This is a genomic window from Pseudomonas sp. BBP2017 (assembly GCF_003024385.1).
In the GTDB taxonomy this organism is placed as follows: Bacteria; Pseudomonadota; Gammaproteobacteria; order Pseudomonadales; family Pseudomonadaceae; genus Aquipseudomonas.
Genome location: NZ_PVZN01000004.1, coordinates 1 through 57,671, shown reverse-complemented (window position 1 = coordinate 57,671; position 57,671 = coordinate 1). Strand labels below are relative to the sequence as shown.

Annotated in this window: 45 protein-coding genes and 8 pseudogenes (1 of these 53 running past the window's edge); 12 read left to right on the top strand and 41 right to left on the bottom strand. The window is 60.6% G+C overall.

Annotated features, from left to right (window positions below):
- The 4 genes and pseudogenes from C6382_RS07390 to C6382_RS07375 form a co-directional block, all read right to left on the bottom strand.
- A pseudogene (locus C6382_RS07390) lies at window positions 1-1,070 on the bottom strand (ribonucleoside triphosphate reductase) (it extends 1,114 nt beyond the left edge of the window).
- A 202-nt stretch (window positions 1,071-1,272) separates the two neighbouring features.
- The gene (locus C6382_RS07385) at window positions 1,273-2,454 is read right to left on the bottom strand and encodes an OmpA family protein (RefSeq protein WP_371919580.1); all 1,182 of its coding nucleotides are present in this window, start codon (window positions 2,452-2,454) and stop codon (window positions 1,273-1,275) included.
- Between the two features lie 30 nt (window positions 2,455-2,484).
- Window positions 2,485-2,925: a type VI secretion system baseplate subunit TssE gene (tssE, locus tag C6382_RS07380; RefSeq protein ID WP_107024081.1), complete on the bottom strand. Its 441-nt coding sequence runs from the start codon at window positions 2,923-2,925 to the stop codon at window positions 2,485-2,487.
- Between the two features lie 260 nt (window positions 2,926-3,185).
- Window positions 3,186-3,665: pseudogene (locus C6382_RS07375) on the bottom strand (IS5 family transposase); the annotation flags it as partial.
- 81 nt (window positions 3,666-3,746) lie between these two features.
- Here C6382_RS07375 and C6382_RS07370 point away from each other — a divergent pair.
- Window positions 3,747-4,763 (top strand): IS110 family transposase, encoded by a 1,017-nt coding sequence (locus C6382_RS07370; RefSeq protein WP_107024080.1) that lies wholly within the window; start codon window positions 3,747-3,749, stop codon window positions 4,761-4,763.
- A 267-nt stretch (window positions 4,764-5,030) separates the two neighbouring features.
- Here C6382_RS07370 and C6382_RS07365 read toward each other — a convergent pair.
- The 3 genes and pseudogenes from C6382_RS07365 to C6382_RS07355 all read right to left on the bottom strand — a co-directional run.
- Window positions 5,031-5,525: pseudogene (locus tag C6382_RS07365) on the bottom strand (IS5 family transposase); the annotation flags it as partial.
- A 125-nt stretch (window positions 5,526-5,650) separates the two neighbouring features.
- Window positions 5,651-6,292 carry a tetratricopeptide repeat protein gene (locus C6382_RS07360; protein WP_107023859.1) on the bottom strand — a complete coding sequence of 214 codons (642 nt, stop codon included), beginning with the start codon at window positions 6,290-6,292 and terminating at the stop codon, window positions 5,651-5,653.
- Window positions 6,293-6,431: 139 nt separating this feature from the next.
- Window positions 6,432-6,560, bottom strand: a pseudogene (locus C6382_RS07355) (IS3 family transposase); the annotation flags it as partial.
- Here C6382_RS07355 and C6382_RS24630 point away from each other — a divergent pair.
- Together C6382_RS24630 and C6382_RS24625 are read left to right on the top strand one after the other, a co-directional pair.
- Window positions 6,559-6,612, top strand: coding sequence for a hypothetical protein (locus C6382_RS24630; protein ID WP_371919586.1), 54 nt, complete (start codon window positions 6,559-6,561; stop codon window positions 6,610-6,612). The pseudogene C6382_RS07355 and the gene C6382_RS24630 overlap by 2 nt on opposite strands.
- Window positions 6,613-6,643: 31 nt before the next feature.
- Window positions 6,644-6,823: pseudogene (locus C6382_RS24625) on the top strand (recombinase family protein); the annotation flags it as partial.
- Window positions 6,824-6,863: 40 nt separating this feature from the next.
- Here the strand turns inward: C6382_RS24625 and C6382_RS07345 are convergent.
- The 9 genes and pseudogenes from C6382_RS07345 to C6382_RS07305 form a co-directional block, all read right to left on the bottom strand.
- A pseudogene (locus tag C6382_RS07345) lies at window positions 6,864-6,959 on the bottom strand (type VI secretion system contractile sheath small subunit); the annotation flags it as partial.
- A gap of 244 nt (window positions 6,960-7,203) precedes the next feature.
- Window positions 7,204-8,196 (bottom strand): GTP 3',8-cyclase MoaA, encoded by a 993-nt coding sequence (gene moaA, locus C6382_RS07340; protein WP_107023858.1) that lies wholly within the window; start codon window positions 8,194-8,196, stop codon window positions 7,204-7,206.
- A 22-nt stretch (window positions 8,197-8,218) separates the two neighbouring features.
- Window positions 8,219-9,136 carry a peptidylprolyl isomerase gene (locus tag C6382_RS07335; protein ID WP_107023857.1) on the bottom strand — a complete coding sequence of 306 codons (918 nt, stop codon included), beginning with the start codon at window positions 9,134-9,136 and terminating at the stop codon, window positions 8,219-8,221.
- A gap of 10 nt (window positions 9,137-9,146) precedes the next feature.
- Window positions 9,147-9,827, bottom strand: a complete 681-nt coding sequence (gene narI / locus C6382_RS07330; protein WP_107023856.1) for a respiratory nitrate reductase subunit gamma — start codon at window positions 9,825-9,827, stop codon at window positions 9,147-9,149.
- On the bottom strand, window positions 9,820-10,575 hold the full coding sequence (gene narJ, locus C6382_RS07325; protein ID WP_107023855.1) for a nitrate reductase molybdenum cofactor assembly chaperone: 756 nt from the start codon (window positions 10,573-10,575) through the stop codon (window positions 9,820-9,822). Before narJ ends, narI begins: the two co-directional genes overlap by 8 nt.
- Before the next feature lie 2 nt (window positions 10,576-10,577).
- Window positions 10,578-12,116 (bottom strand): nitrate reductase subunit beta, encoded by a 1,539-nt coding sequence (narH, locus tag C6382_RS07320; protein WP_107023854.1) that lies wholly within the window; start codon window positions 12,114-12,116, stop codon window positions 10,578-10,580.
- Window positions 12,117-12,127: 11 nt separating this feature from the next.
- On the bottom strand, window positions 12,128-15,895 hold the full coding sequence (locus tag C6382_RS07315; RefSeq protein WP_107023853.1) for a nitrate reductase subunit alpha: 3,768 nt from the start codon (window positions 15,893-15,895) through the stop codon (window positions 12,128-12,130).
- A gap of 69 nt (window positions 15,896-15,964) precedes the next feature.
- Complete coding sequence (locus C6382_RS07310) at window positions 15,965-17,362, bottom strand: NarK family nitrate/nitrite MFS transporter (RefSeq protein WP_107023852.1); 1,398 nt, start codon at window positions 17,360-17,362, stop codon at window positions 15,965-15,967.
- Window positions 17,349-18,644, bottom strand: coding sequence for a nitrate/nitrite transporter (locus C6382_RS07305; protein WP_107023851.1), 1,296 nt, complete (start codon window positions 18,642-18,644; stop codon window positions 17,349-17,351). Before C6382_RS07305 ends, C6382_RS07310 begins: the two co-directional genes overlap by 14 nt.
- Window positions 18,645-18,959: 315 nt before the next feature.
- Between C6382_RS07305 and C6382_RS07300 the strand changes: the two genes are divergently transcribed.
- From C6382_RS07300 to C6382_RS07275, 6 genes are all read left to right on the top strand, one after another.
- Window positions 18,960-20,762, top strand: a complete 1,803-nt coding sequence (locus C6382_RS07300) for a HAMP domain-containing protein (protein WP_107023850.1) — start codon at window positions 18,960-18,962, stop codon at window positions 20,760-20,762.
- Window positions 20,759-21,400, top strand: coding sequence for a two-component system response regulator NarL (narL, locus tag C6382_RS07295; protein ID WP_107023849.1), 642 nt, complete (start codon window positions 20,759-20,761; stop codon window positions 21,398-21,400). The genes C6382_RS07300 and narL overlap by 4 nt, the downstream gene beginning before the upstream one ends.
- Before the next feature lie 87 nt (window positions 21,401-21,487).
- The gene (locus tag C6382_RS07290) at window positions 21,488-22,165 is read left to right on the top strand and encodes a Crp/Fnr family transcriptional regulator (RefSeq protein WP_107023848.1); all 678 of its coding nucleotides are present in this window, start codon (window positions 21,488-21,490) and stop codon (window positions 22,163-22,165) included.
- Window positions 22,166-22,189: 24 nt separating this feature from the next.
- On the top strand, window positions 22,190-22,564 hold the full coding sequence (locus C6382_RS07285) for a putative zinc-binding protein (RefSeq protein WP_107023847.1): 375 nt from the start codon (window positions 22,190-22,192) through the stop codon (window positions 22,562-22,564).
- A 203-nt stretch (window positions 22,565-22,767) separates the two neighbouring features.
- Complete coding sequence (locus C6382_RS07280) at window positions 22,768-23,253, top strand: Hcp family type VI secretion system effector (protein WP_107023846.1); 486 nt, start codon at window positions 22,768-22,770, stop codon at window positions 23,251-23,253.
- Window positions 23,250-23,963 (top strand): DUF4225 domain-containing protein, encoded by a 714-nt coding sequence (locus tag C6382_RS07275; RefSeq protein WP_107023845.1) that lies wholly within the window; start codon window positions 23,250-23,252, stop codon window positions 23,961-23,963. The genes C6382_RS07280 and C6382_RS07275 overlap by 4 nt, the downstream gene beginning before the upstream one ends.
- Before the next feature lie 493 nt (window positions 23,964-24,456).
- On the opposite strand, the gene C6382_RS07270 is transcribed toward C6382_RS07275, so the two are convergent.
- The 7 genes from C6382_RS07270 to norR all read right to left on the bottom strand — a co-directional run bounded on the left by C6382_RS07270 (window position 24,457) and on the right by norR (window position 31,091).
- Window positions 24,457-24,927 carry an SCP2 domain-containing protein gene (locus C6382_RS07270; RefSeq protein WP_107023844.1) on the bottom strand — a complete coding sequence of 157 codons (471 nt, stop codon included), beginning with the start codon at window positions 24,925-24,927 and terminating at the stop codon, window positions 24,457-24,459.
- Window positions 24,921-25,811 carry a U32 family peptidase gene (locus C6382_RS07265; RefSeq protein WP_107023843.1) on the bottom strand — a complete coding sequence of 297 codons (891 nt, stop codon included), beginning with the start codon at window positions 25,809-25,811 and terminating at the stop codon, window positions 24,921-24,923. Before C6382_RS07265 ends, C6382_RS07270 begins: the two co-directional genes overlap by 7 nt.
- Before the next feature lie 10 nt (window positions 25,812-25,821).
- On the bottom strand, window positions 25,822-26,817 hold the full coding sequence (locus tag C6382_RS07260; protein ID WP_107023842.1) for a peptidase U32 family protein: 996 nt from the start codon (window positions 26,815-26,817) through the stop codon (window positions 25,822-25,824).
- Window positions 26,818-26,950: 133 nt separating this feature from the next.
- The gene (gene glp, locus C6382_RS07255) at window positions 26,951-28,186 is read right to left on the bottom strand and encodes a gephyrin-like molybdotransferase Glp (RefSeq protein ID WP_107023841.1); all 1,236 of its coding nucleotides are present in this window, start codon (window positions 28,184-28,186) and stop codon (window positions 26,951-26,953) included.
- The gene (gene moaB / locus C6382_RS07250; protein ID WP_107023840.1) at window positions 28,183-28,737 is read right to left on the bottom strand and encodes a molybdenum cofactor biosynthesis protein B; all 555 of its coding nucleotides are present in this window, start codon (window positions 28,735-28,737) and stop codon (window positions 28,183-28,185) included. The genes glp and moaB overlap by 4 nt, the downstream gene beginning before the upstream one ends.
- A 95-nt stretch (window positions 28,738-28,832) precedes the next feature.
- Window positions 28,833-29,480 (bottom strand): pyridoxamine 5'-phosphate oxidase, encoded by a 648-nt coding sequence (pdxH, locus tag C6382_RS07245; protein WP_107023839.1) that lies wholly within the window; start codon window positions 29,478-29,480, stop codon window positions 28,833-28,835.
- A gap of 81 nt (window positions 29,481-29,561) precedes the next feature.
- A complete protein-coding gene (norR, locus tag C6382_RS07240) occupies window positions 29,562-31,091 on the bottom strand; it encodes a nitric oxide reductase transcriptional regulator NorR (RefSeq protein ID WP_107023838.1) in 1,530 nt (509 codons plus the stop codon).
- A gap of 166 nt (window positions 31,092-31,257) precedes the next feature.
- Here norR and C6382_RS07235 point away from each other — a divergent pair.
- Window positions 31,258-31,710, top strand: a pseudogene (locus C6382_RS07235) (hemerythrin domain-containing protein); the annotation flags it as partial.
- A 23-nt stretch (window positions 31,711-31,733) separates the two neighbouring features.
- Here the strand turns inward: C6382_RS07235 and C6382_RS07230 are convergent.
- Both C6382_RS07230 and C6382_RS07225 read right to left on the bottom strand, forming a co-directional pair.
- Window positions 31,734-32,171, bottom strand: coding sequence for a CopD family copper resistance protein (locus C6382_RS07230; protein WP_107023836.1), 438 nt, complete (start codon window positions 32,169-32,171; stop codon window positions 31,734-31,736).
- Between the two features lie 23 nt (window positions 32,172-32,194).
- A complete protein-coding gene (locus tag C6382_RS07225; protein ID WP_107023835.1) occupies window positions 32,195-33,385 on the bottom strand; it encodes an NnrS family protein in 1,191 nt (396 codons plus the stop codon).
- Window positions 33,386-33,862: 477 nt separating this feature from the next.
- On the opposite strand from C6382_RS07225, the gene C6382_RS07215 reads away from it, so the two are divergent.
- The gene (locus C6382_RS07215; protein WP_107023833.1) at window positions 33,863-34,546 is read left to right on the top strand and encodes a Crp/Fnr family transcriptional regulator; all 684 of its coding nucleotides are present in this window, start codon (window positions 33,863-33,865) and stop codon (window positions 34,544-34,546) included.
- Entirely contained in the window at window positions 34,543-34,734 is a 192-nt protein-coding gene (locus C6382_RS07210) for a protein DnrP (RefSeq protein WP_107023832.1), read from the top strand. The genes C6382_RS07215 and C6382_RS07210 overlap by 4 nt, the downstream gene beginning before the upstream one ends.
- Window positions 34,735-34,741: 7 nt before the next feature.
- Here C6382_RS07210 and C6382_RS07205 read toward each other — a convergent pair whose 3' ends face one another.
- The 16 genes and pseudogenes from C6382_RS07205 to C6382_RS24315 form a co-directional block, all read right to left on the bottom strand.
- Window positions 34,742-36,580 (bottom strand): nitric oxide reductase activation protein NorD, encoded by a 1,839-nt coding sequence (locus C6382_RS07205; RefSeq protein ID WP_107023831.1) that lies wholly within the window; start codon window positions 36,578-36,580, stop codon window positions 34,742-34,744.
- An 18-nt stretch (window positions 36,581-36,598) separates the two neighbouring features.
- On the bottom strand, window positions 36,599-38,026 hold the full coding sequence (locus tag C6382_RS07200; protein WP_107023830.1) for a cbb3-type cytochrome c oxidase subunit I: 1,428 nt from the start codon (window positions 38,024-38,026) through the stop codon (window positions 36,599-36,601).
- Window positions 38,027-38,029: 3 nt separating this feature from the next.
- A complete protein-coding gene (locus C6382_RS07195; RefSeq protein ID WP_107023829.1) occupies window positions 38,030-38,470 on the bottom strand; it encodes a cytochrome c in 441 nt (146 codons plus the stop codon).
- Between the two features lie 116 nt (window positions 38,471-38,586).
- Window positions 38,587-39,390: a CbbQ/NirQ/NorQ/GpvN family protein gene (locus tag C6382_RS07190; protein ID WP_107023828.1), complete on the bottom strand. Its 804-nt coding sequence runs from the start codon at window positions 39,388-39,390 to the stop codon at window positions 38,587-38,589.
- A gap of 100 nt (window positions 39,391-39,490) precedes the next feature.
- On the bottom strand, window positions 39,491-40,879 hold the full coding sequence (hemN, locus tag C6382_RS07185) for an oxygen-independent coproporphyrinogen III oxidase (protein ID WP_107023827.1): 1,389 nt from the start codon (window positions 40,877-40,879) through the stop codon (window positions 39,491-39,493).
- Complete coding sequence (locus tag C6382_RS07180; protein ID WP_107023826.1) at window positions 40,863-42,209, bottom strand: coproporphyrinogen III oxidase; 1,347 nt, start codon at window positions 42,207-42,209, stop codon at window positions 40,863-40,865. Before C6382_RS07180 ends, hemN begins: the two co-directional genes overlap by 17 nt.
- A gap of 89 nt (window positions 42,210-42,298) precedes the next feature.
- Window positions 42,299-42,742, bottom strand: coding sequence for a CopD family copper resistance protein (locus tag C6382_RS07175; protein WP_107023825.1), 444 nt, complete (start codon window positions 42,740-42,742; stop codon window positions 42,299-42,301).
- Window positions 42,743-42,927: 185 nt separating this feature from the next.
- On the bottom strand, window positions 42,928-45,111 hold the full coding sequence (locus tag C6382_RS07170) for a lipase family protein (RefSeq protein ID WP_107023824.1): 2,184 nt from the start codon (window positions 45,109-45,111) through the stop codon (window positions 42,928-42,930).
- 11 nt (window positions 45,112-45,122) lie between these two features.
- Window positions 45,123-45,896 (bottom strand): hypothetical protein, encoded by a 774-nt coding sequence (locus C6382_RS07165; RefSeq protein ID WP_107023823.1) that lies wholly within the window; start codon window positions 45,894-45,896, stop codon window positions 45,123-45,125.
- Complete coding sequence (locus tag C6382_RS07160) at window positions 45,893-46,702, bottom strand: DUF4123 domain-containing protein (protein ID WP_371919578.1); 810 nt, start codon at window positions 46,700-46,702, stop codon at window positions 45,893-45,895. Before C6382_RS07160 ends, C6382_RS07165 begins: the two co-directional genes overlap by 4 nt.
- A gap of 41 nt (window positions 46,703-46,743) precedes the next feature.
- Window positions 46,744-48,798 carry a type VI secretion system tip protein VgrG gene (locus C6382_RS07155; protein WP_107023821.1) on the bottom strand — a complete coding sequence of 685 codons (2,055 nt, stop codon included), beginning with the start codon at window positions 48,796-48,798 and terminating at the stop codon, window positions 46,744-46,746.
- Between the two features lie 71 nt (window positions 48,799-48,869).
- Window positions 48,870-49,388, bottom strand: coding sequence for an Hcp family type VI secretion system effector (locus C6382_RS07150; protein ID WP_107023820.1), 519 nt, complete (start codon window positions 49,386-49,388; stop codon window positions 48,870-48,872).
- A gap of 331 nt (window positions 49,389-49,719) precedes the next feature.
- Window positions 49,720-51,930, bottom strand: coding sequence for a 1,4-alpha-glucan branching protein GlgB (gene glgB, locus C6382_RS07145; RefSeq protein WP_107023819.1), 2,211 nt, complete (start codon window positions 51,928-51,930; stop codon window positions 49,720-49,722).
- The gene (gene treS / locus C6382_RS07140; RefSeq protein WP_107023818.1) at window positions 51,931-55,242 is read right to left on the bottom strand and encodes a maltose alpha-D-glucosyltransferase; all 3,312 of its coding nucleotides are present in this window, start codon (window positions 55,240-55,242) and stop codon (window positions 51,931-51,933) included.
- A 59-nt stretch (window positions 55,243-55,301) separates the two neighbouring features.
- Window positions 55,302-57,323, bottom strand: a complete 2,022-nt coding sequence (locus C6382_RS07135; protein ID WP_107023817.1) for an alpha-1,4-glucan--maltose-1-phosphate maltosyltransferase — start codon at window positions 57,321-57,323, stop codon at window positions 55,302-55,304.
- 252 nt (window positions 57,324-57,575) lie between these two features.
- Window positions 57,576-57,671: pseudogene (locus C6382_RS24315) on the bottom strand (IS110 family transposase); the annotation flags it as partial.

The window sequence follows — 57,671 nt, the reverse complement described above, 5'->3', positions numbered from 1 at the left end:
AGGCCATAGCGCGCGGTCATCTCGAACAGGCGCTCGGCGTTATCGCTGTCCCAGGGGAAATCATGGGTGATGTTGTAGGTCGGGATTGGAAAGGTGAACACCCGGCCCTTGGCATCGCCGGCCTGCATCACTTCGATGTAGGCGCGGTTGAGCAGGTCCATTTCGGCCTGCAGCTCACCATAGGCGAAGGGCATTTCTTCTCCGCCGATCACCGGGATCTGTTCGCGCAGGTCTTGCGGGCACACCCAGTCGAAGGTCAGGTTGGTAAAGGGCGTCTGCGTACCCCAGCGCGACGGCACGTTGAGGTTGTAGATGAACTCCTGAATGGCTTGGCGGACCTCCTCGTAGCGCAGGCGATCCTTGCGCACATAGGGTGCCAGGTAGGTGTCGAAGGAACTGAAGGCCTGGGCCCCGGCCCACTCGTTTTGCAGCGTGCCAAGGAAATTGACCATCTGCCCCAGGGCGCTGCTCAAGTGTTGCGGCGGCCCGGCCTCGACCCGTCCGGGTACGCCATTGAGGCCTTGGTGCAACAGCGTGCGCAGCGACCAGCCGGCACAGTAGCCGGCGAGCATATCCAGGTCATGCACATGCAGGTCGGCCTCGCGGTGGGCGCGGCCAATGGCTTCGCTGTAGACCTCATCGAGCCAGTAGTTGGCGGTGACTTTGCCGGAGACATTGAGCACCAGCCCACCCAGCGAGTAACCCTGGTTGGCGTTGGCCTGGACCCGCCAGTCTTCGCGGTTGAGGTACTCGTTCATCGAAGCCGCCACTTCCACCAGCGTCTTGCGGTCGCGGCGCAAACGCCCGTGCTGTTCGCGGTAGACAATATAGGCGCGTAACGAAAGGAAATACCCGGCGTCCATCAGCGTCCGCTCGACCCGGTCCTGGATCTGCTCGACGTGCAGCTTCGAATAGCCTTCCAGGTGCGCCAGCACCGCCGCCAACAACCCTTCGGCATCGGCCTCGGCGTACTCCCCGGTGGCCTTGCCGGCAGCGATCAACGCCTGGCGGATCTTGTCGGCATCGAAAGCGACCAGACTGCCGTCGCGCTTGTGTAGTAGGTTGTGCATTCGTCCCCCAAACACTACATATAGATGTTTGATTTCTTTAAAACACAATATGCAGTGCAGGCTACGGGTAAACGCGGGGGATTAAATTGATTGATATCAAGGTTGGCAGGCAGGACCCGGTAGGAGCGGGCTTGCCCCGCGATGCGATGTGACTGACAGCCTGCGATCGCGGGACAAGCCCGCTTCTACCGGGTTCATATGTTCAGGCACACGCGCCCGGCACCTGCACCAGGCTGATGTCAACACGACGGTTGGCAGCGCGTCCCGCTTGCGTCTGATTGTCGGCAACCGGCTGGCTGGCACCAAAACCCTGCACGGCGAAGCAGCTGTCGGGGAAGTCGCCCCTGCTCTGCATCCAGTTACGCACTGCGGCGGCACGCTCCCGTGACAGCTGCAGGTTGTGCTCGGCATTACCTGTGGTATCGGTATGGCCAGCAATGACGATCAGCCAACCCGGTTGGGCCTTGATGTCGACCAGAGCATTGATCAGCAGTGTGCTCGAACCTGGTTTGAGCTCGGCACTTCCCGCCTTGAACAACGACAGGCTGTCCATCCGCACCGAATCGCTTGCCCCGTTCGCGCTTGCGAAGACGGCCGCATAGGGATGCATGCCATCACCCTGAGTCAGCCAGTAGTGCCAGCCCCACCAACCACCCGCAATCAGCCCCAGCCCAGCGAGTAGCCACATGGCGACAACACGCCGTTTTGATTTCGCTGGGGGCGTCGTTTCAGGTGGAAGGTTATCGACCCTGATTGAAAGTCGAACGGCAGGTAACGGCTCACACACCCGGTGACGTGCATCAGGCCAGGCAACAGACGGTTCCGGCGCCAGCCGTGTCGGCGGCACAATGACGCCTGGCAGGGTGCTCCTACGTGTCAGCCGTTGCACCAGGCTATCGACCTGCTGACGCAGGCTCAGCAACACCACCACGGGTGCCAGCGCCTGGCGGTCCAACTGTTCACTCATGCGCTCCAGCACGGTGTCCAGTGCGACCAGGTCCGCCAGGTCCCGGGTCGTCAACTCAAACCCGCGCAACAACGGCTGCAACTGCGCGAAAAGCCAGCTCAGGATGTCCAGCCGCGCCGGGATCGCGGGCGGCCATAGGCGTGACCATTCACTGGCCAGCAGGGTTTCAAGCAGCGACACCCCCTCCACCACCCCCGCCAGGCCATAGCGTTGGCTACGTGCCAGTGCATAGGCGGCAACAGATTGCAGCTCCAGACCATTGCTCTCGAACAGCTGCCGACAGCACTGCTCGACCTTCGCCCAGTCCACATCCGGACAGGCCGGATGGTTCAGTCTGGCCAGTTCGTCACGCAGGGTATTGAAAGGAACGAGAGCCCGCGGATCGCCGCCCAACCGAAAATACATATCTGACAACATCGCTATGCAACATCCTTACGCTTGTACATTTTACGGTTTCGCCAGATAGTTCTGCCGCTTCAGGTGGCGCACCAGGACCTTACCTTCAGCCGCCAAAGTGGTGCCGAAGGTCGCTTGCTCACCGCTGTGCAGTTGCACGTCGAGGGCATATTCCAGATGGCCCGGTTGCAACTGTGGCAACAACCGGATGTTCACCGCCCGCAAGCGTGGCTCGTACGTCAACAGGCTCGCCGTCAAACTGTCCATCAGCCCATGCGCGGCAGCAGGCAGGCCCTGGAGAATCAGGCTCATGTCCGGCAAACCGAAATCGGGCAAGTGACTGAGCGTCCCGGCCTGGCTGTTGAGAATGCGCTGGAGGTTATCGAGCACCGACAGGATCGCCTGGTCCTCTTCACGCACCTCGTGCAGGTCCAGTTCCCCGGCAAAATTCTGCAAGAGCAGTTCGTAGAGTGAGGGATTACGCTCGGCCAAGGGGGACCAACGGAGCAGAAAGTGCACTTAAGCTCGGACAACCTGGTTTCGCGACCTGACCACAGACTTACCTGACCGGGTCTTTCACCGAACCGCCGATAGCCGGCAGACCTAAGGATGGTCTGAAATAGCCGGATACTTTCCGGCTATCGAGCGGTCAGCACTTCAAAAAACGACGCACGTCGAAATTTGATCAATCCTCTTCGATTTTTCACGCCCATCGGCCACAGCAACGCACTTCGCAGCCGCCATTTCCTGCATTACACGCGCACCTCTCCTGCGCTCACCAACAAATGTCGACGTGCCATCCACAGGTTCGACAAGGCGAACAACGTCAGCATCTGCGCGGTGTTCTTGGCCAAGCCACGGAAGCGTACTTTCTCATAGCCAAACTGGTGCTTGATCACCCGAAACGGGTGCTCGACCTTGGCGCGAACCTTAGCCTTAGCCTTCTCGATCTTGCGGATCGCTTTGTACAAGGCGCTGCGTTTCCCGTGTTTTTTGTACGTGCTGCGCCGGGCTGCAATCTGCCAAATGACCTCGCGTCCGGCATGCTCTTGGCGTTTCTCGACACCGGTGTAACCCGCATCGGCACAGACCACGTTTTCCCCACCGTGCAGCAGTTTGTCGACCTGCGTGACGTCCGCCACATTGGCCGCCGTGACTACCACGCTATGCACCAGACCAGATTCATCATCGACGCCGATATGGGCTTTGGCACCGAAGTAATACTGGTTGCCTTAATGAGATGGTCAGCCCGGTTCGAGAAACTCGGGGAATCTAAACTCACCAGGTTTCTCTCTTTCCCGAAGGAGGATCTCATGAGTACTGTGACACTTCTGGGCATCGACATCGGCAAAAACACCTTCCACCTACATGGCCAGGACGCCAGAGGGAATCAGCTCTTGCGCAAGAAGCTCAATCGTAGCCAATTACTGCCGTATCTGGCGCAGTTGCCGAGCTGCAAAATTGCCATGGAGTCCTGCGGTGGTTCGCAGTGGTTGGCTAGACAGATCGAAGGCTTAGGCCACCGCGTGCAGCTAATTGCAGCGCAGCATGTGAAGGCCTACGTCACCGGCAACAAGAATGACTTTATCGATGCAGAGGCCATCTGCGAAGCCGCATCAAGGCCCAGAACCCGCTCGGTTCCGGTAAAGACCCTTGAGCAGCAGATCCTGTCGACTGAGCACAAGCTGCGCAAGTCTTGGGTGGATAGTCGCACGCGAATCATCAACCAGGTGCACGCCTTTCTGCTGGAGTTCGGCATCATTTTCCCCGTTGGCCATGCTGCTCTGGAACAGGTGCCCGCGTTAATGGAACACCATGAACTGCCGATTCGACTGCGTAATGCGGTGGAGCGAATGCTCCTCGATATCCAACGCCTGACGAAAGATATCAAAGCAATTGATGTCGAATTCAAACAGCAATTGTCTGAGGACGCCGCAGGCATGCGCTTGCTGAGCATCCCCGGCATCGGCCCTCTCACCGCTAGCGCGCTGGTGGCCGACGTCGGTGACGCTTCGATTTACAAAAGCTCACGCGACTTTGCCGCGTCACTCGGGTTGGTGCCTCGACAGTATTCAACCGGCGGCAAGACGAGCTTGCTCGGCATCAGCAAGCGCGGCGACAAGTATCTGCGCTGCCTGCTGGTGCAAGGCGCTCACGCCTTGATGATCCGAATTGACAAGCGAAACGATGCCCTTGGGGCCTGGGTAAGAAACCTTTTGGCACGCAAGCCCCCAAACAAGGTCGCCTGTGCGCTGGCCAACAAAATGGCAAGAATCGTCTGGGCTGTATTGGCCCGAGGCGGGAGCTACAACGTTCAACACATAGCTTGATCCAACCGAGTGACTACCGGCTTTTGCGACGACAGTGATGATGACGATAAACGGCAGACATCCCGACTGAAAACCTGAAAACCTGAAAACCTGAAAACGAAGATAGCTTTTTTGCAGCTGGTGCCTTTATCAAGGACAGTGGGGAGCGACTTCTCATCAAGGGCCGAGCGCTGATCACTGTGCTCACCATGAACCCGAATACATTAGCGCAAGCATGCTTTACCGCTCATCAAAGCTGGGTTGCAGGAGGTGGGCTGACCATACATTCGTCTGGTGCATCTCAGGATCACGCTTGCCGTCCTTGTTCTTGGTCAAACTCGGTGCATGAATCAGCGTGGCGTCGACGATAGTGCCCTGGCGCAGCGACAAGCCACGGTCACCCAGATACCCATTGATCACACCGAGGATCCCGCCTGCCAAATCATGCTTTTCCAGCAGGCGCCGGAAGTTGAGAATGGTAGTCTCGTCCGGGATTCGCTCAAGGCTCAGGCCTGCGAACTGGCGCAAGATGGTCGTCTCATAGAGCGCTTCCTCCATCGCCGGATCGCTGTAACCGAACCAATTCTGCAAGAGGTGCACGCGCAACATCGCCATCAGCGGATAAGCTGGACGACCGCCTTCACCTCTTGGGTAGTGCGGTTCGATCAAGGCGATCAGGCCCTTCCAGGGCACCACCTGATCCATCTCGATCAGGAACAATTCCTTGCGGGTCTGCTTGCGCTTGCCGGCGTACTCGGCGTCGGCGAAGGTCATCTGCTTCATCAGGCGTCTCGGCGTTTGAGGTCAAGCATTTTGCCAAATCTGGAAGTCTTCTTCAGAGTTTCCCTAAAAGGAAACAGGCTTGATCTCCTTTCTCCTTTCTCCTTTCTCCTTTCCCCTTTCGATTGCTACCGGATCGAATCCATTTCCTCGCAGGCCTGCAAATTCGGCCGCCGGCATGACTTTTCAAACCACTTCAGCGCTGTCTGCTTGTTTGCACTGACGCTGTATCCATAGAGGTAAATTTCACCCAATCGATATTCTGATTTGGCAGCATTATTCGAGTTTTCCGCAGAAGAGCGCTCAAAATGCTCCTTCGCAATCGCTCGATCTTTCGGGGCGCCGCTCCCGAAATAATACATCTCCCCGATCTCATATAACCTATTTAGATTCCCTTTTTTCAAGTCTTCCTGGTAGATATCCAGTACAGACCGTAGCGCCCTGTACTTGTCTAAGCTTTTCTCCAGTAGTAGAGCGAGTTCCTTCTCTTCCTTCGAAGACGCATTGCCTCCAAGCAGATAAGCAAGCAGTCCAAGATGATTAATAGCCTTGTCATTTTTCTGATCAGCCGCCCTTGACAACCAAACTATTGCCTCATTGTAGTTCCTTTCGTTCATGTAATACTCGCCAAGCACTAGCTGGGAAGAGCTATCTCCTGCATTGGCTTCAGCTTTCAATTCATTGATGCGGGTGCTCTCCGAAAAATAACCCGTTAGCCAGTATATTGCTGCGCAAATAGCAAACATAAAAACAACTTTAGATAGCTTCATCCACGTTATTCCTCAACGCTTGATGTCTGGTTTCGTGGGCCCGAAAATCGCGCCTCTCCTACGCCTCGGCCCAGCTCGATGGCTAGGCCGAGGTGCTATTTGGTCTCTTCCTAAGCATCCTCCCTTTTCGAGCCGGTGCCACTTCTTGCTTCGGTTTACGTCTCCAAACTGCCATCAACAGCGCATCAATGGCCACGTCGCTGGTAATCTACGACTTCATTGACCAATCAATGACCTAGCGTGAAAACATATCAAGCACCACGGGCATGCGCCAGGCCTTGCTCAGCCCCAGTTACATGACCAACTGGGAACAGCTGTGACAGGTGCAATGCAGGTAGGTGGATTGGTCATTTCTATGGCATGAAGCCACTGGAGTCGGGCAACTACGCGCTGAGCATTCCATATCGCAACGATGAGGCACTGGATAAGACGGTACATGATCTGCTGACCGAGATCAGCCAAGAGGCCGAGATGCGCAATTGTTTTATCGAGGCGGATGCCTGGGAAGAAGGCTCTGAACGGAGGTGGTAGGGCTTACGTTGGTTTTTGGTTCCATTGCTCCCCAAATCCCCAACTCGACTTTTTTCTGCGCACCGCCAGTGTGCAAATCGAGCTTGATATTCACCCGCGCCTTGGGCACTTCGTTTTGGAAGCTGTTTGAGGCCATGACCACTCCAGAAATCCCTGTACCAGGAGATACATTCAGGTTGAATAGTAGGTTCAGGGGACAGCCGATCCGATTTCCAAATAACGAAGGGTCGGCGCGCATGAACTCCACTTCCTTTTTCCGGAGGTATTAGAGCCACAGCTTGAGCAATCCAGAAATAAGACGCTTCCTACCAACTTGTAGGAACTTTCCGAGCGGCACAGTTTCCATCTTTAATTTTGCTTTGCCTTGTGCTCCCCCAGCATCAGCCGCCACTCATGTTCATGAAGCGCAGAATCTGCACCTCCCCACCCGCGCTGAAATCATGCCGCAACGGCTTGCCCCGCAAGGCCTGCTGCACCGCACTGACAATCGGCTGGTCATCCAGCGGATAGCGCCGCAGCAACCCGCGCAGGTCCAGCGAATCCTCCTGCCCCAGGCACAACAACAAACGCCCCTCCACGGTCATCCGCACCCGGTTACAGCTGGCACAGAAGTTGTGGCTGTTGGGCGAAATGAAACCGATACGGGTATCCGGATGTTGCGCCAGACGCACATAGCGCGCCGGCCCGCCGCTGTTCTCGGCGCTGTCGAGCAAGGCATGGCGGCTGGCAATCAGCGCCCGCACCTCGTCACTGGCACAGAACGACTCACCACGCGAACGCCCCACCTCCCCCAGCGGCATCTCTTCAATGAAGGTGATGTCGATGCCCAGGTCGATGGCGTACTGCACCAGCGCCAGCACCTCATCGAAGTTGCGCCCCTTCATCACCACACAGTTGAGTTTGATCCGCTCGAACCCGGCCGTGCTTGCCGCTTCGACTCCCCGCAGCACCTGATCGAGATCGCCATTGCGGGTAATCGCGCGAAAACGCTCACGGTCCAGGCTGTCGAGGCTGATGTTCATGCGTTTGACCCCGGCATCCACCAGCGGCCGCGCCAGGCGCTGCAGCTGTGAGCCATTGCTGGTCATCACCAGTTCGCGCAAGCCCGGCAAGGCGGCAATGTGACGGCACAGATCGACAATCCCCGGACGGATCAACGGCTCCCCCCCGGTCAGGCGGATCTTGCGCACCCCCTGACCGACGAACAGCGTTGCCAGGCGCTGCAGCTCCTCGAGGGTGAGTACCTGCTGACGTGGCAGGAAGGTCATGTTCTTGGCCATGCAATACACACAGCGAAAATCACAACGATCGGTCACCGACATGCGCAGATAATCGATCTGCCGCCCGAATCCATCCTGCATCACCGTGCTCATCACATTCCCCTTGTCTACCAGGTTACTGCACCAGCGGCGAATCAGCGCCCTGTAGCTGGATACCGCGAATATCCGCAGCGCCGATCAGAGTCTGCAGGTACTGCACCACCGCCTTCTGCCAGACGCCTTGTTGCAGCTGGGTACGGATCGCCGTGGCGACCGCCTCATACGGCAATTGCTGGCCTTCGATGCGTTGGTCGACGCTGATTACATGCCAGCCATAGCGGCTTTCCAGCGGTTTGTCGGCCAGCCCCGGCGCCAGGGTGAACAGCTGCCGTTCCAGCTCCGGCACCGTCTGGCCCTTGCTGATCTGCCCCAGTTCGCCGCCCTGCGCTTTCGATGGGCAAGCCGAGTGCTTCAACGCGAGCTCGGCAAACTGCTCGGGGAACTGTGCCAGACGCTGTTGCAGTCTCTCGGCCTGAACCAGCGCCAGGCTGCGCGCCTCGGCATCGTCCGGGGCACATTCGAGCAGAATGTGCCGTACCGCCAGCAACGGCGCGCTGTGAAAGCGCCCGCGATTGCTGTGGTAGTAACGCAGGCAGGTGGCCTCGTCACACTCGGGCACCTGCACTTCGCGCTCCAATAGCAAGCGCGTGGCCGCTTCCTCTTCGTTCTCGCCAGCACCAACCTGCAGTGACAGGCCCAACTCGGCGATCCGCTGCTGCAACAACTCGCGGATCACCAGGGCGCGGGCGGCCATGAATACCGCCTCCTCACGATCCGCTGCCGGGTGATACTGCAGCTCCAGAGCCATGGCCTGAGGGCTGATCGGCAGCGCATTGACGCTGATGATCGGCCATTCCTGTTCGCTGCTGGCGATCAACTGCGCGGGTGCTTCGACCTCCACCGCCTCTACAGCCAACTCGGGTTCAACGACCGTTGAAGAGGCGCAACCACCGCCACCACCCTTACCGCCACCACATCCACATCCGCTTGACATGACAGCCTCCTCAGATTTTCTGCCGAACGATTTGGTAACGACGCCCCAGGTACCAGACCGGTGCGCTGACGATGTGCACCAGGCGGGTGAAGGGGAACAGCACGAACAGCGTCAGGCCCAAGAACACGTGGAGCTTGTACACCAGACTGACCGGAGCAATGGCGGCCGCTGCCTCTACCGGACGCAACAGCACGGTGTTCTGCGCCCAGTCAGCCAGCATCACCATCACCGAGCCGTCCATGTGTCCGGTGGAGGCGACGATGGTCAGCAAACCGAGCACCAGCTGCGCCAACAGCACCAGCAGGATCAGGATGTCCGACGTGTTGGACGTAGCCCGAACCCGTGGATCGGTCAGGCGCCGGTGGATCAGCATGATCAGGCCGATCAGGCACAGCAGACCGAAAAAGCCACCGGAGACCATCGCCAGCAATTGCTTGTTCTCGGTGCTGATCACGTGGTGATAGGCCGAAGCCGGGGTCAGCAGGCCGACAAAGTGCCCGGCCAGGACGAACAGCACACCGATGTGGAACAGGTTGCTCGCCGCGCGCATGCCGCGCCCGGAGAGCATCTGGCTGGAGCTGGCCTTCCAGGTGTACTGCGACAGGTCGAAACGCGCCCAGCTGCCCAGCAGGCAGATCGCCAGTGCGATATAGGGGTACACCCCGAACGCCAACAGATTCCATTTAGACATTGCCCACCTCCGTCGCCTGCGCGCTGGCAGGCCCTTGATGCTGAAAATCAACCCAGTGCAGCGGTACCGCGCTTTCTTCCCGGGCCTTGCCCGGCGCACTTGGCATGGCGCTGCAACGCTCTTGCTGCTCGGCCTTGAGAAAATCCACCGCCTCCTCTTCCCAGATCTTGTCCAGGGCTTCGAGGGAGTCGTCGCGCTGCTCGGCGGCGACCTGCTCGCGCAGGTCGGCCACGGCCTGGTGCGGTTCGGCACCGGCGATCTGCAACAGCGCGCGGAAACAACTGGCGTAGGCGCTCTCGCGCTCCTCCAGACGCGCGGCGAGCAAGGCCAGCAGGTGCGCGACATCGGCCAGGCCCTCGCGGGCCTCAAGGTCGTCGAGGGTCGAGAGGTATTCCAGGTACAGCGGGATGTAGTCCGGCAGCTCCTTGACGCCGATGGCGAAACCCGCCTCTTCATACTGGGCGAGCATGTCGACCATGGCCTGGCCACGGTCGCGCGACTCGCCATGCACATGCTCGAACAGCAGCAGCGACAGCGCCCGGCCACGGCCGAACAGTGCACCGTAATGCTCCTGGCCATCCATCAGGTCGTTGTTGCAGATGAGTTCCAGCAACTCGAACAGCGCCCCACGCTGACGCGGGCTGATTTCCCGCGCCTGGAGGATCGCCTGTTCCAGTTCATCACGGCCGTTGACCAGGGTCTCGGTCGGGTAATCGAGCAGCAGCGAAATCACTTTAAGGATGCGCATGCTCAGTCCTCCCACAGCTGTACGGTTTTGAGGATGTCGCGGCGGTTGGCCTTTTTCGCGCCGAACATATTGGTGTCGGAGCTGCCGCTGCAGCCGCTGCCGAAACTGAAGCCGCAACCGGAACGTTCGGCGAAGGCGTCGCTCATGGCTTCTTCACGGTGAGCGCTCGGTACCACGTAACGGTCTTCGTAGTTGGCGATGGCTAGGTAACGGTACATCTCTTCGACTTGGTTCACGCTCAAGCCGACGTCTTTCAACACCTGCAGGTCCTGTACCCCCTCAACCTGCTCGGAACGTTTGTAGGCACGCATGGCCAGCAAGCGTTTGAGCGCGCGCTTCACTGGTTTCTCGTCGCCAGCGGTAAGCAGATTGGCCAGGTAGCGCAGCGGGATACGCAGGCTGTCGACATCCGGGATCACCCCGTTCATGCCCACGGTGCCAGCGGCGGCAGCATTCTGGATCGGCGACAGTGGCGGTACATACCAGACCATCGGCAGCGTGCGGTACTCAGGGTGCAGCGGCAGCGCCAGTTTCCAGTCCACCGCCATCTTGTAGACTGGCGAGCGTTGCGCGGCGTCGATTACCGACTGCGGCACGCCATCTTGCAAGGCCTGACGGATCACCGCCGGGTCCTTCGGGTCGAGGAAGATCTCCAGTTGTTTCTCGTACAGGTCATGCTCGTTGGCGGTGCTGGCCACTTCGCTGATGCGGTCGGCGTCATACAGCAGCACACCGAGGTAGCGAATACGTCCTACGCAGGTTTCAGCACAGACCGTCGGCATCCCGGCTTCGATCCGCGGGTAGCAGAAGATGCACTTCTCGGATTTGCCGCTTTTCCAGTTGAAGTAGATCTTCTTGTACGGGCAGCCGCTGATGCACATGCGCCAGCCGCGGCACTTCTCCTGGTCGATCAGGACAATGCCGTCTTCCTCGCGTTTGTAGATCGCGCCGCTCGGGCACGATGCTGCGCAGGCCGGGTTCAGGCAGTGTTCGCACAGGCGCGGCAGGTACATCATGAAGGTGTTTTCGTACTCACCGTAGATGTCCGCCTGGATCTGATCGAAGTTCTTGTCCTTGCGCCGCTTGGCAAACTCGGTGCCGAGGATTTCTTCCCAGTTCGGGCCCCACTCGATCTTTTCCATGCGCTTGCCCGACACCAGCGAGCGCGGCCGCGCCGTCGGCTGATGCTCGCCCAAAGGCGCGGTGTGCAGATGCTGGTAATCGAAGTCGAACGGTTCGTAGTAATCGTCAAGGCCTGGCAGATCGGGGTTGGCGAAGATGTTCGCCAACACCCGGAACTTGCCGCCGATGCGCGGGTTGATGCTGCCGTTGCTGTTGCGTACCCAGCCGCCCTTCCACTTGTCCTGGTTTTCCCACTCTTTCGGGTAACCGACCCCAGGCTTGGTTTCGACGTTGTTGAACCAGGCGTACTCCATGCCTTCACGGCTGGTCCAGACATTCTTGCAGGTGATCGAACAGGTGTGACAGCCGATGCATTTGTCCAGGTTCAGGACCATGCCAACTTGTGAACGAATCTTCATGACAGCACTCCTTATTCCATCTCGGTCGGCAGCGGACGTGGCAGCTCATCGCCGCGCGAGCCGTCGAGCCAGTCGACCTTGGCCATCTTGCGCACCACGACGAATTCGTCGCGGTTGCAGCCGACCGTGCCGTAATAGTTGAACCCATAGGCCTGCTGGGCATAGCCGCCGATCATGTGGGTCGGTTTGAGCACCACGCGGGTCACCGAGTTGTGGTGGCCACCGCGGGTCTTGGTGGTTTCCGAGCCGGGTACGTTCACGATCCGTTCCTGGGCGTGGTACATCATCACCATGCCCTCCTTGACCCGCTGGCTGACCACCGCACGGGCGGTCAGCGCGCCGTTGGCGTTGAAGCACTCGATCCAGTCGTTGTCCTCGATGCCGGCGCGCTGCGCGTCGATCTCCGACAGCCAGACAATCGGCCCGCCACGGCTGAGGGTGAGCATCAGCAGGTTGTCGCTGTAGGTGCTGTGGATACCCCACTTCTGGTGCGGGGTGATCCAGTTCAGGACGATCTCGGTGTGGCCGTTGCTGCGCTTGCCTTTCACCGCGGCGATGGTCTGGGTGTTGACCGGCGGCCGGTAGCTCATCAGTTGCTCGCCGAAGGCCTGCATCCACGGGTGATCCTGGTAGAACTGCTGGCGGCCGGTGATGGTCCGCCACGGGATGTTCTCGTGAACGTTGGTATAACCGGCGTTGTAGCTGACGTGATCGTCCTCAAGCCCTGACCAGGTCGGGCTGGAGATAATCTTGCGCGGCTGCGCCTGGATGTCGCGAAAACGAATTGCCTCGTGGGCCTTGGACAGCGCCAGGTGGCTGTGATCAATACCGGTGAACTCCGAGAGCGCCGCCCAGGCCTTGACCGCCACATGGCCGTTGGTTTCCGGGGCCAGCGAGAGGATGACTTCAGCCGCATCGATCGCGGTATCGATCTTCGGCCGGCCCTGGCTGATGCCCGCGTCGTTCTCGCGGTAGTTCAGCTCGCCGAGGAGTTTCACTTCCTCATCGGTGTTCCAGTTGATGCCCTTGCCGCCGTTGCCGAGTTTCTCCAGCAGCGGGCCAAGCGAGGTGAACTGCTTGTAGATGTTCGGGTAGTTGCGCTCGACCACCTGGATGTTCGGCGCGTTCTTGCCGGGTTGCGGCGCAACGCCCGCGGTTTTCCAGTCGGTGCCGCCGAATGGCTGGGCCAGTTCGCCGACGCTGTCGTGCATCAAGGGTACGGTGACCAGGTCCTGTTCGATGCCCAGATGCCCCTCGGCCATCTTCGAAAAAGCCTTGGCGATGCCCTTGTAGATTTCCCAGTCCGAACGCGATTCCCAGGCCGGGTCGATGGCCGCCGACAGCGGGTGGATGAACGGGTGCATGTCCGAGGTGTTCATGTCGTCCTTCTCATACCAGGTCGCAGTCGGCAGGACGATGTCGGAATACACGCAGGTCGAGGACATGCGGAAGTCCAGGGTGGTGACCAGGTCGAGCTTGCCGATGGCGCCCTCGTCGACCCACTCGGCTTCTTGCGGCTTGCAGTCGCCGACCTGACCGATGTCTTCGTTCATCACGCCGTTGCGGGTACCAAGCAGGTACTTGAGCATGTACTCGTGGCCCTTGCCCGAGGAGCCGAGCAGGTTGGAACGCCAGATGAACATGTTGCGCGGGAAGTTCACCGGGTTATCCGGCTGTTCGCAGGCAAAACGCAGGCTGCCGTCCTGCCAGCCCTTGACCACATAGTCCTTGGGCGCCATACCGGCGGCAGCGGCATCGCGGCAGATGTCCAGCGGGTTGCGGTTGAGCTGTGGCGCACTGGGCAGCCAGCCGGCGCGTTCGGCGCGGATGTTGTAGTCCAGGGCGTGCTCGGGGAACTGGCGCTTGTCGGCCAGCGGCGAGAGCACGTCGTGCATGCTCATCTTCTCGTGGCGCCACTGCGAGCTGTGGGCGTAGAAGAAGCTGGTGCCATTCATCTGCCGTGGCGGACGGTTCCAGTCCAGGCCGAAGGCCAGTGGCAGCCAGCCGCACTGTGGACGCAGTTTTTCCTGGCCGACATAGTGGGCCCAGCCACCACCGGTCTGGCCGACGCAACCGCAGAGCATGAGCATGTTGATCAGCCCGCGGTAGTTCATGTCCATGTGGTACCAGTGGTTCATCGCTGCACCGACGATGATCATCGAGCGACCACGGGTCTTGTCGGCGTTGTCGGCGAACTCACGGGCAATCTGGATGGCTTTCTCACGGCTGACGCCGGTGATCTGCTCCTGCCAGGCCGGGGTGCCGGGCACGCTGGCGTCGTCATAATCGCGGGCAACGTTGGCGCCACCCAGGCCGCGGTCGATGGCAAGGTTTGCCGCCGACAGGTCGAACACGGTGGCGACCTTGACCTGGCTGCCATCGGCCAGGGTCAGGCTGCGCACCGGTACACGACGGTACTGCACGGCGTCACCGGCAACATGCTGGAAGTGCTCGTGAGACTCACCGGCAAAGTACGGGAAGGCCACTTCGGCGACATCGCCACCGATCAGGCTCAGGGTCAGGTCGATCTCGCGACCGGCGCCGCCTTCACGCGGCAGGATGTTCCACTTGCCCTGCTCGCCCCAGCGGTAGCCGATCGAGCCCTGTGGCGAAACCAGCTCGCCGTCGGCATCGAGGGCAATGGTTTTCCACTCCGGGTTGTTTTCCTGGCCGAGGTTGCCGGCCAGGTCCGAGGCCCGCAGGAAGCGGTCGGGCTGATACCCGGCGCCTGGCGCGGTGCCGAGCATGGGCTTGAGCAGCACCAGCACCGGCAGGTCGGTGTAACGCTTGGCGTACTCGGTGAAATAGGCGCTCGGCTGGTCCAGGTGGAATTCTTTGAAGATCACATGATTGAACGCCTGGGCCAGGGCGGCGTCGGTGCCCTGCTTGGGGTTGAGCCACAGGTCGGTGAGCTTGGCCACTTCCGAGTAGTCGGGGGTGATGGCCACGGTCTTGGTGCCCTTGTAGCGCACCTCGGTGAAGAAGTGCGCATCCGGGGTGCGGGTCTGCGGGACGTTGGAGCCCCAGGCAATGATGTAGTTGGAGTTGTACCAGTCGGCCGACTCCGGCACGTCGGTCTGCTCGCCCCAGACCATCGGCGAGGCCGGTGGCAGGTCGCAGTACCAGTCGTAGAAGCTCAGGCAGGTGCCGCCGATCAGCGACAGGTAACGGGCACCGGCGGCATAGCTGACCATCGACATGGCCGGGATCGGCGAGAAGCCAACCACCCGGTCAGGGCCGTATTGCTTGACGGTGTAGACGTTGGCCGCAGCGATGATTTCGGTGACTTCATCCCAGCTGGAGCGAATAAAGCCGCCCATGCCGCGTTTGCTCTTGTAAGCGTCGGCCTTGGCCTTGTTCTCGACAATGCTCGCCCAGGCTTCGACCGGCGCCATGCTCTGGCGTGCTTCACGCCACAGTTTGAGCAGCGGCTTGCGGATCTTCGGGTACTTGAGGCGGTTGGCGCTATAGATGTACCAGCTGTAACTGGCACCCCGCGGGCAGCCGCGCGGTTCATGGTTTGGCAGGTCGTTACGGGTGCGCGGATAGTCGGTCTGCTGGGTTTCCCAGGTGATCAGACCGTTTTTCACGTAGATCTTCCACGAGCACGAGCCGGTGCAGTTCACCCCGTGGGTGGAGCGCACGATCTTGTCGTACTGCCAGCGCGAACGGTAGACGTTCTCCCAGTCGCGCGACTCTTTGCGAGTCTCGCCGTGACCGTCGGAAAACTCGTTTTGCTTGCGGTTGAAGAACCGCAATTGATCGAGCAGATGACTCATGATGCTTTCCTCTCAGGCTTGCTGCGGGGTTCTGTGCCCCACCCACGCAAAAGTTGAATTCGGGTCCTGTCAGCAGGGTGCTTCGGCGCCTTTGCGGGCGTACCACCACCAGGTCACGACCATGCAGCTCAGGTAAAAACCGACGAACATGTAGAAGGCCAGCGCCGGGTTGCCGGTCATGGCCATCGAGGTGCCGAAGGTCTTGGGAATGAAGAAGGCGCCAAACGCCCCCATGGCCGAACTGAAACCGAGCACCGCAGCGGATTCCTTGCCGGCGTTTTTCAGCGCCTGCTCGTGGGCCTTTGCGCCTTGGCCGGCGGCGGCCTTTTCATGCTGGGTGCGGAAGATCACCGGGATCATGCGGAAGGTCGAACCGTTGCCGATGCCGGTGGTGAAGAACAGCAGCATGAACATGCCGAGGAAGCCGTAGAAGTTGCCGGCAGCGCCCTGCTGCGGGATGAAGTGCAGCACGCCAAAGACCATCACGATCATCAGCACGAAGTTCCACAGAGTCACCCGGGCGCCGCCGAACTTGTCGGCCACCCAGCCGCCCAGGGGGCGGACCAGGGCCCCGACCAGCGGGCCGAGAAAGGCGAAGGCCAGGGCGTTGACCTCGGGGAACGAGGTCTTGATCAGCATCGGGAAGGCGGCGGAAAAGCCGATGAACGAACCGAACGTGGCCAGGTACAGCCAGCACATCAGCCAGTTGTGCTTGCGCTTGAAAATCACCGCCTGCTCGCTGAACGAGGCCTTGGCGCTAGACAGGTCGTTCATGCCGAACCAGGCCAGCAGGGTTACCGCAATGATGAACGGCACCCAGAGAAAGCCTGCGTTCTGCAACCACAACTGGCTGCCGTCGGCCAGCACCTGGGGTTGCCCACCGAGCACGCCGAACACGCCAAAAGTGATCACCAGCGGCACGGCGAACTGCATCACCGAGACGCCCAGGTTACCCAGACCGGCATTCAGGCCCAGGGCCGTGCCCTGCTGCGACTTGGGGTAGAAGAAGCTGATGTTGGACATGCTCGAAGCGAAGTTGCCGCCACCGAAGCCACACAGCAACGCGATCAACACGAACACACTGTAAGGGGTGCTCGGGTCCTGCACCGCGAAGCCCATCCACAAGGTCGGCGCCAGCAACGAGGCGGTGCTCAGGGCGGTCCAGCGACGACCGCCGAAGATCGGCACCATGAACGAGTAGAACACCCGCAAGGTCGCGCCAGACAAGCCCGGCAAAGCCGCCAGCCAGAACAGCTGGTCGGTGCTGAAGTTAAAGCCGATGGCATTCAGGCGCACGATCACCGTACTCCAGACCATCCACACAGCAAAGGCCAGCAGCAGCGCAGGAATGGAAATCCACAGGTTGCGGGTGGCGGTTTTTTTGCCGCTACGTCCCCAGAACGCGGGGTCTTCAGGGCGCCAGTCGTGTATGACCGGGCCTGCATCAGGCTGTTTAAGAACCGACATGGTCTTCTCCTTGGGCAATGCTGGAAAACGGGCTTGAGATCGCCTGCAGCTGTTTGCCGAGCAGCGGGCGTTTGCGGATTTCGCTGAGGTACATCCAGATGAGCGACACCCAGACCACGCCGTACATCAGCATGAAGGCCGAGGAGCGCACACCGGTGAGGTCGACCAGGACGCCAAACATGATCGGCAGGATGAAGCCGCCGAGGCCGCCGGCGAGGCCAACGATGCCGGACACGGCGCCCATGTTTTGCGGATAGTCATTGGCGATGTACTTGAACACCGAGGCTTTGCCGAAGGCGAAGGCAATGCCGATGATGAACAGCAGGACGGTGAACAACACCGGGTTCAGGCCGATGTGGAAATCCAGCGGGCCATTGAGGGTCTGCACCTGCAACTGGGTCTGCGGATAGGACAGCAGGAACAGGCAGATCCAACTGACCCACAGCACCCACCAGGTCACGCTCTCCGCGCCCCAGCGGTCCGACATCCAGCCACCGACGGCGCGCAGTACACCACCGGGCAAGGAGAAACAGGCAGCCAGCAGCGCTGCGCTTTGCAGGCTGAAACCATATTCGGCGACGTAGTACTTGGTCATCCACAGCGCCAGTGCCACGTAGCCGCCGAAGACAATCGAGTAGTACTGGCAGTAGCGCCACACTGCAGGATCTTTCAGGGCTTTGAGCTGCTCAACGAGGTTGGCGCCCTGGGCGCTGCGGTGGGCCTTGTTGTCGGCACTGAGGAACCAGAACAGCAACGCAGTGATGAACAGGATCGCACTGAACACCTTCGGTACCAGCTGCCAGCTGCCCGCGGCAATCAGCGCTGGGGCCAGAAACTTGGTCACTGCCGAGCCGGCGTTACCGGCACCGAACACGCCCATGGCAAAGCCCTGGTTGTCCTTGTCAAACCATTTGGCGACGTAGGCGATACCGACCGAGAACGAGCCGCCGGCCAGGCCGACAAACAGCCCCAGCACCAGGAACTGCCAGTAGGCGCTGGCGTGGCTGATCAGGTACAGCGGCAACACGCAGGACAGCATCAACAGGAAGAACACGATACGGCCGCCAAAGCGGTCGGTCAGCAGCCCCAGCGGCAGGCGCACCAGTGAACCGGTCAGCACCGGCGTGGCGGCCAGCAGGCCGAACTGGGTTTCGTTGAGCTGGAGCAGTTCCTTGATCGGGACGCCGAGCACGGCAAACATCATCCAGACCATGAAGCAGACGGTGAAGGCCAGCGTACTCATGCCCAGTACCAGGCCCTGTCGTACACGCGGTGGGTTCATCTTGCGTCTCCCGTTAGTAAGCATTGGCGGCAGACTAGAGAGGCAAACCCGGTAAAAACTTGATGCGCGTCAACGAAGCCAAAGCCGGTTCAGGCCTATGATTTGCCCGCCTACCTCCAACGAGGTAGCGTCAAAAAACCTCTAAACCCTTTGTTTATCAGCGTGTTGGCTTCTTCACAGCGAGTATTCTGGCTAACTCGAAGGGTCAGAACTCTTTAGAGGTAGAAGGCCAGGGAAGGGCTGAAAACCCAAAGGCGATCACTCGCCGGAGCCCTGCATGCGTGTTTCTCCCTGCTTCGCCTCAGGTCCACGACCATGATCCGTTGGCTACGCAGTTCCCTACCCGCGCGCGCTGGTCTGGCGGTCATTCTGATTGCCGTACTGGCACTGGCGAGCTCGCTGAGCGCCGGCCTGATCGCCTGGTTCAGCCAGGGCGATGCCGCGGCGATCAATACCGCAGGCTCGGTGCGCATGGAAACCTACCGCCTGAGCTGGAAACTGGCCTCTGGTGCCGACAGCGCAGAAATCTCCCACATCAGCCAAAGCCTGCAGCAACGTCTCAATAGCCAGACACTCAAGGCAGTGCTTGACGACGGCAGCAACGCACAACTCAACGACAGCTACCAACGGTTGCAGGATTACTGGCAACAGACCCTCAACCCGGCCCTGGAGCGTGGTGATGCCACGGCTTTCCAGGCCAGCGCCCTGCCCTTCGTCGAACAGCTCAACCAGTTCGTCAACCTCCTGCAGCGCCAGAGCGAGCACAAGCAAACCTGGCAGCAAATGATTCAGGGGGCGGCCTTGTTCATCACCATGATCGTGCTGCTGATTGGCCTGTACGAACTGCAAAGCAGTGTGATCAGCCCGCTGCAAGAGCTGGTGGACGCCACCCAGCGCTTTCGCCGCGGCGAGTTCCAGGCGCGGGTCAACCACCAGTCAGAGGATGAGCTCGGTCAACTGGCCACCAGCTTCAACGCCATGGCCGAGACCATAGAGCAATCACATCGCACGCTGGAGACCCAGGTCCAACAAAAGACCCTGCACCTGCAACAGGCCAATGCCGCGCTTGAGTTGCTGTATCAAAGCAGTAGCAGCCTGGCCACGCGTCTGGCCAATGCCGAAGGCCTGGATGAGCTGATCCGGCGCTTCCAGCAGCGCCTGCCCGGCCTGCGCCTGTCGTTGTGCCTGCAGGGCCAGATGCAAGCCCCAGCCCAACAGTTGCTCGCCCTGCACGGCGCCGATGACCGCAAAGTCTGCGCCAGCAGTGATTGCGCCACCTGCCAGCGGCATGACCAGCGCAACCCGCTCAGCTACAGCATCAGCAACCAAGGCAGTACTCTGGGCGAACTGAAAGCGCACTTTATCGATGGTCATCACCCGCAAGCCTGGGAAACCCAGTTGATCCAGGCCCTGGCCAACCTGATCGGCACTTCACTGTCACTCAAGCGCCAACGCGAGCAGGACCACCATCTGCTGCTGCTTGAGGAGCGCGCGATCATCGCCCGCGAGCTGCATGACTCGCTGGCCCAGGCACTGTCCTACATGAAACTGCAGGTCAGCCGCATGCAGACCCTGATGCGCCGCGGCGAGCCACAAGAGACCCTGGAAGGCGTGACCGCCGAGCTGCGCGAAGGGCTGAACAACGCCTACCGTCAACTGCGGGAGCTGCTGACCACCTTTCGCCTGCAGATTCACGATGCCGGCCTCGCTCAGGGCCTGAAAGACACCGCCCGGGAATTCACCCGCAAAGGGGCTTTCCAGGTCCACCTGCACATTGACAACCTGGCCTTCGAGCTGTCAGCCAGCGAGCAGATCCACATCCTGCAGATCACCCGCGAGGCGCTGTCCAACTGCCTGCGCCACGCCCATGCGCAAAACACCTGGCTGCAACTGCGCCAGATCGGCGAAAGCGTCTGCCTGTCCATCGAGGACGATGGCCGCGGTTTTCTCGGCAGCCGTGATCCCCGTGAACACCATGGTCTGAACATCATGGACGAGCGTGCGCGCAGCTTGCACGGCCAGTTGCAGATCCTCACCCGCGAGCCGCAGGGCACCCGGGTACAAATGGAATTTCGCCCGGAGTTTCTCGGGCGCCCCACTCAAGGTAACGTCACATGAACACCCCAGCCCACTGCCGCATCCTGCTGGTCGACGACCATCCGATGATGCGTCGCGGCATCCGCCAGATGCTCGAACTGGAAGACGACTTCGAGATTGTTGGCGAGGCCAACCACGGCGAAGAAGCCCTGGCGATGATCGAACCGCTGCAACCGGATCTGGTGCTGCTGGACAACAACATGCCGCAAATGAATGGCATCGAAACCCTACGCCACCTGCGCAACCTGGCCTTCAGCGGCAAAGTCCTGTTGTTTACCGTCTCCGACGCCGAAGACGATATCCGTGATGCCCTGCGCCTGGATGCCGATGGCTACCTGCTCAAAGACATGGAGCCGGAACTGTTGGTCCAGTACATCCGCGATGCCATGAATGGCTCGCTGGTGATCAGCCCGGGGCTGACCCAGGTGATGGCCCAGGCCCTGCGTTCACCGCCGCGCCAACCCGAGGTTGAGCTGACCGAACGCGAACGGCAGGTTCTCAAGACCATCGCCAGCGGCTTCAGCAACAAGGTCATCGGCCACAAGCTGGGGATTACCGAAGGCACGGTTAAAGTCCATGTGAAAAACCTGCTGCACAAACTCGGCCTGCGCTCGCGGGTCGAAGCCGCTGTCTGGGCCATGGAGCATCTGCGTCATTAACCCGGTCTGCCCCTTTGGAGGTAGGCCGGCAGAGGCATAGGCCCGTGGCGCCTGGCGCTCTACCATGGCGGTCAGCGGAGGTATCCCATGCTGACCCACCCTTCACATGTACTGTTTTTGCGCCGTCATCACCTGTTCAGCCAGTTGCCCGACGACGTGTTTGAGCAAGTCTGCGGCCTGGCCATGCAGCGGCGCCTGAGTTGTCACGACACCCTTATGCACCAGCGTGATCCGGCCAAGCGCTTTTTCCTCCTGGTCAGTGGCCAGATCAAGCTCTACCGCATCACCGCCCAAGGCCAGGAAAACCTGGTCGAAGTGATCCAGCCGGGGCAGTCCTTTGCCGAAGCCTTGCTGTTCAGCCAGACCCGCTACTACCCGGTCAGTGCCACAGCGCTCAAGGACAGCGTGGTGATCAGCATCGACGGCAACCACTACCGCAATGCCCTCGAAGACCAGCCGCAAGTGTGCCTGTCGATCCTCGCCAGCATGAGCATCAACCTGCACCAGCGTCTCAAGGACATCGACACCCTGACCTTGGCCAGCGCCAGTCAACGGGTGATCAACTACCTCCTGGAGGAGCGTGATCCGCAGAATGATCGCGTGGTCTTACAGGTACCCAAGCGCCTGGTGGCGTCGAAACTGGGGATTCAACCGGAGACGTTTTCGCGCATTCTGCACCGTTTGGTGGAGAACGGTTTGATTGCCATGGAACGACGTGACATCCGCATCCTGGCGACCGAGGCGCTGCTCGACTACCACGCCTGACGGGCCTACCACTGGAGAGTCTTCATGCCCCGCACTGCCCTGCCCCTGGTCTACGCCTGCTCCGGTTGCTCCAACGTTGCGCAACTGGCCAATAACGTCGCGCTGCGCCTCGACCGTGAAGGTCTGGCGCAGATGTCGTGTATCGCCGGCGTCGGCGGGCAGGTGCCAGCACTGGTCAACCTGGCATGCTCGGGACGCTGGATTCTGGCGCTGGACGGTTGCCCGCTGCAATGTGTCGCCAGTTGCCTGCGCCAGCACGGCCTGCAGGCCGACAAGCACCTGATCCTCAGCCAACAGGGCCTGCGCAAGCGTTACGGCGAGGACTGCAGCGCGGCGCAGGCCGATGAGTTGTTTACCGAGATCCGCCAATTGCTGGATGCTTTTACCTGTCAAGAATGATCCGCTATGCAGACGCAAAGGTGACTCAAACCATCGCGTTTCACATCATCAATCGCTTAGCGGGTGAAGAATGTTCGAAGGGGGTAGCGATAGGCGCGATTTACTGATAAGGCATCATCCTACGGCTGACCGGGAAGCGACCTACATACAGGAAAATACTTCCCTGGCTAACCTGCCTGCTCCAACGATAAGGAGTAGCGCCTATGGCCAGTTACGGCTACATGACCATCACCGGCAACCGGCAAGGTATGATTTCAGCCGGTTGTTCAACCCCAGACTCTATCGGTAACAAATGCCAGAGCGGGCATACCGATGAAATCATGGTGTTGTCATTCACCCACCGCATGAGCAACGTCGGCAATACCCCGCATTCCACTCATCATCCCATTGTCGTTACCAAGGCCATCGACAAATCATCCCCCTTGCTGGCTCAAGCCTTGGCTAGCCGGGAAGAGATCGAATGCCAGTTCCACTTTTATCGGGTTAGCCCAAGTGGAGGGCAGGAGAAGTACTACAGCATTGAGATTAAAGGCGGACAATTAGCAGAACTGGTCTCGGATGTCCCTCACGCGGTACTGCAGAACGAAACGGAAGGCCAGGAAGTAGTCTCGCTGCGCTACCAGACCATCCGTTGGACCCACCACATCGCAGGCACAAGCGGTTATACCTACTGGGGCGCGGATAAATGACCTCACGCCCCTCTCCTTTGCAAATGGACCCCAATGACTACTGGGTAGTCTGCGAAGCCGCAAGCAGGTTGACTAAACAGGCCTGCACACTTGCCGCCATGCATATCAAGGATGGTGTGGTACGCACACAGTTCAACCGGGAGATAGCCTATTACGCCAAGCGCATCGCCGACGATGTGGCGGACGGGAAGAAGACACCGGATGAAGCGCTACTGGAGATCAGGAATGAACAGCGGAGTCTGATCGACCAGTCACTGGAGATTGGCAGAAAAGGAGCCGGGGTCATCGCCGGGGTATTCCAGGTAGCTGCTGGGGCGACAATCTGCGCCAGCCCTGCAATTGTGCTTTGCGGTTTAGCAGGCCTGCCGATGATCGCGCATGGTGCGAACAACATTTACGAGAATGGTGAGAATTTACTGACGGGGCGATCAGATAGTGAGGGCTGGGTTCGAAAAGGGTATCAGGCAGCCGCAACGTCCATGGGCGGTAGCACACGAGATGGAAACATCGCTTATGGGGTATCTGATATCGGCTTGTCCGTTTATGGAATGACCCGAATGGTGCTGAGAACAGGGGCATGGAAACTGTTCAAATACATACCCTCTGACTATGTGCGCTCTTACATAAATATGAGTAGAGGGGCGATTGTATTTGAAGTGGGTGTCGACATGCTGACCGGAGAGCAGGTTTACGTAGAGACAAAAAAGTGATTCTGGCGCTGTATGTTGGTGCTTCGCTAATAGCGGTAACAGTGGCGTACTATCTAAGATTCAAGCTTTCCGGACCCCAGCTAGGCTACCTGAAATCTTTCGCTTGCCTGGCCTTCAATCTGTTCTTCGTAACCTATCATTTGAGGTGGTTTAAAAGAGAGTACCTTCTGTTCGTTGGCCACACCCCTGCTCTTTTCGATGAACATTCATCACTGCAGTGGCTAATTTTTGGGTGTTTGATCTTGCACTGCTTTGCTAACCCGGTGGGATGGAAGCTCAGGCGTTGGTACTCGCCGTGGTAATGCGAGGTCGCTATCGCCAATGGATCAGCCCGCCATTCCAGATCCGGTATTCAGAAACCCCGTTGAGACTGGAATCACCCCCTGTAGGAGCTGGCCTTGCCAGCGATGCAGACACCGCGCAACACCTGACACACCGCAGCGATTTCATCGCCGGCAAGGCCGGCTCCCACACTGATCTCTGCCATCCACACTCAGCCTGCGGCCAATCCCTTTCCAGCCCGCTCCAGGTTACGCCACAACCACACCGGCAAGACCTCGGGATCGAGGCTGTCGATCAGGTTCTTCAGGGTCAGCCCCAACTCGGTATCGCCTTCAATGACCAAACGGCGCCTGAAGAACAAGGTGTCGGGATCTTCCTGCCGACTGGCCAGCAGCAGGAACTCACGCCAGTTGCCGCGGATGGTCACATCGGCCTTGGCCCGCTCGGCAATCTGCAAGCCGTAAAGGCTGCGGGTCAGGTACCAGGTCAAGTCCAGATCGGGAATGCGCAGGCACAGCCAGCGCCCGCGCAGCAAATCAAATTCACCGTCTTTCAGTGGCTCTGCCAGGCAACGGTTAAGCGCCTGCTGCAGGGCCACACGCTGCAGCACAAAGGGCACACGATGGATCAGCGGGAGTACGCGGTCGGCACCGCGCAGCAACCATTGTTTGCGATTCAGCACAGGCTCACCTCCTCGACGCGCAACATCCCCGCCTGGCCATGCCAGTAACCATTGCAACCTTCCACATGCAAGGGTGGCGCTGCCCCCTGGCGCACCCGCTGAAAGGCTTCGATCACCTCAGCCATACCCTGCGCGCGCGGACTCAAGCGCAGCAAGTTGGCCCCGCTGGCCGCCAGGCCCTGATAATCGGCCAACAAGTTGGTGACCTCGGCCGACATTGTCTGGATACCGTTGAGGGTAAACAGTGGCTGCCCTTCCTGACTGCTCAGCGCCAGGCCATCGGGGTAGTTGAGGCAGCAGAACTGGCAATCGTCCTTGGGCCGGTTTTCCGCACGCGCGGTGAAACAGCGCGCCGAATACGCCAGCGGCAGGTGCCCATAGGCGAAGACTTCCACCTCTGGCAACTCGCGGCCCAACGCCTCGACCTGGTCGTGTATCGAACGGATCAACACCGCCGAACACTCCACCGGCGGCACCCAACGGATCATCCCGCAATCCTGCAATTGTGCCAGGGCATGGCCGTTGTACAGGTTGAGCGCCGGGCCGCCGACGAAGGGCAATTTGCGTTCGGCCAAAAACTGCACAGCGCCCATGTCATTGGCTTCCACCAGCAACTGACCGTTGTCGCACAAGCGCCGCAGGCTGGACAGCTCGGAAGCGGCTTCGACCAGGGTCAGGCTCGACAGTACGATCTGCGCCTGCGTGCACTCCTGCAGCTCGCGGCCGAGGCCCAGCCAATGCTCCAGGTTCATCGCCCGGCGTTTCGAGCAGACGGTTTCGCCAAGGTAAATCACATCCAGCGGCAACGCGGCCATCTCTGAATAGAAACGCCCCAATTGCTCCTTGTCCCAGTAATACAGAACGGGTCCCAGGCTGAGTTTCATCTGCAGTCCCTCATTGCCATGATCGATGATAAGCACCCAGGGTGGTCTGGCTGCCTTCGGATAAACCGGCCAGCACCTGGCGCCACTGGTCTTTGACGGCGAAGCGCTCAGGCGCCAGGCGATGGGCATCAAGCGCGGCGCGCCAGACCTGGGTGACCTGTTCGACATACGCCGGGCTGCGCTGACGCCCTTCGATTTTCACCGCTTCGACGCCCATGGCGGCCAGTTCCGGCAACAGGTCGAGGGTGTCGAGGCTGGTGGGTTCTTCAAGGGCATGAAAGCGTTTGCCGCCGACCAGGAAGCGCCCCTTGCACAAGGTCGGGTAACCGGCCGGCTCATCGGCGCTGTAGCGATCGATCAGCACCTCGCTCAGGCGTGCGCTCAAGCCCTCGGCGTCTTCACTCCAGCGCACCGCCTTGGCCGGCGAACAAACGCCACACAGGTTCGGCGACTCGCCGGTGATATAGGACGACAGGTGGCAACGTCCTTCGGCCATGATGCACAAACTGCCGAAGGCGAAGACTTCGACAGGTACCGTGCTGTGGGCCGCGACCTGGCGCACCTGGGCCAACGACAGCACCCGTGGCAGCACCGCGCGGCGGATGTTGTAGTGCTGGGCATAGAACGCCAGGGCACTGGCATTGGTCGCCGAGCCCTGTACCGACAGGTGCAGGGTCAGCTGCGGATGGCGCTGGCTGGCATAGCCGAGTACGCCGGGGTCGGCAGCAATCAATGCATCGACACCATGGTCGGCGGCGCGGTCCACCGCCCGTTGCCAACGCTCCCAGCCCTGGGGCTGCGGGTAGGTGTTGACTGCGACATAGAGCTTGCGTTGATGTTGACGGATATGGGCGACGGCGGCGTCGAACTGCTTGTCGTCCATGTTCAGGCCGGCGAAGTGCCGGGCATTGGTGTCATCGCGAAAGCCGACATAGACGGCATCGGCGCCTTGGCGTACCGCCGCTTTGAGCGCGGGCAGATTCCCTGCCGGGCAGACCAGTTGCATGGGCATTCCTCATCAAAGAAGGTGTCCCGGCCCTCGCCTGCGATGCGTCACGCGAGCAGGCCCGGTGCAATCGAAAATGCGCCGCCAGTCTAGCCAGACCGCCAGCGCAGACCTTGACGGCAATCAAGACCGGTCACTGCATGAGTTCGGCGAACGACAGGAAGGTCACGCTGTCGTGCTTGTGCAGCTGTTGCTCGCACTCCACCACCGCCAGGCCATCGGCCCAGCACGCGGCCGCGAGCATTGCCGAACTTTGCTGCGGGTGCAGCTGCACGCTCGCCTGGCCATCGCTACCCGCGGTCAACCTGGCGCGCAGGTACTGACGGCGCTTGTTGCGCTGCAACCAGTCAAAGCCTGCCGGCAACGCCATCGGCCGCGGCAATACATCGCGCACGCCCTGGGCCCTGAGCAGGAACGGACGCACCACCACCAGGGCGGTGATCAGCGCCGCCGCAGGATTGCCCGGCATGCCTATCCACGGTTTGCCGGCCACGTCGCCAAAGGCCAGCGGCTTACCCGGTTGAATCGCCAGACGCCACAAATCCAGGCTGCCCAGCGCTTCGATGGCGTGTTTCAGGTGGTCCTCCTCGCCGACCGAAACGCCACCGGAGGTCAACAACAGATCGCATTCAGACGCCGCCAGACTCAAGGCATGCCGGCTGACCGCCAGGTCATCGGCCATCACCCCATAGTCATGCACCTCAACGCCCCAGCCCTGCAACAGGGCCGCCAGGCAATAGCGGTTGCTGTTGTAGATCTGCCCCGGTGCCAGGGGCTGACCGGGCTCGCGCAGTTCGTCACCACTGCTCAGCAGGCACACCCGCAACGGCCGATAGACCTCGACCCAGCAGACCCCGGCAGCCGCCAGCAAGCCCAACTCCTGGGCGCGCAGGCGCTTGCCGGCCTGGAGCAGCAGATGACCTTTGCGCACCTCTTCACCGGCCTTGCGTACATGATCGCCAAGACTGGCTGGCGGCAACCAGACCTGATCGCCCTCGACCCGGCAGAGCTCCTGAGGCACCACCGTATCGGCACCCGGCGGCAGCGGCGCGCCGGTAAAGATGCGCACCGCTTGCCCGGCCAGCAGCGGCGTGCTGGCGGCCTGGCCGGCAGCGATGCGGCCGGCCAGGTTCAGGCACCCCCCGGCGGCGGGAAGATCGGCGGCGCGCAAGGCGAAGCCGTCCATGGCGCTGTTGTCCCAGCCCGGCAGGTCCAGGGGCGAATGGATGTCCAGCGCCAGCACCCGGCCCAACGCTTTTTCCAGCAACACGGTCTGCGCTGCTGGCGGTGGAGGCACCTGATCGAGCAAATGGCGGATGGCCTGGTCGACCGGCATCAACTTGCCGCTGTCACACACCTGGCGGCTCATGGGCGCCCCCCACAGGCCTCGATTACCTGCTCGGCCTGGACCTTGAGATGCGGAGCAAAATTGCACGGACCGGTGCGGCTGTCCAGCTGCCCGAGGAGGATCTGGTTCCAGGCGGTACGGCAGGCCCCAGGGGAGCCCGGCACACAACACACCAGCACGCCGTTGCTCATGCCGGCCAGGGCCCGCGACTGCAAGCTGGACATGCCGATCTGCGCCAACGACACCTGGCGGAACAATTCGCCGAAACCTTCGACATGCTTGTCCAGCAACGGCAGGACGGCTTGCGGGGTATTGTCGCGCACGGTGAATCCGGTACCACCGGTGGTCAGTACCACCTGGACGTCAGGGGCGGCGATCCAGCGTGAGAGCGTGGCGCGGATCTGGTAGATGTCATCCTTGACCAGGTCGCGGTCGACCAAGGTGTGGCCGGCCGCCTGGAGCAAATCACAAAGGGTTTGTCCCGAAGTGTCGGTGTCAAAGCTGCGGGTATCGCTGATGGTCAGTACGGCAATGTTCAGCGGTTCAAAGGTGCGTTGCGCCAGATGGGCCATGTGCGGACCCTCCATGAATGGGATCGGCCCAAGCCTGAACCGAAAGCGCAGGCGAACCTATTCCTCCATGGAGGTACCTCGACCGGGCATGCTGCTTATGGCGCCAGGCGATTACGCGTCCACACCCCGTGTTCCAAGCGATAGTCCAGGCGATCATGCAGACGGTCAGCGCGGCCCTGCCAGAACTCCATGCGCTCTGGCTGCAGGCAGTAACCGCCCCAGTGTTCAGGGCGATGCAGCGGTTGATCGAGAAAACGGCGGATAGTCTGCGCCAGCAAGGCTTCCAGGGCGGCACGATCGCCCAGCACCTGGCTTTGCGGTGAGGCCCAGGCGCCCAGACGGCTGGCCAACGGGCGGCTTTCGAAATACTCATCACTGAGCTGCGGTTCGAGTCGCCGCACCTGCCCTTCTATGCGTACCTGACGCTCCAGCCCCGGCCAGAAGAAGGTCATCGCTGCCCACGGATTGGCGTCCAGCTCCTGGCCCTTGGCGCTCTGGTAGTTACCGAAAAAAGTAAACCCGGCGTCGCTGACGCCCTTGAGCAACAGTACGCGGCCATGCGGTCGGCCCCGACTGTCGACCGTCGCCAAATGCATGCTGTTGGCCTCCACCGGCGCGCTTTCGGTTTCGCGGGCCTGTTGCAGCCACTGGCAAAACATCAGCAACGGATCCTGCGGCGCGGCCTCCTCTTGCAGGCCACCAAGGGTGTAATTGCGGCGCATCTGAGCCAGGGACAGGGGCATGGCGGTGATCTCCGGGGAATGGAGTGCACAGTCTGTTGGCTGCGCCAGCGGCACACCTTGACCGCCATCAACACCAGGCCCTTACTTCAGGCGCAAGCGCTTGGCCAGCTTGTGCAAGTTACTCGGATCGATCTGCAGCAAGCGCGCCGCGCTGGCCCAGTTGTTGCCACAGGCCTGTAGTGCATTGACGATGGCCTGGCGTTGGCAGGCATCGACTGTCTCGCTCAGCGGCGCAGGCGCCAGCCCTTGCGAGGCGGGCTGTGCCGCTGGCGCTGTTGCCTGATCCAGCGGTTGGCCACTGTCCAGGTCGAGCACTTGTGGCTCCAGGGTGAGGATCAAGTTGCGGCTGTCACCGCGACTGAGTTGTTTGAGCGCGGCGCGGCTGATCACATGCTCCAGCTCACGCACGTTGCCCGGCCAGTGATAGGCCAGCAACGCACGCTCAGCCGCAGCGGACAGGCGCAGGCCGCGCAGGCCCAAGCGGCTGCGATTGAGTTCGAGAAAGCGCCCGGCGAGCATCAGCACGTCATCACCGCGCTCACGCAGGGGCGGAATCGGCAGTGGATAGACCGACAGGCGATGATAGAGATCGGCGCGAAACAGCCCTTGGCGAATGCTGTCGGGCAAATGCCGATTGGTGGCGGCGATGATGCGCACATCCACATGCAACGGCTTATCCGCCCCCAAACGCTGTATTTCACCGTTTTGCAGGGTGCGCAACAGCTTGGCCTGCACGCTCAGCGGCAGCTCGCCGACCTCATCGAGAAACAAGGTGCCGCCGTTGGCCGCGTCGAAGCGCCCGGCACGATCACTGCCGGCACCGGAAAAGGCGCCTTTGACATGGCCGAACAACTCGCTTTCAGCCAGCGACTCCGGCAAGGCGGCGCAATTGACCTGGACCAAGGGCTTATGACTGCGCCGCGACAGGCGGTGCAAGCGGCGGGCGAACAACTCCTTGCCCACCCCCGTCTCCCCCAGCAGCAACACGGGCAGTTCCGAGTCGGCCAGCACATCCAGCTCATTGAGCAACTGATGCATGGCTGCGCTCTGACCGAGAATCTCGCCTTCCTGCCCGGGCATGCGCAACTCCGGCACATCGCTACGCGACAGGCGCAAGCTGCGGTTTTCCTGCTCAAGACGAGTCACCCGCAACGCCGCCTCGATCTGCAAGGTGCAGCGCTTGAGCTCCTCGCGCGCAGCGGCGTCGAAGGTGCCGGTGTGCAGGGCATCAAGCGTGACCGCGCCCCAGGCCTGCCCTTCGACATACAGGCTCACCCCCATGCAGTCATGCACCGCCAGCGGCTCATGGAGCTCGCTATCGAGCAAGCCGTCGTAAGGGTCGGGCAAGCGGCTGTCGGGCTCGAACCATGTCGGCTCGCGTGAGGCCATGATCGCCGCCAGGCGCGGATGCTGGGCAATCACAAAACGCCGCCCGAGGGCTTCATGCACCAGGCCAACGGCGGCCACCGGCCGCAGACTATCCTCTTCCAGACGCAACAAGCCGACCGCGCCGCAATTGAAGTATTCGCGCAAGGTTTGCACCAGGCGTTGCAAGCGCACGGCATTGGGTAATTCGACAATCAGGTCGGCGGCCAGGCTTTCTCGCAGCATGGTAATAATCACCCTGTGTGGTTGCATCTACCCTGAAGCATCAAGGTGATTATCACCACTGAAAAAAACAACGTGATTGATTTCAATCAGTTAAAAATGGCACAGACGCTGCACTGGCCTCAGGCAACTTTGTACTCCCTATCAAGGAACCCTGATGAGCCAACCACACGACTGGCGCACGGCGCCCGCAGCTGAACTGATCGCGCACATCCTCTGGCGCTACCACCAACGTCACCGAGAACAACTGCCCGACCTGATCAACCAGGCGCGGCGCGTAGAACAGGTACACAGCACCCATAGCCAGTGCCCCAATGGCCTGGCCGACCATCTGCAGGCCATGCAACAGGAACTGGAAAGCCACATGTGCAAGGAAGAACACGTGCTTTTCCCACTCCTTCAACAAGGCCTGGGCCACCATGCTGCGGCGCCGATCCGGGTAATGCGGTTTGAACATGATGAACACGCCCAGGCGCTGAAAACCTTACTGGCGTTGACCGACAGTTTCACCCCACCCGTCGATGCCTGCAACACCTGGTGCGCCCTGTATCAAGGCCTGCAGGTGTTTCACGATGACCTGGTGGAACATATTCAGCTGGAAAACGAAGTGTTGTTCCAGTAACCGTTGCCGGAACATGCCGGTGATCAATGCCAATAGAACATCGCCTTGGCCAGCATCACGATCACCAGCATGTGCCCCAGAATGCTCCAGCGAATCCACCGCGCCCGCCGCTCGCTCAACCGCCCCCGTTGCAACCAGTAAGCCAGCGACAGGTAATGGCCGATGATGCTCAGGGCCAGTACGATCTTCAGGCTCAGCAAGCTGGCAAAGCTGCTGTCCAGCGGATGACTCAAGGCCGCACGATGGTGCCAGGCAAGGCCGATGCCAGCGCCGTACAACAGCAGCACCACAGCATGCAGCACCTTGCGCGAACGCACGGACAGGGCCTGATCAGCAGGCGACTGTGCGCTGGTCGGCAACTGCCGGCGTACGGTCTGCCAGATCACCACTTCGAAAAACAGCGTGCCGATGAAGGCGATCGCCGCGAGCAAATGAACGACCAGTAAGTACGGGTAGAGCATTAATCCTCTCCTGCGCCAAGCGCTTAACCTGGATGGCCATCCACCCGGGCGCGTAGCAGCATCGGTGTGTATTGCCAGGCGTACAGGGCAAACGCCAGCAACCAGCACAGCCCCGCCAGCCACAACCCGGCCAGCGGCAGCCAGTGCACCAACACCACCCGGCAGACACCCGCCAGGTTGAGCAAGACAAACGCCAGGGTCATGCCTGCCGGGGGTTGCAAGGGGCGACCGGTGTGGCCCAGGCTGACCCGGGTAATCATCGCCAGAATCAGCCCAGCCATGGCCCCGATGGTCAGGCAATGCACCGCCAGGCTGGGGTTGAGCGGCACACCGAAATGCCACAGGGCCATGCCCAGGCACGCCAGCGCCAACCACGCGTAGGCCAGGTGCAGAGACCACAGCAACGGTACCTGCCACAGCCCACGGTCATGCCAGCGCCACAGACGCAGACAATGGCCGACCGCCAGGGCGGCAAACAGCACGCCGATCCAAACCCTGGGGCTCAGCGCCGGTCCGCCAGCATAGAGCAGTGCCACCAGTGCCGAGGCAGCCAGTAACAGCCAGTCGAGCCATGGCCAGGGCGCAACCGCCTCGAGCCGACCCAGCCCACGCTGGGTAAAGAACGGAATCACCCGCCCGCCGATCAGGCCCATCATCGCCGCCACCAGCCAGATAGCGCTGAGTACGCCCTGGCGTTGCCAACCATCGTGCCCCTGGAGCAATCCGTAAACCGATACGGCATCTGCTGCTGTCAGCAACAGCAACACCAGCACCACCGGATAGTTGCGCTTCTGCCGAACTCGCCAGAGCATGGCGCCCATCAACAGCGCCACCACCAGCGGGAACGCCAGTTCCAGCAGCGCCAGCAACGGCCACGGCAGGTTGGCCAGCCAGGCTATCCGGGCGGCCAGCCACAGCAGCGCCAACGCTGCCAGCGGCGTGCCGCTCAGGCCCGGCTGGCCGGTCCAGGTCTGTCCCGCTGTGAGCAGAAAGCCGGCGATGATCGCCAGGCCAAAACCGAACAACAACTCGTGGCGATGCCAGGCCAGCCAGCCGCCGGCAGGCTGCCAGTCGCCCAGCGCGCCATGCAATGCGGCCAGCCACAGCGGCACGGCAAGCAATGCCAGGCCACAACCGGCGAGGAACAAGGGACGGAACGCCAGACGCAACAACGGCACGATGGCCAGCGCTTTACGGCGATCAAGTACTTGCATGGAACCACTCCTTAACCCGATTGCCGGGCGCCATCATCTGCGATTTATCCACCGTTGCCCTTGTCGCACGTCAATGCCTGTTCGCAACAACTGCGTAAGCTGCAAGGGCCATGCCGTCGCCTCGGCAGGGCCCTGTGGGAGCGGGTTTGCCCCGCGATTGCAAGTTATCAGGCACATTGCATCGCGGGGCAAACCCGCTCCTACCGGGTAATAAAAACCCTGCAAGGGTATTTATTACCCTGATGCACAGGGTTTTTTTAACCCTAGCCCTCGGCGCATCAGGCAAATCCTGGGCCTGGCGCCTGGCCCGAGTCTTGCTGATCAGGCCCATCAGTCATCCCATTGGAGTTCACATGAGAAACATCATCCAGCCACTGGCGTGGTTTGCCGTTTTGGGTTCGTTCATTGCCGCCGCCAGCCGCGTCGCCCTCAGCCTTGTCTGAGAGGCCCTTCCCTCCCGCCTGAGGATGAACTCCCATGGTTCTTCATCGCGTCCATCACCAGATTTTGCGCAGCCATCACCTGTTCGAACCATTGAATGACGAGCAGCTGGATGAGCTGATGGCGTCCAGCCACTTGCTCAATGTCGACAAGGGTGAGCCCCTGTTCCACCAAGGCGAGCCAGCCGAGGCGTTCTACTTCGTGATTGCCGGCGCGGTGAAGATCTACCGCCTGACCCCCGACGGTCAGGAAAAAGTCTTTGAAGTGGTCGGCCCACGGCAAACCTTCGCCGAAGCGATGATGCTGATGGACACCCCGAACTATGTGGCCTCGGCCGAAGCGATAGGCCCCTCGCAGCTCTATCGTTTGCCCACCGGCACCTACATGCGCTTGCTGCAGAACAACAGCCGCCTGACCTTCGCCCTGCTCGGCAAGCTTTGCGTGCGCCTGCATCAGCGGGTCAACGAAATCGAAACGCTGTCGCTGAAGAACGCCACTCACCGGGTGGTGCGCTACCTGCTGACGCAGCTGATGCAGGCCCGGCCGGTCGAGCGTCAGTTCGAACTGCCGATGGCCAAGCAACTGATCGCCGGCCACCTGTCGATCCAGCCGGAAACCTTCTCGCGGATCATCCGCCGCCTGATCGATGAACAGATCATCACCCAGGACGGGCGGCGCATCGTCATTCTCGACCGCCCACGGCTGGAGCAATTCGAATGAAAGCCCTGCCCGTGTGCCTGTACTGCCAACACAGCAATCCGCCCCAGGGCGTCACCTGCGAGCACTGCGGCATGCCCCTGCCGGCCTCCGAGGCGCACGCCGCGGCCCGGCGGCAATTGCGCTTTCTGTGGTTCTGTATTGGCCTGACGCTGTTCTGCGTGGTGATGGTGTTCTGGTTGCCGCGCTAGCCGCGGCTCAAGGTTGGGTCAACTGGCGATACAGTTGCGGCAGGCGCAGCGGCAACTGTTCGGGCTGGCGAATCAGACTGTAGCCGTTGCTGCCGAACATGTACGGCAAGTAGTCAGCGGCCTTGCGATCGATGGTGATACAGAACGGGATCAGCCCCTGACGCCGCGCTTCGCGCACCGCCTCGCGGGTGTCTTCGACGCCATAGCGCCCCTCATACAGATCCAGGTCATTGGGCTTGCCGTCGGTCAGCAGCAGCAACAGCTTGCGGCGCCGTTTGCTGGTGCCAAGCAGGCACGTGGCCTGGCGAATCGCGGCGCCCATACGTGTGTAGTAGCCCGGCGTCAGCCCCTGAATCTTGCCACGAGTGCTGTCGTCGTAACGCTGGGCGAAAGTCTTGAGTTCCTGCAGACGTACTTGCTGGCGACGCAGTGAAGAAAACCCGTACAAGGCAAAGTCATCCCCCAGGGTCGCGAGGGTTTCGCCAAATAGCAACAGGCTGTCGCGGATCACCTCGATCACCCGGTGTTCATCGTTGAGGTGAGCATCGGTGGACATCGATACATCAGCCAGCAGCAGGCAGGCCAGGTCACGACGTGTCTGCCGTTGCGCCATGAACAGGCCACGCTCGGCACACTGGCCATGGCTGCGCTCAACATGAAAGTCCAGCCAGGCCTGCAAATCCAGTTCACTGCCCTGAGGCTGCTGACGTAACCATTGGCGGTCATTGCGCAGCTGCTCGAACTGACGGCGCAGTCGCCGTGCCGCCGGTTGCAGGCGTGGCGGCAAGGGTTGCGCCTGACAAGCACGCGGTTCGAACATCTGCAGGTTGACGAAATTCGCCTGCAAACGCCCTGTGCGATAGTCCCATTCCGGCAGTTTGATGCCCTCACCCAAGGGAATGTCGTCTACCTCTGCGGGCGGCAAATCCAGGTGCAGCTTGAGGCCGCCGCCCTTGCGCAGACGGGTGCGCGACAGGGTCAACTGATCAAGATCGTCGGCGACCCGGGCGGCGTCCGGGTCTTCGCTGTCGTCCGTCCAGCGGTCCAGGTCAACATGCTCGGTCCAGCTGAACAGGTTTTCCAGGCGCACCACCAGCAGCCCACCCTCACGGCGGCTTTCATCGATGCGCGTGGCGCGCTTGCGTGCGCTGCGCTGCTCGCCGGGCGGCGTTGCCAGGTACTCGCTGGAGTCCTCCAACTCCCCCGCCGGAGCACCTGGCTGATGCAACGGCGGGTACAGCCACAGCGGCAAAGGCCACGCCGCCCGTTCACTGCGGGGAAACTCGCTGACGCTGCCCGGCTCGCGCAAGGCTTGGCGCAGCGCGCGCTCCAGGGCCGCTTCGGCAGGGCTCAATGCGGCCGGGTCCGGGCGCAGTAGCAAGTGGGCGTCGACCAGCCGCTGGTAACGGCCGGTCAGTGCCGGGTAGCGCTGCAACACGTTTTGCGTCCAGCGCTGGTTGTCCCGCCCCCAGTGTCGCATCGGCCCCGCGTGTGCCGCCAGCAAGGCCAGCCAACGATAGAGTTCCTCGTTCAACCCGGCCTCGGGAAACACCGCAAGACGGCTGGGCAAGCGCAGATTACGCCCGTCACACCAGGCCAGTGGCACCTGCTTGCAGGTACCGGCGATCTGCTGCAACAGCGTGCGGCGCAGCAGCAGATCGCGCTCGCTGGCCGCCTCCACGCCCTGGTTGCGCGCACCGCCCATGGCCCGGAACAACAGGGCCAGCCCGCGCTGACGCGGGGCAAGGTCAATGCCCGCCTGAGGAAAGTCCGGGCTGGCACGCCGGGTGATAAAGCGATGCCAGACACTACCAACCCACTCTTCCAGTTCAAGGCTGAACGTCATGTTGCCTCCTGTCGTGGTTCATGACGGCACCACCCGTGCCGGTACGCGTAACGCTGCGCGGCCGCGCTGACGGAAGCTCAGCAGGTAGCACAGCAACCCCGCCATAAAGCCCAGGCCACTGACCAGGCGTGCCCAGAACAGCCCGCGCAGATGCTCAGTGGTAGACATGAACGGCAAAGCACTGCCGTCTTCGGCCCAGCGTTGCAGCAGTACCTGGACCACACCGGCCGCGGTCAGCAACAGGGTGATCATCACCATCGACAAGGTCATCAGCCAGAAGCCCCAGACCTCCAGGTTCTGCGCGCGCTCATCGGCGGCCTCACCCAACCCGCGCAGACGCGGCATGGCATAGCTGATCAGGGTCATGACGATCATCGCGTAGGCGCCGTAGAACGCCAGGTGGCCGTGGGCCGCGGTCAATTGCGTACCGTGGGTGTAGAAGTTCACCGGCGCCAGGGTATGCAGGAAGCCCCACACGCCAGCCCCGAAGAACGCCGTCACCGTAGTGCCTTTGGCCCACAACGTGGCGGCGCGGTTGGGATGTTGCCGACGACGGTTGCGGACCATGCTGAAGGCAAACAGCACCATGGCCAGGAACGGCAGTGGCTCCAGCGCCGAGAAGATCGAACCGACCCATAACCAGACCTCGGGCGCACCGATCCAGAAGAAGTGGTGGCCGGTACCGATGATGCCGGTGATCAGCGCCATGGCGATGATCACGTACAGCCATTTTTCCACCACTTCCCGGTCGACGCCGGTGATCTTGATCAGCACGAACGCCAGCATCGAGCCCATGATCAGTTCCCACACCCCTTCCACCCACAGGTGCACCACCCACCACCAGTAGAACTTGTCGCGGGCCAGGTTACCGGGGTTGTAGAAGGAGAACAGGAAGAACACCGCCAGGCCGATCAGGCCGGTCATCATCACCATACTGACGGTGGTCTTGCGGCCTTTGAGCAAGGTCATGCCGATGTTGTAGAGAAAGCCCAGGCACACCACCACGATGCCCATCTTGGTGATGGTCGGCTGTTCGAGGAACTCGCGGCCCATGGTCGGCAGCAGCTCGTTGTGGGTCAGCCTGGCAAGCCCGGCATACGGCACCAGCAGGTAGCCGAGGATGGTCAAGACACCGGCGGCGGCGAACACCCAGAACAGCAGGATCGCCAGTTTCGGGCTGTGCAGTTCGCGATCAGCCTCTTCCGGCACCAGGTAATAGGCCGCGCCCATGAAACCGAACAGCAGCCAGACAATCAGCAGGTTGGTGTGCACCATGCGCGCGACGTTGAAGGGAATGGCCGGGAACAGGAAATCACCGACCACGTATTGCAGCCCCATGATCAAACCGAACAGCACCTGGCCGAGAAACAGCATCAGGGCAAACACGAAGTAAGGTTTGGCCACGGCTTGCGAAGCGAATTTCAGATGGGGATTGGCACTGCTCATCACTCAGCCCTCCTGGTTTGGCGGCCAGCCGTTGGTGTTGATGTTCGAGCTCCATTTGAGGAACTCGGCGATGTCGTCGACTTCCTGCTCGCTCAGGTTGAACTGCGGCATGGCCCGGCGTCCCGGCACGCCCAAAGGCTGCATCTTCATCCAGGCGTGCATGAAGGGCTTGAAGCCTTCCTCGCCGCCACGACGCTGGAACACATTGCCCAGCTCCGGCGCGAAATACGCACCCTCGCCCAGCAGCGTGTGGCAGCCGATACAGTTGTTCTGCTCCCAGACCGTCTTGCCACGCACCACGGCGTCGCTCAATTGCGCGACATTGCTGCGCTCGGGAAAGGTCTGCTCGGTGTGATAGGTCAAGGCCAGGAATATCAGGAAGAAAAACACACTCCCCCCGAAATAGATGTTCCTGGCCATGCCTTTGGTGAAGGTCTCTGACATGGTCACTTCCTCATGGCTTGGCCTGGCCATGATAGGAAGCGAGGGCTTGAAACCTGCTTGATGGCAATCAAGAAACGCCGATGGTTTTACTCGGGTATTAGCGGGCAACAACAGCCTCAGGCGAAATGCACATCAACCACGTCCATCAACGCCGCCACGGTCACCGGATCATCACTCAAAGGCTCGGCCAGGCAGGCCAGACAGGCCTCGCGCGGGTTCATGCCGGCACCGATCATGCGGGCGGTGAAAATCAGCAGCCGGGTCGAGGCGACCTCTTCCAGGTCATGCTGCTCCAGACGCCGCAAGGCTTGTCCCAGCCTGACCACCTGGGTGGCCAGGGCGGCATCTACCCCGGCCTCGCGCCGAACGATGTGCGCTTCTTCGGCGGCAGGCGGATAGTCAAAGCGCATGGCGACGAAACGCTGACGCGTACTGGGCTTCATGCCCTTGAGCAGGTTCTGGTAGCCGGGGTTATAGGACACCACCAGCATGAACGAAGGTGGCGCCTGCAACACTTCGCCGGTACGCTCCAGAAACAGTTCGCGGCGGTCATCGGCCAGCGGGTGCAGGACCACTACGGTGTCCTGACGTGCTTCGACCACCTCGTCGAGGTAGCAGATGCCACCTTCGCGTACCGCACGGGTCAGCGGCCCGTCCTGCCACCAGGTGCCTTCGGCGCCGATCAGGTGACGGCCGACCAGGTCCGCCGCACTCAGGTCATCGTGGCAGGCCACGGTGTGCAACGGCAGGTTCAGGCGCTGGGCCATATGCTGGACGAAGCGGGTTTTACCACAGCCGGTGGGGCCTTTGATCAGCACCGGCAGGCCGTGGCGCCAGGCTTGTTCAAACAGCTCCAGCTCATTGCGCTGTGCTTGGTAGAAAGGTTCGGATCGGGATTCACAAACAGGCTTGAGGTTCATGCGGCACCTGGCTCTTTAGCGGGTTCGAAGAACACGCTAAAGAGCCAGGTGCCACGCGACAAGCGCCGCGCGGGGCAAACTTGATCGCCGTCAAGCAGCCTCAGACCGTGCGCGAAAACTGGCCCTTGCGCCCGCCGCCAAGGTAGGCGTCGAAGGCCATGGCGGTGTTGCGCATCATCAGCTGCCCCTGAGGCAATAGCTGCAGTGCATCCGGCTCTAGTGCCAGCAAGTGGTCATCTACCTGCTCGGCCAGTTGCTCAAGCGCCTCGGCGAAATAGTCATTGAAACGGATGCCGTGGGTCGCTTCGAATGTGCCGAAGTCGATCCGGCCGTGACACATCAGCTCGTTGATCACTTCGCGTCGCAACAGGTCATCCGGATTAAGGCGGTAACCGCGCTGAACCGGCAACATGCCTTGATCAAGCCGCGCGTAATACTGCGACAGCAACTTCACACTCTGGCTATAGCTATCGCCCACCTTGCCGATCGCCGACACGCCTAGGCCGATCAGGTCGCAGTCGGCATGGGTCGAATAACCCTGGAAATTACGCTGCAGCGTGCCATTGGCTCGCGCCAGGGTCAGTTCGTCATCCGGCAAAGCAAAATGGTCCATGCCGATGTACACGTAGCCGGCTTCGGTCAGGCGGCGAATAGTCAGCTCCAGCAACTCCAGCTTGCGCTCCGGTGGTGGCATATCCTCGGGGCGGATCATCCGCTGCGCGCGCACCCGCTCGGGTAGATGGGCATAGCTGTAGGCGGCAATACGGTCCGGGCGCAAGGCGATGATCTTGCTCAGGGTGAGGTCGAAGCTCTGCACCGTCTGCAGTGGCAAACCGTAGATCAGATCGACGCTGACCGATTTGAACTGCGCCTGACGCGCTGCCGCGACCAGGGCATAGATCTGCTCTTCGCTTTGTCGGCGATTGACCGCCGCCTGCACATCCGCATCGAAATCCTGCACGCCGAAACTCAGGCGGTTGAAACCCAGGCCGCGTAGCAGCTGGATCTGCCCGGTACTGATGGTGCGCGGGTCTACCTCGATGGAAAACTCGTGGTTATCGCTGTCGTCGAGGTTGAACGCCTGGTGCAGGCTGTCCATCAGCTCGGCCAGTTGCTCGCCGCTCAGGTAGGTCGGCGTACCGCCGCCCAGGTGCAGCTGGGTGAGCGTGCGACGGCGATCGAACAACGCCCCCTGCATGGCAATTTCACGCTTCAGATACGCCAGGTACTCGGTCGCGCGATGGGTCTTGCGGGTGATGATCTTGTTGCAGGCACAGTAGTAGCAAAGGCTCTGGCAGAACGGAATGTGGATGTAGGCCGACAGCGGCTTGGGGCTCGCCGCCTGATTGCTGGCATGCGCCGCCTGCAGGTAATCATCGATAGCGAAGGCCTCATGGAACTGCGGCGCGGTGGGATAGGAGGTATAGCGTGGCCCTGGCCGGTCGTACTTCTTGACCAGGGCACGGTTGAAATCAAAGGCAGGCATCATGATCGATCCACTCGTGTCGGGACGAAAGCGCCGAACTGTTCACCTCCTGTTCGAACAGCTGGCAGATTGCATCAACTTCCAGGCGGCCAGCGGGCAGGATGCTGATCAAGCCCTCGCTCAATTCAACCAGCCCTGCCTGGCTCATGGCCTCCAGCCGCCGCCAGGCAGTCGGGAAGTACTGCTGAAAATTCATGCCGTAGCGGGTTTCAATGGCCTGGATATCCAATTGCAGGTCACAGGCCAGGCGTTCCATAACCCGCTGCCTGAGCTGATCGCTGTCTGCACAGCGCCAGCCACGCGCAGTGGCCAGTTGGCCCCGTTGCAGGTATTCCAGGTAATCAGCCAACACCTCGGTGTTTTGCGCATACAACGCGTCGAGCTGGCTGATCGCGCCCAGGCCAAAGCCGACATGATCGCAATAGCCATAACGGGTAAAGCCCTGACAGTTGCGGCGCAGACGACCACGTTCCTGGGCGATCGCCAGGTCGTCATCCGGGCGCACGAACTGCCCCAGGCCGATAGGCTGGTACCCCGCCGCGAGCAACAATTCAAAGCAGGTGCGGCGCATCATCGCCTTGTCCTGCTCGCTACTGGCTGCGTGCTGGGCGCATTGGGCATAACGTAGCGGCGGCTGGGCGTAATCGAACACTTGCAGGCGGTCGGGCTCCAGTTCGATCAGGGTGGTCAGCTTCAGGGCGAAGCTTGCCGGGGTCTGCCAAGCGTGGCCGTAGCCCAGATCGACACTCACCGAACGATAGTCAAAAGTGCGGGCGGCATCGATCAGCGAATGAATCGGCGCCGGGCTCTGATAGCGGTCCACCGACAGCTCGCTGCCGTCACCGATATCCGGCACGCCGATGCTGACATGATTGAAACCCTGGTCACGCAACAACCCCATGGTCGCCCACTTGGTGTGGTGCAGATCGACATCGACGCTGTAGTCGCCGCTCTCATGGGTGAGAAAGTTGAAGCGCTTGTGCAGCTGGCTCATCAACCGCTGCAGCTGCGCGGGCGCAGGCGTGGTCCCGCCCAGATGAAACTGCTCGACCCGTTGTTGCGTGGCCAGGTGACACCCCACCAGGTCTATCTCCCGGGCCAGGGCTTGCAAATAGGCATCGACGGATTGGCCGTCGGTACGCAAGTGGGTCGGCACCTGCACATTCAACGACAACGGCCGCTGCTGTTGGCGACTGTTACGCAGTGCGCGCAGCACATCCAGCGAACCGACACCGCGATGAAACCTGCGGACATCGACATAACTGTTAGGGTCGAGCACGCCTTGATCGCGTCTAACGACCTGCTCGTTACGGGGGGGAAGGACATCGAGCATGACGGGAGCTCCGAGACGGGCTACGGAGTTTCAGTGTCTGTCGATAACGGCCTGAGCGCCTTGATTTGCATCAAGCGTCGGTGGCATGCCTACCAGCTCAGGTAGAACATGCCTTTGGCCAGCAAGACGATCAGCACCAGGTGGGTAAACACACTGGCGTGAATGAACTTCACCCAGCGGGCCGTCATGCGCTCGGTCTTGAACAGCAGCATGGCACCGAGAAAATGCACCAGCACGCTGGCGGCGAGCACAATCTTGGCCAGCAACAAGGTGGCGAATGATGAACTTGATGGCGCTTCGAGCAGCGGCAGATAACGCAGCCAGACCATCCCTGCGCCGGCGCCGAACAGCACCAGCAACACCCAGGGCATCAGTTGCCGGGCGCGTCGGCCGATGGCCTGTTCGAGCAGCAGCATGAGCTTGGCGGGCAGCTGTTTGCGGATGTGTTCCAGGAACAGCACTTCAAAGAACACCGTGCCGATAAAGATCAAGGCAGCGAACAGGTGCAGGGTCAACAGCAATGGGTAGATCATTGGACCCTCTCGGCTCACGTCTCAATTCGGGATTTGAGCCTACAGGGTTGGGGGGTGAGTGCGATTGATGGCGATCAAAAAAGGTAAAGGGGGTGGGCAGTGACCTGCCCACTTGCTCTTCAACACGTGACGGTGTGAGAAGGTCTCGACAACGCCCGACTCGCGACGCTCATTTGAACTGATCGTTAGCTGATTGAGTCTATGTCCAGGGTGTAGGGCTTGCCGGGGGTGTCTTCCCCAATCAACGCCAACAGGCTTTCATCAGTATCATCGACAGGCGCCATGGCCAGCTGTTCAGCCACCCTGTTTTCCGGGTGGGCATTCCAACGCGACAGGCTCTCGGCCAATCGCTCAGGGTGTGCAGACACCGAACCATAGACGGCTTGCTCGTCCTTGCTGTAGATGCTCAGGAGGTACAAGCGGTCTCGGGTGGTGCGCAACGCCTTGATCTCGTGCCGGAGCGCATTGATGGCTAACTGCTGACTGCGGGCATACACGCTGCCGTTGTCGAGCTGCTTACGCTTTATGCGCAGCTGAACGTCTATTTTTTCCATTGCCCCATCGACCAGCTTGAGCTCTTCATCGGTCACTAACGAGCGCTGTTGCTCCTGTGCTTCTTGCCAGCGCCGGAATGTCGCCCAGCACGCCGGAATGTAACCGCCCACCATCGAGTGATTACCCGCGTTGAAGAGTTGCGTCAGCAACCCAGGCCGTATTGGCAATCCGTCGACCTGCTTGATCGCCAGGCTACAGGCCGCGTGTTGGGCAATGGTGTCGCACCCAGGCTGCCAGAGGATCGCTGACTTCCTGTTGCCGCCAAACTCCACCGGCATGAAGTGCTGCAATGTGCCGTGGTGTTCGTAAGGCTCACCGTTCAGATTGGTGATGCCAGCGACAAACACCGAAAGCCCTAGCGGCACGTTGACGAAGGTAAGCGCCGCGCCGGACAGGTACACCTTGGGTTTGGTGTTCATCCAGGTAGCCGGCACGCTGGGGACCGGGTCGTTGTGGTTGACCATGCGGTGGTGTACCAGATCGGCAGCCTCTTTGATAAAGGTTGTGTCAGCTGCTCGGGGGGCGCCGTAAGTGTAGAGCACGATGTCAGCGCCATATCTTTTGTTTCGACGCAACATTTCCGAAAGCAGCAAGGTGATAGCACCGCCCAAGCTGTGGCCACAGATCATCAGCTTTTGTCCGGTGTAGAATTTATCGAGGTATTTCACTACAAACGTATACACATTCTTCGCCGCCTCATAGAAACCACGGTGGACATTACTCAGGCCTTCTTCAAAAGGCACTTGAAGCGCATCGGCATCTCGAAGGCCGTCGGCAAGTTTCTCATTGGTGCCGCGTACAGCGATCAAAATCAATTCGTCGTTATGGGTGATGAAGGCTTGTGAGTCGGTATCGCTCTCCTTGCCTCTGTCATCGAAAAAGTGAATATTTGCTGGGTGTTCTTGATCGCCCTCCAGTGCCGGGTTATTTGCCGGGTAGAGTGCAGGATCAAAAGGTACGATCTCCAAGCGTCTGGAATAGGCCACATCCTCGTACAAGGGGTAATACGCCTTGAGTTGCTCCTCACCGACTTTCCAGAGCTCATCGAACTTGGCCAGGGCATCGCCAAACCAGTTGCCACTGCTGGGCTGCGACGTGAAACTGACTTTATCTGTTTTGACAGGCTGTTCATCAGGCTTCTGCCCGAAGGGGCAATAGCTCAAGGTTGCCATCAACGCGAGCTGGTACAGGTTCAGCGCGCAGAACGCCGAGTCGGTGGAGAGCAGTGGACGCAGTGCCCGCAACGGGCGTACCTCCAACACATTGTGCTTATTGGAGCACAAGCACACGCCCTGTTTGCCATGCTCGCGCATAAGCCGGGACGCCCCGCTGCTTACCGGGTAGTGGCAGTCAACCATGGGTGGCAGGTGCGCACTATGCTGGACCAACTGGCGGACTTCTACCTGATAAAAAGCATCGGCCTCCACTTGCGCAGGATTACTCCGCGTTCGCGAGCCAAAGTGGCTCTGGTAGCGGGTCTGTTCGGCACGTACCTGTAATTCAGTGATTTCGAGTGGATAATGTTCTCTTGCTTGTAAAAACGAATAAACCTGTTCATGTCCTTGATACTTCTGATCCAGGATCAGGGCAATCGGCCCGGCGTAATGGTTGTCCACCCTGCTGCTGCCGGTGGCGTCCAGCCTGCCGCGGTACTTGAAGCCCTCCGCGTCGGTCACCTCATAGGCCAGACCCGCATATGGCTCCCCCGAACCAGTCTCGTCGACTAACTGAAAACTGGTCCATTTGCCCTGTACGGGACAAGTAAGCATGCGATTATTTAACGGGTGCTTTAACTCTTCATTCAAAGTGTTCATGCATGACTTCCTTATTCGGTACAGCCGGGGTAAATAGTGCATTGTCTTCCATCAACCATCTGGAAGGTGCTGAAGTCCTTGTAGTTGCCATAGCAAAATGCATACTGATCTTCAAAGTTATTGCCCATACAACGTTTCCAACCGCCAGGCACCTTGACCCAGGTATCTCTGATAGAGGGCCGTTCCTCTTCAGCCAGCGTGATCTTCATCCGCACGGTTTTGCCCGGCAGTTGATCAGGGGTGAAAGCCGCTGCAGGACGGTAGCGGCTCAAGTTCCCCTCTGCGTCAAAACGTTTGCAGTCAAGAAGTTTCACAATCCGGCGATTCAGCCCTACTGTACGAAACAGCCACTGGCACTGACCGTAGAACTCGCTTTCCCCAACTTCGTTAAAGGTACTTTTATATTGTTCCTCTACCTTTTCACGAATCGAAATACCTGCATTATCGCTACCGAAGTCCCCGCGATCATTCCCATAGATTGCGTTGATTTCGAGTTTGACTCGCCCAAGTTCCATCGGACAGCCACTGACCGTGCGATACAACGCTATTTCAGAGTCGGGCTTGTACTCAGTACGCCACTTTCTATTGAATCCAACCTCGGTATTTCTACCGCCGGGCACAGTACAAGTCTCGCCTTTGGCCGGAACATAGACAGCGATAGCACGATAAGTGAAGTTAGGTGGCAAATCAGCCGTAAAGGTAAAAGTATCGGATCCACCGATGGCGCAGCTTGCCATCAAGGGAAAGCAACAGAGCAAAACCAAGCGCTGAAGTGCCAGACTCATAGGGGAGCGTCTCCTTGCCAAAACGCCGCTTCCCGATACAATCGCTCGAAATGCGCGCCTGGGGTTTCATCTGGACGCGCCTGCCAGCGCTCAGCCGGTATAGCGCCAGGTCCGGTTAAACGCTGCGCAAACAGAAACGCCAGTTGCGCCGGCTCGACCCAGCCCCATGCATCAACCAGCGCCAGTTGTTCGTCCAGCCACGCCTCGGGATCTTGCTGCTCAGCCAGTGCCATGTAGGCCTGCAGATGCTGGTCCAACAGATAGCGGTGGGCATTGGTTCTCCGTATCTCCGCCGCCTGCGTGGCCGGCGCGGGGATCCGCAGCCAGGCGGGATGTTCAGGAACCGCATAGTGGCCTGGAACGGGGTTTGCGGTGACCTGCCAACCCTCACCCTGCCAATAGCACACACTGATCGCTGGCCCCAGGTAAGCAGGCAACAGGTCCTCAGGCAAATGCCTCAGCGCCCGGCTCAGCACGCGATTGTCATGAAAGCGGTACAGCGCCTGATTCGGTCGGAAGCCGATGATCAAACGCTCGCGCCAATGCTTGAGCAGTTCAAGCCGCTCGCCTTGCGCGATACTCGCCAGCCATCCCCAGTTGCGTTGTGGGGTCTCAAGCAAAGCGTTGACGCGGTCATCGTCAGAATTGTCGAGAATGAATATGAAAGGACCGGCATCGGCCAGGCCGCAGGCCTGGGTGTCGCGGTATACGCTGTAATACTGATCAGGATCCTGACGATTCAACAGTGCCAGGTGTGTATCACGTGCGCCTTCAGCGTCCAGAACCAGGCAAAGGGTTCGACCCAAGCGAAGCTGCTCCAGCATCCAGTGGCGGGGTAAGGTAGGTGTCATGCCGCGTCCCCCGCTGGCGAGCACAGGCCATTTTTACAGGCCTCGCAGAGTGCACAGAAGTCTGCGCCCTGAGCATTGGCAGCGGCCATGAGCGCCTGTTGTGTCGGGGCAATGACGGGTGGCAAGTCAGATGGTGTGATCAGCGCCTGGAGTACGCCTGGTAACAGTGGGTTCGCCGCAGTCCCTCCCTGCGGCGCGCCGCCGATCTGGATTTCAGTACTGCTGAAAATGCCGCCTGGGCCAACAACGATATGCTGGCCGCCACCTTTCAAGGTGATGCTGGCCCCCGCGTCGAGGATCAGATGGGCCCCTGCCTTGAGGTGCACTTGCTGACCGGCTTCAACCACCAGCGCTTGCCCGACGCGGGTATGGCTGCTGCTGGCGACCTGCAGGTAGTCATTGGCTTTGAGTTCGACCTTTCGGTCGGCGTTGACAGTGCGCTGCTCTTCAGCCTCCAGCACCGCAATGCTGTTGCCCTTGATGGTCTCCCGGCGTTCGTTACCGACTTCCAGGCGGCTGTCATTCTCGATCTTTTGTTCCAGGTCGCGTTGCGCGCGCAGGTAGATCAGCTCCTGGCCTTTGCGGTCCTCAATCGACAGCTCGTTGTAGCCACTGCTGTCCGGCGTGCTGCGGCTGCGCAGCACGGTTTTGGTCTTGTTCGCTGGCAAGGGATAAGGCACCGGTGTGCGCGTGTTCGGCACACAGCCGGTAATCAACGGCTGGTCGGGGTTACCCTCCAGGTAGGTCACCACCACTTCCATGCCGACGCGCGGAATAGTCACCGCGCCAAAGCCCGCCCCGGCCCAGCTGGACGACACCCGTAACCAGCAACTGCTCTTGTCGCTGTTGAGCTCGGCGCGGTCCCAATGGAACTCGACTTTGACCCGGCCATGTTCATCGCAAAAGATTTCTTCGCCCTCAGGTCCGGTGACACGGGCGGTCTGGCTGACCAGCACCGATTTGCGCGTGAGCAACGGTGGCCGATAGAACACGTCCCAGGGAATGGCGCTGAAGCGGTTGCGATAGCCTTGGCTGAAGCCGTCCGCAGGCGGGCTGTCGCTGCCGAGCGACTCCTCAAGCACCTGCGGCTGCTTGCCTTCGTGGGTCACACTGCGCAATAGCCACAGGTCGTTGTACGTCTGGCGCGGGTGCTCGGTGAGCTTGAAAAAGTGGCCGCTGCGCAGCGCCGGCTGATCGCTCTGACCTTCGGCCAGCTGATAGTCGCTGCGATGACGTTCCAGGGCCTGGCGCGCCAGTTGCACGCCGCGCTGCTCCGTTTCGAGCAGCTCGGGGTAGCGATAGTCTTCCAGGCTCGGGGTAAACTCGGCGGTGAACTGGCTTTCCAGCAACCGGCTCGGGCGCTTCAGGTCGTAGCCGCGCCGGGTAACGGTACTGGTACGGGTGCTCAAACGCCGGGAGAACCGGCTGATCACCGGCTGCTCGGCGACCAGACCGGCGCCTTGCTGGTAGGGGACAGGGTTCAGGGTGGGGAAAAAGGTCTGGTCGTCGGTGAACACCAGGTGATGGCCATCCGCACTGTGTTGATGGTGCCAGGCAATCCCTTCTTCGCTGCACAGGCGCCGCACGAAATCGTAGTCCGATTCCAGATACTGCGTGCAGTATTCACGGGTGGGACTGTTGCGGACATGGAAGGTAAAGGCATCGGCCAGGATGCCATGGCCCTTGAGGACCTGGGCAATAATCTGCGGCACCGTCAGTTGCTGGAAAATCCGCTGGTTGTGGCTGAACTGCAAGTAGTGCAGCGCCGGTACCAGGGTCAGCTGATAGCGGGTCAGACGTTTACCGGCCTCGCCCACCAGTACATCTTCGATCCGCCCATGCAGGCCTTCGCCGTTCAAGCCAAAGCGCAGAAACGCCGGTTGGCTGAGCAGGCTTTGCAGATCAAGATCGCGGTACTCGCTGACCAGTTCAATACGGATTGCGTACAAGCAGCTGAGAGCTTCCGTGCCGTCAAACGCCAGAACCTTGAAATCATTGCGAACATCGGGAATCAATAGCTCGAAATGCGCAGTATTAGCCGACACAAACATAGGCTTGCCCTTAAGCTGGGAAAATAGCGCATGGGCCAGCACAAAACCGGCCCATGCATGCTCGACAATACTTAGCCAGCGACCGGAGTACGCCAGTCATCGGAACCGGAAGTACCGGAGACTTCGTGGGTCCAGGTGATTTTGCGGTAGGTGAAATGCACATCTTCCAGGTGGGTGAAATGCGAGTTCGATGGATCCTGGCAGTTGTGCATGTAGTCCTTGATGTCGACGATGATCGCGTCTTCCAGGATGGTGGTGTAGTAGTGTTCCTGGGTGCCGGCCGCCGAGGTGCGGTACCACTGGATTTCGATCTTGGTCAGACGCTCACCGGAGGTCAGCGCCGCCAGCAGCAGGGGCGACGCCTTGTCGAAGACCTTGGTGATGACCACGGGCTTGTGTACGCGCTGGCCGGTGGGTTGGCCGGACTGTGGATCACGCGGGATGATCACTTCGTGCTGGAAGCCCTGAACCATGACCTGGTCTTCGTGACCTTCCTGGTAGGTGTTGCCCACCGAATCGGCGGTGAAGGCACCGGCGGTGATCAAGCCTTGTTTGGTGCCGGTAACGGACATATATGCGGGGGTAGCCATGAATACTCCTTGCTGAAAATAGAGGTGCCCGGCGGGCAAAATCACCCGCTGAGCCCCTGTACCCAATACAAGGGGCATGCCATAAGTTGCTCAAGCCTTATAAACCGGGGCTTACAGCCGTTCTTCGCGTGACTGAGGCAACTTTCAACACGAAAAAGCCCTGAAAAGTGCGCAACTTCTTGCGCAGTACTGTGCAAGAAGTTGCGCACTTGGCTACAAGCCACGTGGGCCGTGGCCTGCAGCGATAAAAAGGGGGTAAAACAGGGGGATTATGCAAATTTGAGTGCGCAAGAAGTTGCGCACTCGAGTAAAAGCCGAAAATGCCGACCGCTCACCGCGGCCGCAAGATCAACACCCCCAACGGCGGCAGATTCAACCCCAGCGACAACGGCTGCCCATGACTGGCCACGGCCTCACTCGCCACTTCCCCGAGGTTGCCATAGTTGGACCCGGCATACCCCTCGGCATCGCTGTTAAGCACCTCAACCCAACGCTCCCCGAACGGTACCCCAATGCGATAGCCCTCTCGCGGCACCGGGGTGAAGTTGGCCACCACCAGCAATGGTTCGCCACTGGCACTCCAACGCAGCCAGGCATACACACTGTTGTGCGCATCATCGCCAATCAACCACTGGAACCCTTGGGGCAGGCAATCCTGTTCGTGCAAAGCACGCTCTTCGCGATACAGCCGGTTGAGGTCACTGACCAGCTGCTGAACGCCCAGGTGCTCCGGGTATTTGAGCAGGTACCAGTCCAGCTCGCTGTCATGGTTCCACTCGCGCCACTGGCCAAACTCGCAGCCCATGAACAGCAGTTTCTTGCCCGGATGCGCCCACATGAAGGTCAGGTACGCGCGCAGGTTGGCAAACTTCTGCCAGCGATCACCGGGCATTTTGTCGATCAGCGAATGCTTGCCGTGCACCACTTCATCGTGAGAGATCGGCAGGATGAAATGCTCGGAATACGCATAGATCAGGCCGAAACTCATCTCATTGTGGTGGTAGGTACGGTGGATCGGGTCGTTCTGGATGTAGTGCAGGGTATCGTGCATCCAACCCATGTTCCATTTGTAGGCAAAGCCCAGACCACCCTGCTGGGTCGGCTGGCTGACCCCGGGCCACGCCGTGGATTCCTCTGCGATCATCAGCGCCCCCGGCGCTTCAAGGGCGACGACATCGTTGAGATGACGGAGAAAATCAATGGCCTCCAGGTTCTCGCGTCCACCATGGCGATTGGGCACCCACTCGCCCGCCTTGCGCGAGTAGTCACGGTAAAGCATCGAGGCCACGGCATCGACTCGCAGGCCGTCGATATGAAAGTGTTTGAGCCAGTGCAACGCCGAGGCCAGCATGAAGCCGTGCACTTCGGTGCGCCCAAGGTTGTAGATCAGGGTGTCCCAGTCCTGGTGAAAGCCTTCAAGCGGGTTCTCGTATTCATACAACGCGGTACCGTCGAAACGCGCCAGGCCATGGCTGTCGGTGGGGAAATGCGCCGGCACCCAGTCGAGGATTACGCCGATCTGCGCTTGGTGGCAGGCATCGACGAAGGCGGCGAAGTCTTCGGCCGAGCCATAGCGCGCGGTGGGCGCGAACAGCGACAGCGGCTGATAACCCCAGGAACCGCCGAAGGGGTGCTCCATGATCGGCATCAGCTCGATATGGGTGAAGCCCATTTTCTGGATATAGGGCACCAGGCGTTCGGCCAGTTCGCGCCAGTTGTAGAAGCGCGCGACCTCCCCGGTGTCGTCCAGCTCGCATTGCCAGGAGCCGGCATGCAGTTCGTAGATTGATAGCGGTGCCGTGGTGGCCTGACGTTCACCACGCACTTGCATCCAGTGCTGGTCCTGCCAGTCATGCGCCAGTGGGCCAGCAACCTTTGAAGCGGTGCTCGGCGGCAACTCGGTGGCCCGCGCCAGAGGATCGGCTTTGAGCGGCAAGATACCGTCGCGGCTCAGCACTTCGTACTTGTAGGCTTCACCGGCCTGCAGGCGCGGTACGAACAGCTCCCACACACCTGAGGCATGACGCAGACGCATCGGATGGCGACGGCCGTCCCAGTTGTTGAAGTCACCCACCACCGATACCCGCCGGGCGTTGGGCGCCCACACCGAAAAACGTACGCCGTCGATTCCCTCGACCGGCACCGGCTGCGCCCCCATGCTGGAGGACAGATCGCGGTGATTGCCCTCGGCAAACAGGTAAAGGTCCATGTCGCCCAGCAGCGGGCCAAAGCTGTAAGGGTCTTCTGTGACTTGTTCGCCACTGGCCCACTGGATCCGCAGCAAGTAGGGCTGCTGCTCGCTCAGGTGGGCGATGAACAGGCCCGGCACGGGCTGTTGCTCCAACTCCGCCAGCAGCCGGCCGTCGTCACGGGCCAGCGCATGCACGTTCAGGGCATTGGGCAAATAGGCGCGGACAAACTGGCCGCCCGCACCATCCGGGTGCGGGCCAAGCACAGCGAACGGGTCAGCATGCTCGGCCCTGACCAGGGCATCGATGTCACGTTGATCCAGCCCGCCTTCCTCGCGCTTGCGTTGATTCATTCAGCTTTCTCCCCAGGTACTTGTCAGGCCATACAGGCCATGCAAAGGCACGGCCAACCAACTTGGGCGGTTTTCGGCTTCATACAGAATTTCGTAGGCAGCCTTTTCCAGGCTGAACAGTTCCAGTGCCGCACGCTCGCCGTCGGCATGTTCCCAGGCATGCGGCATGGCCTCGGTGGCCAGCCCGTAGGCCTCGACAAAGGCATGCCGGGCCTGGTGCAGATAACGCCTGGCGACGCGCTGACGAGCCTGGCGAGCACTGTCCGAGAGGTCGACACTGGAGGCACTGCGCAGCACCATGGCAGCAGCATAGTCGAAGGATCGCAACACGCCGCTGACATCCTTGTAAGGACTGTGCTTGGCACGCCGCTCATCCAGTGACCGGGCCGGTTCACCTTCGAAGTCGATCAGGTAAGCATCGCCCTGCACCACCAGCACCTGGCCCAGGTGCAAGTCACCGTGCACGCGCATCAACAGCCCACCCTGGGCCTGGGCGCTCAAGGTGGCGACAGTGGCCAGCAGGTCCTGGCGTTGCTGCTCAAGCTCGTCGACCAACGCCTGGCTGTCGCTGTCCAGCTCGACCCGATGCGCTTGCAGCAGCTCCAGGGCGCGGCTCAGTTGCGCACCGATGTGTTTGCCCCAGGCCTGGCAATCACGCGCGGTGCTGGGGCGCGACCGGAACGCCGGATCTTTGCTCGGCGCCGCCAGCAGCAGGTGCATCTCACCCAGACGGCGGCCGAGCATGGCGGCAAAGCCCGCCAGATCCTGCAAGGCATTGGTGTGGCCTTCCAGCGCCGAATTTCCAGGCTCCAGCTCGTCGCGAATGGCCCGCTCCAGGTTGTTCTGGGTCCAGTCCCAGGCATCGCCCTGGTTGCTCAGATAGCCTTGGGCAATCATCAGCAAGTGCGACTGCTGCTGACTGTCCACCCGGCTCACCCACCCCAGCAACGGGGAGATATTGCCGAACCCGGCAGCGGTCAGGTAGGCGCTCATCTCCAGCTCCGGGTGAACCCCGGGATTGACCCGCCGAATCAGCTTGAGCACCAGGCTGCCACCCACCACCACCGAACTGTTGGACTGTTCAGCCGAGAGGTAGCGCACCTGGGCGTCGTCGGCCAGGTTCAGGGCCACCAGTTGCTCTGTGGCGTGAAAGCGCAGCTCACCTTCAGTGCATGGCAGTCGGACATCATCCCGGCAAGCAACCAGCACGGCATGGATAAAGCTTTCGAGGACGAAGCCATCGGTGATCAGCCCCACCTGGCGTCCACGCCGAACCCGTGCCAGAGCCAGTTGCTGCGGGGGTGCACTGGTGATCTGATCCTCACCGACAAAGCCGAAGGGTAATTGGTAACGGCTACTCTGGCCGTCGCTGGTGACTTCAATCTCACTCAGTAATACGGGGTACGTGGCGGTACCAAAACGAACACCGTAAGCGATCTGCACCCGGTCGATACCCGCCTCCTTGCCAGCGAACCAGCGACGCTTGGGCAGGTACTGGGGCAGGATGCTGTCTTGCAAGACACTGCGCGCGGGCGCTTCGAGCAGCTCTTCCATACGTTTTTTCAGTACCAGGGTGGTGAACTCCGGCAGGCTCTGCACCGGTTCCACATGCCAGCTGGGCATCTGGTCCTTGGCGGCCAGCAGGAACCAGTAAAACCCATAGGGCGCCAAGGTCAGCAGAAACGGCAACTGGCCGATGGGCGGGAAGGCACTGCCGCCGAGCATCTCCACCGGCACGCTGTCGGCGTACTGCGACAGATCGAGTTCGGCGGCTTGCGCAGCACGCGAGACATTCGCCACGCAGAGGATGATTTCGCGCTTACCATCGGTGCCTGTGTACTCGCGCAGGTAGGCCAGAATCCGTCGGTTGCTCGGCGAGAGCATGCTCAGGCTGCCACGACCAAAGGCCTTTTGCTGTTTGCGCAGCGTCAGCAGCCGCCGGTTCCAGTTCAACAGCGAATGCGGGTCGTGCGCCTGGGCTTCGACATTGACCGAGGCAAAGCCGTACAGCGGGTCCATGATTGGCGGCAGTACCAGGCGCGCCGGGTCGGCACGGGAGAAGCCGCCGTTACGGTCCACCGACCACTGCATGGGCGTGCGCACGCCGTCGCGGTCGCCGAGGTAGATGTTGTCACCCATGCCGATTTCATCACCGTAGTACAGGGTCGGTGTACCGGGCATCGACAACAGCAGGCTGCTGAGCAACTCCACCCGTCGCCGGTCGCGCTGCAACAGTGGCGCCAGGCGTCGACGAATGCCGAGGTTGATACGGGCCCGACGGTCCTCGGCGTAGTAGTTCCACAGGTAGTCGCGCTCACGGTCGGTGACCATCTCCAGGGTCAGTTCATCGTGGTTACGCAAAAAGATCGCCCACTGGCAACTGGTCGGGATTTCCGGGGTCTGACGCAGGATGTCGGTAATCGGAAAACGGTCCTCCTGGGCCACGGCCATGTACATGCGCGGCATCAACGGGAAGTGAAAGGCCATATGGCATTCATCACCCTGCCCTTCACCGAAATACAGCTGGGTATCTTCCGGCCACTGATTGGCTTCGGCCAGGAGCATGCGGTCGGGGTAGTTGGCGTCGATCTCGGCGCGAATCTGCTTGAGCACCTGATGGGTCTCGGGCAGGTTTTCGTTGTTGGTGCCGTCGCGCTCTATCAGGTACGGGATGGCATCCAGGCGCAGGCCATCGATCCCCAGATCGAGCCAGTAGCGCATCACCTCGATCACCGCTTTTAGCACCTGCGGGTTGTCGAAATTGAGGTCTGGCTGGTGCGAATAGAAGCGGTGCCAGAAGTATTGGCCGGCCACCGGGTCCCAGGTCCAATTGGATTTCTCGGTATCGAGAAAGATAATCCGCGTGCCGTGGTATTTCTGGTCACTATCGGACCACACGTAGAAGTCCCGGGCCTTGCTGCCGGGCTTGGCATGACGGGCCCTCTGGAACCAGGGGTGCTGATCGGAGGTGTGATTGATGACCAGTTCGGTGATCACCCGCAGGCCACGCTTGTGCGCCTCGCTGATAAAACGCTTCACATCGCCCAGGGTGCCGTAGTCGGGGTGTACGGCCTTGTATTCGGCGATGTCGTAGCCGTCGTCGCGGCGTGGCGAGGGGTAGAACGGCAACAGCCAGAGGGTGTTGACCCCAAGTTCGGCGATGTAGTCGAGCTTGGCGATCAGGCCGGGAAAATCACCGATACCGTCGTTGTTCGAATCGAAGAAGGATTTGACGTGCACCTGGTAGATGATCGCGTCTTTGTACCACAGCGGGTCGTCGATGAAGGCTGCCGGGCGGCTTCGCTTGGCCATGTTCGACTCCTTTCTAGCTAGTGCATTTGCTTTCGCTTTCAACTTGAAGCTTGAAGCTTTCAGCTACGGCCGATACGCCAGATAGCAAACGGCAGGTGCCAGGGCTCGATGCGCATCCATTGGCTCTTGCCGTGCCAGGTCCAGCGGTGGCCGGTCATCAGGTCTTCACCGAGGGTGTCGGCGTTGTCATCCAGGCCCAGCTCCCACAGCGGCAACTCGAAATGCGCCTCCTGGGCGTGGTGCGGGTCGAGGCTGACGGCAATCAGGATGAAGTTGTCGCGTTCGGCGGTGCGCTTGCCGAAGTACAGGATGTTGTCGTTCCAGGCGTTGTAGAAGGCCACGCCCAGGTGCGTCTGCAACGCCGGGTTCTGGCGGCGGATGCGGTTTAGCTGGGCAATCTCGGCGATGATGTTGCCAGGCTGGCTGAAGTCCCGCGGACGGATCTGGTACTTCTCCGAATCCAGGTATTCCTCCTTGCCCGGGATCGGCGTGGCTTCGCACAGTTCAAAGCCCGAATACATGCCCCATAACCCCGAGCCCATCGTCGCCAGGGCGGCACGGATCAGAAAACCGGCACGGCCTGACTCATGGAGGAAAAACGGGTTGATGTCCGGTGTGTTAACGAAAAAGTTCGGCCGGTAGCAGTAGCACCACGGCGGCTGGTTGAGTTCTTCGAAGTAGCTTTGCAGTTCGGCCTTGGTGTTGCGCCAGGTGAAATAGCTGTAGCTCTGGGAGTAACCGACCTTGCCCAGGCGCGCCATCATCGCAGGTTTGGTAAAGGCCTCGGCGAGGAAGATCACCTCGGGGTGCTGGCTGCGGATGTTGGCGATCATCCAGTGCCAGAATGGCAGCGGCTTGGTGTGCGGATTGTCGACGCGGAACATCTTCACCCCTTCCTGCACCCAGCCCAGCACCACATCGCGCAGGGCCAGCCACAACGACGGCACGGCTTCTGCGGCATAGAAGTCGACACTGACAATGTCCTGGTACTTTTTCGGCGGGTTTTCCGCATAGCGTATGCTGCCGTCCGGGCGCCAGGAGAACCACCCCGGGTGCTCCTTGAGCCAGGGGTGGTCCTGGGAGCACTGGATGGCAAAGTCCAGCGCAATCTCCAGGCCATGATCGGCGGCGGCAGCGACCAGGCGGCGAAAATCCTCGCGGCTGCCCAACTGTGGATGGATCGTCTCGTGCCCGCCCTCTTCGCTGCCAATCGCATAGGGGCTGCCTGGATCATCTGGTTCGGCCTCGAGGGCATTATTCCGGCCCTTGCGATAGCGCATACCGATCGGATGGATCGGTGGGAAGTACAGCACGTCAAAGCCCATGTCGCGGAGCATCGGCAAACGCTCATGGACATCGTTGAAAGTGCCATGGCGCTCGGGATCGTCGGTGATCGAGCGGGGAAACAGCTCATACCAGCTGGCAAACAGGGCCTGTCGGCGCTCGACATCCAAAGGGTATTCGGGGCTATGACTCAAGTAGGTACGATGATCGGCCTCGCGCATCAGCACGACGGTGTCAGCGTGCAGCAGTTGCGCTACCTGCTCTTCAGCAGACAGGCTCGGCAGCGCCTGGCGCAGGGCCTGCAGTTGTTCACGCAATGGGCCATCACTGCGCTGTATATGCTGTTCGAGCAACAGTAAGCCTTCCTGCAGCTCCAGCGGCACGGCCATCCCGGCGTTGAGTTTTTTCTCCAGGTCATGGCAATAGGTGGCGAACGGATCGATCCAGGCCTCAATGCTGAACAGGTGCCGCCCCTGCTCGCTCACACTGAACCGCGCCTGCCACAGGTCATTGCCGACAAAGCTCATGGGGACGCAATGCCAGCGCCGGCTGTGAGCCTGACGCCAGTTGAGCCTGACCGCCAGGCGGTCATGACCATCGACATAGACCTTGCTGCTGACCTCAAGCGTCTCGCCGATCACCGCCTTGACCGCAAACAAACCACCGTCGAGCACAGGCTGAGTACCCTCGATCACAATGCGCGGTTGCAGCAGCGCCTGGGACAGGCTGATGGCCTGCTCGGGATCATCGTTTGCCGGGGCTACGCGGTCGGTTTCGAAGGGCTCATCGCGGGTCATCGAACGTGCTCCGTTACGAGGTGGCGGTAAGAGTTCAGAGCCGATGGGACGCGTAGGGTTCAAAAAAAATGAGCGATTGGCGCCGTGCGCGGTCGAAAAAACCTGAGTCCCTGCATCCAGGTCCCCATTGCGAGGTCAGGTCATGACGGTAGAAACACCCGAGGCGAGCCACCGGTAAAGGTAAAAGCATAGCCTGCTCCCACGGAGGTTGTATAAATCCGGTGGGAGCAACTGTCTTCACCATGCTATTCGTCACCGCCATTCGGTACCGTCGCGTAGCATGGCGTTCAGCCTGATCAGCAGTATCCGCATGCAGGCAATGAGCGCGACTTTCGCGCTCTTGCCTCG

What these genes read in the sequence shown, in the direction of transcription:
- C6382_RS07275 (WP_107023845.1), top strand. Translation starts at nt 23,250, where the DNA reads ATGACCTCACGCCCCTCTCCTTTGCAAATGGACCCCAATGACTACTGG.
- C6382_RS07215 (WP_107023833.1), top strand. Translation starts at nt 33,863, where the DNA reads ATGGTTCTTCATCGCGTCCATCACCAGATTTTGCGCAGCCATCACCTG.
- narJ (WP_107023855.1), bottom strand. Translation starts at nt 10,575, where the DNA reads ATGCGCATCCTTAAAGTGATTTCGCTGCTGCTCGATTACCCGACCGAG.
- hemN (WP_107023827.1), bottom strand. Translation starts at nt 40,879, where the DNA reads ATGATGCCTGCCTTTGATTTCAACCGTGCCCTGGTCAAGAAGTACGAC.
- C6382_RS07305 (WP_107023851.1), bottom strand. Translation starts at nt 18,644, where the DNA reads ATGAACCCACCGCGTGTACGACAGGGCCTGGTACTGGGCATGAGTACG.
- C6382_RS07200 (WP_107023830.1), bottom strand. Translation starts at nt 38,026, where the DNA reads ATGAGCAGTGCCAATCCCCATCTGAAATTCGCTTCGCAAGCCGTGGCC.
- C6382_RS07190 (WP_107023828.1), bottom strand. Translation starts at nt 39,390, where the DNA reads ATGAACCTCAAGCCTGTTTGTGAATCCCGATCCGAACCTTTCTACCAA.
- C6382_RS07165 (WP_107023823.1), bottom strand. Translation starts at nt 45,896, where the DNA reads ATGAGTCTGGCACTTCAGCGCTTGGTTTTGCTCTGTTGCTTTCCCTTG.
- C6382_RS07315 (WP_107023853.1), bottom strand. Translation starts at nt 15,895, where the DNA reads ATGAGTCATCTGCTCGATCAATTGCGGTTCTTCAACCGCAAGCAAAAC.
- narL (WP_107023849.1), top strand. Translation starts at nt 20,759, where the DNA reads ATGAACACCCCAGCCCACTGCCGCATCCTGCTGGTCGACGACCATCCG.
- C6382_RS07210 (WP_107023832.1), top strand. Translation starts at nt 34,543, where the DNA reads ATGAAAGCCCTGCCCGTGTGCCTGTACTGCCAACACAGCAATCCGCCC.
- C6382_RS07385 (WP_371919580.1), bottom strand. Translation starts at nt 2,454, where the DNA reads ATGTTGTCAGATATGTATTTTCGGTTGGGCGGCGATCCGCGGGCTCTC.
- C6382_RS07280 (WP_107023846.1), top strand. Translation starts at nt 22,768, where the DNA reads ATGGCCAGTTACGGCTACATGACCATCACCGGCAACCGGCAAGGTATG.
- moaA (WP_107023858.1), bottom strand. Translation starts at nt 8,196, where the DNA reads ATGAGCACGGTGATGCAGGATGGATTCGGGCGGCAGATCGATTATCTG.
- C6382_RS07230 (WP_107023836.1), bottom strand. Translation starts at nt 32,171, where the DNA reads ATGCTCTACCCGTACTTACTGGTCGTTCATTTGCTCGCGGCGATCGCC.
- moaB (WP_107023840.1), bottom strand. Translation starts at nt 28,737, where the DNA reads ATGGCCCATCTGGCGCAACGCACCTTTGAACCGCTGAACATTGCCGTA.
- pdxH (WP_107023839.1), bottom strand. Translation starts at nt 29,480, where the DNA reads ATGCCCCTGTCCCTGGCTCAGATGCGCCGCAATTACACCCTTGGTGGC.
- C6382_RS07175 (WP_107023825.1), bottom strand. Translation starts at nt 42,742, where the DNA reads ATGATCTACCCATTGCTGTTGACCCTGCACCTGTTCGCTGCCTTGATC.
- C6382_RS07370 (WP_107024080.1), top strand. Translation starts at nt 3,747, where the DNA reads ATGAGTACTGTGACACTTCTGGGCATCGACATCGGCAAAAACACCTTC.
- C6382_RS07360 (WP_107023859.1), bottom strand. Translation starts at nt 6,292, where the DNA reads ATGAAGCTATCTAAAGTTGTTTTTATGTTTGCTATTTGCGCAGCAATA.
- C6382_RS07310 (WP_107023852.1), bottom strand. Translation starts at nt 17,362, where the DNA reads ATGTCGGTTCTTAAACAGCCTGATGCAGGCCCGGTCATACACGACTGG.
- C6382_RS07180 (WP_107023826.1), bottom strand. Translation starts at nt 42,209, where the DNA reads ATGCTCGATGTCCTTCCCCCCCGTAACGAGCAGGTCGTTAGACGCGAT.
- C6382_RS07195 (WP_107023829.1), bottom strand. Translation starts at nt 38,470, where the DNA reads ATGTCAGAGACCTTCACCAAAGGCATGGCCAGGAACATCTATTTCGGG.
- C6382_RS07335 (WP_107023857.1), bottom strand. Translation starts at nt 9,136, where the DNA reads ATGTCAAGCGGATGTGGATGTGGTGGCGGTAAGGGTGGTGGCGGTGGT.
- narH (WP_107023854.1), bottom strand. Translation starts at nt 12,116, where the DNA reads ATGAAGATTCGTTCACAAGTTGGCATGGTCCTGAACCTGGACAAATGC.
- C6382_RS07135 (WP_107023817.1), bottom strand. Translation starts at nt 57,323, where the DNA reads ATGACCCGCGATGAGCCCTTCGAAACCGACCGCGTAGCCCCGGCAAAC.
- C6382_RS07285 (WP_107023847.1), top strand. Translation starts at nt 22,190, where the DNA reads ATGCCCCGCACTGCCCTGCCCCTGGTCTACGCCTGCTCCGGTTGCTCC.
- C6382_RS07150 (WP_107023820.1), bottom strand. Translation starts at nt 49,388, where the DNA reads ATGGCTACCCCCGCATATATGTCCGTTACCGGCACCAAACAAGGCTTG.
- C6382_RS07265 (WP_107023843.1), bottom strand. Translation starts at nt 25,811, where the DNA reads ATGAAACTCAGCCTGGGACCCGTTCTGTATTACTGGGACAAGGAGCAA.
- C6382_RS07170 (WP_107023824.1), bottom strand. Translation starts at nt 45,111, where the DNA reads ATGAACACTTTGAATGAAGAGTTAAAGCACCCGTTAAATAATCGCATG.
- norR (WP_107023838.1), bottom strand. Translation starts at nt 31,091, where the DNA reads ATGCTGCGAGAAAGCCTGGCCGCCGACCTGATTGTCGAATTACCCAAT.
- glp (WP_107023841.1), bottom strand. Translation starts at nt 28,186, where the DNA reads ATGAGCCGCCAGGTGTGTGACAGCGGCAAGTTGATGCCGGTCGACCAG.
- C6382_RS07225 (WP_107023835.1), bottom strand. Translation starts at nt 33,385, where the DNA reads ATGCAAGTACTTGATCGCCGTAAAGCGCTGGCCATCGTGCCGTTGTTG.
- C6382_RS07155 (WP_107023821.1), bottom strand. Translation starts at nt 48,798, where the DNA reads ATGTTTGTGTCGGCTAATACTGCGCATTTCGAGCTATTGATTCCCGAT.
- treS (WP_107023818.1), bottom strand. Translation starts at nt 55,242, where the DNA reads ATGGCCAAGCGAAGCCGCCCGGCAGCCTTCATCGACGACCCGCTGTGG.
- C6382_RS07300 (WP_107023850.1), top strand. Translation starts at nt 18,960, where the DNA reads ATGATCCGTTGGCTACGCAGTTCCCTACCCGCGCGCGCTGGTCTGGCG.
- C6382_RS07260 (WP_107023842.1), bottom strand. Translation starts at nt 26,817, where the DNA reads ATGCAACTGGTCTGCCCGGCAGGGAATCTGCCCGCGCTCAAAGCGGCG.
- glgB (WP_107023819.1), bottom strand. Translation starts at nt 51,930, where the DNA reads ATGAATCAACGCAAGCGCGAGGAAGGCGGGCTGGATCAACGTGACATC.
- C6382_RS07290 (WP_107023848.1), top strand. Translation starts at nt 21,488, where the DNA reads ATGCTGACCCACCCTTCACATGTACTGTTTTTGCGCCGTCATCACCTG.
- C6382_RS07205 (WP_107023831.1), bottom strand. Translation starts at nt 36,580, where the DNA reads ATGACGTTCAGCCTTGAACTGGAAGAGTGGGTTGGTAGTGTCTGGCAT.
- narI (WP_107023856.1), bottom strand. Translation starts at nt 9,827, where the DNA reads ATGTCTAAATGGAATCTGTTGGCGTTCGGGGTGTACCCCTATATCGCA.